Annotated in this window: 58 protein-coding genes (1 of these 58 running past the window's edge); 25 read left to right on the forward strand and 33 right to left on the reverse strand. The window is 51.2% G+C overall.

All coding sequences use genetic code 11. From position 1 onward, the window contains the following. Positions 1–23: 23 nt before the first annotated feature. The 5 genes from AAY72_RS17055 to AAY72_RS13795 form a co-directional block, all read right to left on the reverse strand. Positions 24–455 (reverse strand): CPBP family intramembrane glutamic endopeptidase, encoded by a 432-nt coding sequence (locus AAY72_RS17055; RefSeq protein ID WP_057788272.1) that lies wholly within the window; start codon positions 453–455, stop codon positions 24–26. A gap of 256 nt (positions 456–711) precedes the next feature. Then, positions 712–1,041 (reverse strand): hypothetical protein, encoded by a 330-nt coding sequence (locus AAY72_RS13780; RefSeq protein ID WP_057788274.1) that lies wholly within the window; start codon positions 1,039–1,041, stop codon positions 712–714. A 28-nt stretch (positions 1,042–1,069) separates the two neighbouring features. Further along, positions 1,070–2,320 (reverse strand): HlyD family secretion protein, encoded by a 1,251-nt coding sequence (locus AAY72_RS13785; protein WP_057788276.1) that lies wholly within the window; start codon positions 2,318–2,320, stop codon positions 1,070–1,072. 145 nt (positions 2,321–2,465) lie between these two features. Beyond that, positions 2,466–5,930: a PAS domain-containing hybrid sensor histidine kinase/response regulator gene (locus tag AAY72_RS13790; RefSeq protein WP_231728974.1), complete on the reverse strand. Its 3,465-nt coding sequence runs from the start codon at positions 5,928–5,930 to the stop codon at positions 2,466–2,468. Positions 5,931–5,990: 60 nt separating this feature from the next. Continuing rightward, entirely contained in the window at positions 5,991–6,740 is a 750-nt protein-coding gene (locus AAY72_RS13795) for a 3-hydroxybutyrate dehydrogenase (RefSeq protein ID WP_057788280.1), read from the reverse strand. A gap of 311 nt (positions 6,741–7,051) precedes the next feature. Between AAY72_RS13795 and AAY72_RS13800 the strand changes: the two genes are divergently transcribed. Continuing rightward, positions 7,052–8,650: an AbgT family transporter gene (locus AAY72_RS13800; RefSeq protein WP_008984576.1), complete on the forward strand. Its 1,599-nt coding sequence runs from the start codon at positions 7,052–7,054 to the stop codon at positions 8,648–8,650. A 148-nt stretch (positions 8,651–8,798) separates the two neighbouring features. Continuing rightward, the gene (locus AAY72_RS13805) at positions 8,799–9,524 is read left to right on the forward strand and encodes a SapC family protein (protein ID WP_008984575.1); all 726 of its coding nucleotides are present in this window, start codon (positions 8,799–8,801) and stop codon (positions 9,522–9,524) included. 83 nt (positions 9,525–9,607) lie between these two features. Here the strand turns inward: AAY72_RS13805 and coaD are convergent, their stop codons facing one another. Beyond that, positions 9,608–10,093, reverse strand: a complete 486-nt coding sequence (coaD, locus tag AAY72_RS13810; RefSeq protein WP_008984574.1) for a pantetheine-phosphate adenylyltransferase — start codon at positions 10,091–10,093, stop codon at positions 9,608–9,610. A 107-nt stretch (positions 10,094–10,200) separates the two neighbouring features. Between coaD and AAY72_RS13815 the strand changes: the two genes are divergently transcribed. From AAY72_RS13815 to tdh, 3 genes are all read left to right on the forward strand, one after another. Then, complete coding sequence (locus tag AAY72_RS13815) at positions 10,201–10,872, forward strand: TetR/AcrR family transcriptional regulator (protein WP_057788282.1); 672 nt, start codon at positions 10,201–10,203, stop codon at positions 10,870–10,872. 127 nt (positions 10,873–10,999) lie between these two features. After that, positions 11,000–12,196, forward strand: coding sequence for a glycine C-acetyltransferase (locus tag AAY72_RS13820; protein ID WP_008984572.1), 1,197 nt, complete (start codon positions 11,000–11,002; stop codon positions 12,194–12,196). 14 nt (positions 12,197–12,210) lie between these two features. Further along, positions 12,211–13,236: an L-threonine 3-dehydrogenase gene (gene tdh / locus AAY72_RS13825; RefSeq protein WP_057788284.1), complete on the forward strand. Its 1,026-nt coding sequence runs from the start codon at positions 12,211–12,213 to the stop codon at positions 13,234–13,236. 8 nt (positions 13,237–13,244) lie between these two features. On the opposite strand, the gene AAY72_RS13830 is transcribed toward tdh, so the two are convergent. From AAY72_RS13830 to AAY72_RS13870, 10 genes are all read right to left on the reverse strand, one after another. Next, the gene (locus tag AAY72_RS13830) at positions 13,245–14,315 is read right to left on the reverse strand and encodes a GGDEF domain-containing protein (RefSeq protein ID WP_057788358.1); all 1,071 of its coding nucleotides are present in this window, start codon (positions 14,313–14,315) and stop codon (positions 13,245–13,247) included. Between the two features lie 684 nt (positions 14,316–14,999). Then, the gene (locus AAY72_RS13835; protein ID WP_057788285.1) at positions 15,000–15,248 is read right to left on the reverse strand and encodes a hypothetical protein; all 249 of its coding nucleotides are present in this window, start codon (positions 15,246–15,248) and stop codon (positions 15,000–15,002) included. Positions 15,249–15,324: 76 nt separating this feature from the next. Beyond that, a complete protein-coding gene (locus AAY72_RS13840) occupies positions 15,325–15,885 on the reverse strand; it encodes a GNAT family N-acetyltransferase (RefSeq protein ID WP_008606934.1) in 561 nt (186 codons plus the stop codon). Then, positions 15,872–16,669, reverse strand: coding sequence for an SAM-dependent methyltransferase (locus AAY72_RS13845; RefSeq protein WP_057788287.1), 798 nt, complete (start codon positions 16,667–16,669; stop codon positions 15,872–15,874). The genes AAY72_RS13840 and AAY72_RS13845 overlap by 14 nt, the downstream gene beginning before the upstream one ends. 8 nt (positions 16,670–16,677) lie before the next feature. Continuing rightward, positions 16,678–17,616 carry a tRNA dihydrouridine(16) synthase DusC gene (gene dusC, locus AAY72_RS13850; protein WP_057788289.1) on the reverse strand — a complete coding sequence of 313 codons (939 nt, stop codon included), beginning with the start codon at positions 17,614–17,616 and terminating at the stop codon, positions 16,678–16,680. A gap of 21 nt (positions 17,617–17,637) precedes the next feature. Then, a complete protein-coding gene (locus tag AAY72_RS16595; RefSeq protein ID WP_008950108.1) occupies positions 17,638–17,808 on the reverse strand; it encodes a DUF2256 domain-containing protein in 171 nt (56 codons plus the stop codon). A gap of 9 nt (positions 17,809–17,817) precedes the next feature. Next, the gene (locus AAY72_RS13855; protein WP_057788291.1) at positions 17,818–18,690 is read right to left on the reverse strand and encodes an HDOD domain-containing protein; all 873 of its coding nucleotides are present in this window, start codon (positions 18,688–18,690) and stop codon (positions 17,818–17,820) included. Between the two features lie 69 nt (positions 18,691–18,759). Continuing rightward, positions 18,760–19,224 (reverse strand): hypothetical protein, encoded by a 465-nt coding sequence (locus AAY72_RS13860; protein WP_008606942.1) that lies wholly within the window; start codon positions 19,222–19,224, stop codon positions 18,760–18,762. 128 nt (positions 19,225–19,352) lie between these two features. Next, the gene (locus AAY72_RS13865) at positions 19,353–21,155 is read right to left on the reverse strand and encodes a M48 family metallopeptidase (RefSeq protein ID WP_057788294.1); all 1,803 of its coding nucleotides are present in this window, start codon (positions 21,153–21,155) and stop codon (positions 19,353–19,355) included. Between the two features lie 3 nt (positions 21,156–21,158). Then, positions 21,159–21,749, reverse strand: coding sequence for a LemA family protein (locus AAY72_RS13870; RefSeq protein WP_057788296.1), 591 nt, complete (start codon positions 21,747–21,749; stop codon positions 21,159–21,161). A 141-nt stretch (positions 21,750–21,890) separates the two neighbouring features. Between AAY72_RS13870 and glpE the strand changes: the two genes are divergently transcribed. Further along, the gene (gene glpE, locus AAY72_RS13875; protein ID WP_057788298.1) at positions 21,891–22,217 is read left to right on the forward strand and encodes a thiosulfate sulfurtransferase GlpE; all 327 of its coding nucleotides are present in this window, start codon (positions 21,891–21,893) and stop codon (positions 22,215–22,217) included. After that, a complete protein-coding gene (gene glpG, locus AAY72_RS13880) occupies positions 22,217–23,023 on the forward strand; it encodes a rhomboid family intramembrane serine protease GlpG (RefSeq protein ID WP_057788300.1) in 807 nt (268 codons plus the stop codon). The genes glpE and glpG overlap by 1 nt, the downstream gene beginning before the upstream one ends. A 6-nt stretch (positions 23,024–23,029) precedes the next feature. Here the strand turns inward: glpG and AAY72_RS13885 are convergent, their stop codons facing one another. Beyond that, positions 23,030–23,392, reverse strand: a complete 363-nt coding sequence (locus AAY72_RS13885; protein ID WP_057788303.1) for a flagellar basal body-associated FliL family protein — start codon at positions 23,390–23,392, stop codon at positions 23,030–23,032. Between the two features lie 187 nt (positions 23,393–23,579). On the opposite strand from AAY72_RS13885, the gene AAY72_RS13890 reads away from it, so the two are divergent. The 3 genes from AAY72_RS13890 to AAY72_RS13900 are packed head-to-tail and all read left to right on the forward strand — an operon-like array spanning position 23,580 to position 25,382. Next, the gene (locus tag AAY72_RS13890; RefSeq protein WP_057788305.1) at positions 23,580–24,098 is read left to right on the forward strand and encodes a chorismate lyase; all 519 of its coding nucleotides are present in this window, start codon (positions 23,580–23,582) and stop codon (positions 24,096–24,098) included. Next, positions 24,095–24,958 (forward strand): 4-hydroxybenzoate octaprenyltransferase, encoded by an 864-nt coding sequence (gene ubiA, locus AAY72_RS13895; protein WP_057788307.1) that lies wholly within the window; start codon positions 24,095–24,097, stop codon positions 24,956–24,958. The genes AAY72_RS13890 and ubiA overlap by 4 nt, the downstream gene beginning before the upstream one ends. A 1-nt stretch (position 24,959) precedes the next feature. Next, the gene (locus tag AAY72_RS13900; RefSeq protein WP_008984556.1) at positions 24,960–25,382 is read left to right on the forward strand and encodes a DUF192 domain-containing protein; all 423 of its coding nucleotides are present in this window, start codon (positions 24,960–24,962) and stop codon (positions 25,380–25,382) included. Here AAY72_RS13900 and AAY72_RS13905 read toward each other — a convergent pair. Continuing rightward, a complete protein-coding gene (locus tag AAY72_RS13905) occupies positions 25,379–25,996 on the reverse strand; it encodes a 2OG-Fe(II) oxygenase (RefSeq protein WP_057788310.1) in 618 nt (205 codons plus the stop codon). The genes AAY72_RS13900 and AAY72_RS13905 overlap by 4 nt on opposite strands. 145 nt (positions 25,997–26,141) lie before the next feature. On the opposite strand from AAY72_RS13905, the gene AAY72_RS13910 reads away from it, so the two are divergent. Continuing rightward, positions 26,142–26,729, forward strand: coding sequence for a DUF3833 domain-containing protein (locus AAY72_RS13910; RefSeq protein WP_057788312.1), 588 nt, complete (start codon positions 26,142–26,144; stop codon positions 26,727–26,729). A gap of 50 nt (positions 26,730–26,779) precedes the next feature. Here the strand turns inward: AAY72_RS13910 and AAY72_RS13915 are convergent, their stop codons facing one another. After that, complete coding sequence (locus tag AAY72_RS13915; protein ID WP_057788314.1) at positions 26,780–27,364, reverse strand: DUF4136 domain-containing protein; 585 nt, start codon at positions 27,362–27,364, stop codon at positions 26,780–26,782. Positions 27,365–27,578: 214 nt separating this feature from the next. Here AAY72_RS13915 and AAY72_RS13920 point away from each other — a divergent pair, with 214 nt between their 5' ends. Both AAY72_RS13920 and AAY72_RS13925 read left to right on the forward strand, forming a co-directional pair. After that, complete coding sequence (locus AAY72_RS13920) at positions 27,579–28,886, forward strand: hypothetical protein (RefSeq protein WP_082628997.1); 1,308 nt, start codon at positions 27,579–27,581, stop codon at positions 28,884–28,886. Positions 28,887–28,942: 56 nt separating this feature from the next. Further along, a complete protein-coding gene (locus tag AAY72_RS13925) occupies positions 28,943–29,560 on the forward strand; it encodes a YjaG family protein (RefSeq protein ID WP_057788318.1) in 618 nt (205 codons plus the stop codon). An 18-nt stretch (positions 29,561–29,578) separates the two neighbouring features. Here AAY72_RS13925 and rsmD read toward each other — a convergent pair whose 3' ends face one another. Continuing rightward, entirely contained in the window at positions 29,579–30,181 is a 603-nt protein-coding gene (gene rsmD, locus AAY72_RS13930) for a 16S rRNA (guanine(966)-N(2))-methyltransferase RsmD (protein WP_057788320.1), read from the reverse strand. Between the two features lie 81 nt (positions 30,182–30,262). On the opposite strand from rsmD, the gene ftsY reads away from it, so the two are divergent. From ftsY to rpoH, 4 genes are all read left to right on the forward strand, one after another. Then, positions 30,263–31,531, forward strand: coding sequence for a signal recognition particle-docking protein FtsY (ftsY, locus tag AAY72_RS13935; RefSeq protein ID WP_057788322.1), 1,269 nt, complete (start codon positions 30,263–30,265; stop codon positions 31,529–31,531). 5 nt (positions 31,532–31,536) lie between these two features. After that, positions 31,537–32,220, forward strand: a complete 684-nt coding sequence (gene ftsE, locus AAY72_RS13940; RefSeq protein ID WP_008984548.1) for a cell division ATP-binding protein FtsE — start codon at positions 31,537–31,539, stop codon at positions 32,218–32,220. Then, on the forward strand, positions 32,217–33,191 hold the full coding sequence (gene ftsX / locus AAY72_RS13945; protein ID WP_008984547.1) for a permease-like cell division protein FtsX: 975 nt from the start codon (positions 32,217–32,219) through the stop codon (positions 33,189–33,191). Before ftsE ends, ftsX begins: the two co-directional genes overlap by 4 nt. Before the next feature lie 148 nt (positions 33,192–33,339). Next, positions 33,340–34,191, forward strand: a complete 852-nt coding sequence (gene rpoH, locus AAY72_RS13950; protein WP_008984546.1) for an RNA polymerase sigma factor RpoH — start codon at positions 33,340–33,342, stop codon at positions 34,189–34,191. 384 nt (positions 34,192–34,575) lie between these two features. Here rpoH and AAY72_RS13955 read toward each other — a convergent pair whose 3' ends face one another. The 3 genes from AAY72_RS13955 to gpmM all read right to left on the reverse strand — a co-directional run bounded on the left by AAY72_RS13955 (position 34,576) and on the right by gpmM (position 38,150). Further along, positions 34,576–35,349, reverse strand: a complete 774-nt coding sequence (locus AAY72_RS13955) for a divergent polysaccharide deacetylase family protein (RefSeq protein WP_008984545.1) — start codon at positions 35,347–35,349, stop codon at positions 34,576–34,578. A gap of 114 nt (positions 35,350–35,463) precedes the next feature. Next, the gene (locus AAY72_RS13960) at positions 35,464–36,606 is read right to left on the reverse strand and encodes a murein hydrolase activator EnvC (RefSeq protein WP_057788324.1); all 1,143 of its coding nucleotides are present in this window, start codon (positions 36,604–36,606) and stop codon (positions 35,464–35,466) included. Continuing rightward, the gene (gene gpmM / locus AAY72_RS13965) at positions 36,606–38,150 is read right to left on the reverse strand and encodes a 2,3-bisphosphoglycerate-independent phosphoglycerate mutase (protein WP_008984543.1); all 1,545 of its coding nucleotides are present in this window, start codon (positions 38,148–38,150) and stop codon (positions 36,606–36,608) included. The genes AAY72_RS13960 and gpmM overlap by 1 nt, the downstream gene beginning before the upstream one ends. A 205-nt stretch (positions 38,151–38,355) precedes the next feature. Between gpmM and AAY72_RS13970 the strand changes: the two genes are divergently transcribed. From AAY72_RS13970 to gpsA, 4 genes are read left to right on the forward strand one after another with little or no spacing between them, the layout of a single operon-like run. Then, positions 38,356–38,790, forward strand: a complete 435-nt coding sequence (locus AAY72_RS13970) for a rhodanese-like domain-containing protein (protein WP_008984542.1) — start codon at positions 38,356–38,358, stop codon at positions 38,788–38,790. Positions 38,791–38,792: 2 nt separating this feature from the next. Further along, a complete protein-coding gene (grxC, locus tag AAY72_RS13975) occupies positions 38,793–39,050 on the forward strand; it encodes a glutaredoxin 3 (protein WP_008984541.1) in 258 nt (85 codons plus the stop codon). Positions 39,051–39,068: 18 nt separating this feature from the next. Beyond that, entirely contained in the window at positions 39,069–39,557 is a 489-nt protein-coding gene (secB, locus tag AAY72_RS13980; protein ID WP_057788326.1) for a protein-export chaperone SecB, read from the forward strand. Continuing rightward, positions 39,557–40,567: an NAD(P)H-dependent glycerol-3-phosphate dehydrogenase gene (gene gpsA, locus AAY72_RS13985; RefSeq protein ID WP_082628995.1), complete on the forward strand. Its 1,011-nt coding sequence runs from the start codon at positions 39,557–39,559 to the stop codon at positions 40,565–40,567. Before secB ends, gpsA begins: the two co-directional genes overlap by 1 nt. Here gpsA and AAY72_RS13990 read toward each other — a convergent pair. Next, complete coding sequence (locus tag AAY72_RS13990; RefSeq protein ID WP_057788330.1) at positions 40,560–42,437, reverse strand: bifunctional diguanylate cyclase/phosphodiesterase; 1,878 nt, start codon at positions 42,435–42,437, stop codon at positions 40,560–40,562. The two genes, gpsA and AAY72_RS13990, sit on opposite strands and share 8 nt — an antisense overlap. A 136-nt stretch (positions 42,438–42,573) precedes the next feature. Here AAY72_RS13990 and AAY72_RS13995 point away from each other — a divergent pair, with 136 nt between their 5' ends. Further along, a complete protein-coding gene (locus AAY72_RS13995) occupies positions 42,574–43,038 on the forward strand; it encodes a tRNA (cytidine(34)-2'-O)-methyltransferase (protein ID WP_057788332.1) in 465 nt (154 codons plus the stop codon). 18 nt (positions 43,039–43,056) lie between these two features. Here AAY72_RS13995 and AAY72_RS14000 read toward each other — a convergent pair whose 3' ends face one another. From AAY72_RS14000 to AAY72_RS14010, 3 genes are read right to left on the reverse strand one after another with little or no spacing between them, the layout of a single operon-like run. Then, positions 43,057–44,076: an alpha/beta fold hydrolase gene (locus AAY72_RS14000; RefSeq protein ID WP_057788334.1), complete on the reverse strand. Its 1,020-nt coding sequence runs from the start codon at positions 44,074–44,076 to the stop codon at positions 43,057–43,059. After that, positions 44,069–45,460: an ATP-binding protein gene (locus AAY72_RS14005; RefSeq protein ID WP_057788336.1), complete on the reverse strand. Its 1,392-nt coding sequence runs from the start codon at positions 45,458–45,460 to the stop codon at positions 44,069–44,071. Before AAY72_RS14005 ends, AAY72_RS14000 begins: the two co-directional genes overlap by 8 nt. Further along, entirely contained in the window at positions 45,460–46,155 is a 696-nt protein-coding gene (locus AAY72_RS14010) for a response regulator (protein ID WP_057788338.1), read from the reverse strand. Before AAY72_RS14010 ends, AAY72_RS14005 begins: the two co-directional genes overlap by 1 nt. A 138-nt stretch (positions 46,156–46,293) precedes the next feature. Between AAY72_RS14010 and AAY72_RS14015 the strand changes: the two genes are divergently transcribed. After that, positions 46,294–46,767 (forward strand): Spy/CpxP family protein refolding chaperone, encoded by a 474-nt coding sequence (locus AAY72_RS14015; RefSeq protein ID WP_057788340.1) that lies wholly within the window; start codon positions 46,294–46,296, stop codon positions 46,765–46,767. Here the strand turns inward: AAY72_RS14015 and glnG are convergent. From glnG to glnA, 4 genes are all read right to left on the reverse strand, one after another. Further along, a complete protein-coding gene (gene glnG, locus AAY72_RS14020) occupies positions 46,764–48,176 on the reverse strand; it encodes a nitrogen regulation protein NR(I) (RefSeq protein ID WP_057788342.1) in 1,413 nt (470 codons plus the stop codon). The genes AAY72_RS14015 and glnG overlap by 4 nt on opposite strands. After that, positions 48,173–49,234, reverse strand: a complete 1,062-nt coding sequence (gene glnL, locus AAY72_RS14025) for a nitrogen regulation protein NR(II) (RefSeq protein ID WP_008984531.1) — start codon at positions 49,232–49,234, stop codon at positions 48,173–48,175. The genes glnG and glnL overlap by 4 nt, the downstream gene beginning before the upstream one ends. A 78-nt stretch (positions 49,235–49,312) precedes the next feature. Further along, positions 49,313–49,828, reverse strand: coding sequence for a DUF4124 domain-containing protein (locus AAY72_RS14030; protein ID WP_057788344.1), 516 nt, complete (start codon positions 49,826–49,828; stop codon positions 49,313–49,315). A 127-nt stretch (positions 49,829–49,955) separates the two neighbouring features. Continuing rightward, on the reverse strand, positions 49,956–51,365 hold the full coding sequence (glnA, locus tag AAY72_RS14035) for a glutamate--ammonia ligase (protein ID WP_057788360.1): 1,410 nt from the start codon (positions 51,363–51,365) through the stop codon (positions 49,956–49,958). A gap of 350 nt (positions 51,366–51,715) precedes the next feature. Between glnA and typA the strand changes: the two genes are divergently transcribed. Further along, the gene (gene typA / locus AAY72_RS14040; protein WP_057788346.1) at positions 51,716–53,551 is read left to right on the forward strand and encodes a translational GTPase TypA; all 1,836 of its coding nucleotides are present in this window, start codon (positions 51,716–51,718) and stop codon (positions 53,549–53,551) included. A gap of 74 nt (positions 53,552–53,625) precedes the next feature. Here typA and AAY72_RS14045 read toward each other — a convergent pair whose 3' ends face one another. Continuing rightward, positions 53,626–54,864, reverse strand: coding sequence for a DUF819 domain-containing protein (locus AAY72_RS14045; protein WP_057788348.1), 1,239 nt, complete (start codon positions 54,862–54,864; stop codon positions 53,626–53,628). A 291-nt stretch (positions 54,865–55,155) separates the two neighbouring features. Here AAY72_RS14045 and AAY72_RS14050 point away from each other — a divergent pair, with 291 nt between their 5' ends. Beyond that, positions 55,156–55,446 carry a high-potential iron-sulfur protein gene (locus tag AAY72_RS14050; protein ID WP_008984526.1) on the forward strand — a complete coding sequence of 97 codons (291 nt, stop codon included), beginning with the start codon at positions 55,156–55,158 and terminating at the stop codon, positions 55,444–55,446. Positions 55,447–55,532: 86 nt separating this feature from the next. On the opposite strand, the gene folM is transcribed toward AAY72_RS14050, so the two are convergent. Further along, positions 55,533–55,859: the end of a dihydromonapterin reductase gene (folM, locus tag AAY72_RS14055; RefSeq protein ID WP_057788350.1), read on the reverse strand. 411 nt of this gene lie beyond the right edge of the window; only the last 327 of its 738 coding nucleotides appear in the window; its start codon lies off the right edge, out of view; it ends in the stop codon at positions 55,533–55,535.

Raw genomic sequence — 55,859 nt, forward strand, 5'->3', positions numbered from 1 at the left:
ATTTGTGGGGATCCCTCAGGTTTTCATCCTAAATTCGTCCGATTAATCAAGATGTAAATTATTAGCATCGTGTTTGCAATCGAGTGAATGGCGATACATAGTAGAATGTTTTCTTGAGTCATTCTGATTCTGCAGAGGATTATTGACATTACAGCAGCATTCAAAGGATTTCCACTATAATGAAAAGCTGTGAAAGCTACTGAAGATAAAATCATTCTTGCATATGTTTTTAATCCTTCTTTGGTGCTTCCAATTAATAATCCTCTGAAAAAGATTTCCTCTAACATAGGGATTATTGTCGCCAGTATTGAGAATGCCAAGTAGTGCTCTATGCTAAATATTTTCTCTGAAATGTAATTTGATTCTGAAGTATTTAATATGTACGCAAGATGTAATGTTATGAAAGCTAGTGCTAACGATGTCGGTTCTATTTTTTTTATAATGCCTCCAGACAAGTAAAATCTTTCTAGAGTATTCTCCTTTCTTTCTGAAGTGAAATAAATTAATTATGTCAGGATTACTGTTAAGAAAACAACTCTTGATAGTAGAGAGTTTTCGTCTATTCCCAACGATATTATTCCGGCAATTATAATGGTGCTAACTGCTAGTGATTTTATATATCTCTTTATTATTTCTTTTATAGTCATGGTCTTAAATTATTGCACTGCCAGTAAGATAGATTTATGGCAGTGCAACTGCCTTAGTCTTAAGTCATAGTAATGGATCGTTCTGGTGGGGGCCTCCTTCGTAATTCTTTGGCGGAGTCGGTATTGGAAGCGGGTAGGTAATATTTCCTGAGTTTAAGATTTCTCTTAAACTTTTAAGGCCATCTACAACAAGACCTGCGATATCCCATGCCGCAAAGGCACCAAGAAATAGTTCAATTCTTGAGCTCATTTGCTCCGGTAATACGTCAGTACTAGCATCTGCCGTGAAATTTGCAAGGTCTGCTAAAAGATTAAGAAGTTCTTCTGGACCACCAGTTAAGCCCTGAAAACCACCACTAACACTTTCAACTTGCTCAAAAGTTAATTCTTGCATAATATTTCTCCTTGAGTGGGTTAAGTAATTACAGCCTGCCTCTCAGGCTGCTAATCGGCTCAAGTAACCAGCTGAGTAAGCTGCGTTGCTCCAGCACGATATCTGCGCTTAGCAGCATGCCCGATTGCAGCGGGACGCTGCTGCCGTAAGCGCGGATCTCCTGACTCTCCAGTGCCACTGCGACCCGGTACACCGGTTCCTGGATGGGCACTGGCATGTCCAATTCATTAGGTAACAGAATGGCCTGGCCGGTCTGGGTTACTTCACCTTCATAAATGCCAAAACGTTGGTAGGGAAAAGCCTCAAAGCGTAACCGGGTGCGTTGACCGGGTTGCACAAAACCAAAAGCCCGGGTTGGCACTAGTAAAACGGCTTCCAAAGCTGTACCTGAGGGTAGGATAGTGAGTAACGGCTGCTGCGCGGCAATAGTCTTGCCGGGTTCAGCGATGAGGTTGGTCACCCGACCGGCAACGGGGGCGCTTAGCAGTAGCTGCTGACGTCCTTGTAGTTCCAGTTGTTGTTGCTCGAGGCGGCTATGCTCGCTCTCCAGCAGGCTGAGTTGTTGCTGATGTTCGGTCGGTAAACGTTGCAGCTGACCGTCTAACTGCGCCTGATTTGCTAACAGCTGCTGCCGGCTGCCATTAAGCTCAGCTAATTGTTGCTGGATTTGCAGGGTGGTTTCTTGTTGTAGTTGTAAGTCCAGCTTGCTGATGGCACCGCTGTCCGCCAGCGCGGTAAGACGCTCCAGTCTGTGTTGCTGCAATTGCCAGCGTTGCTGTAACAATTGCAGCTGTTGCCACTGCTCGGCTAATAACCGTTGTTGCAGGTATTGACGTTGCTGCAATTCCTGTTGTTGTTGCGTAAATTGCTGTTCAAGTTGTTGCCGCCGCTGCTCTAATAGCTGTTGTTGCGCTTGCAAACTCGCTTGCAGACTCTGGACCAGGCTCTCACCTTCTGCCAGTTGATCGGGAAATTGAATCAGTAGCAGGGGCGTACCGGCCGCGACTTCACTGCCATCCCGGACCAAAATCTGACTAATTACGCCACTGCGTCCGGCATAGACTTTGGCTAAACCCGCGGTAGGCTGCAGATAGCCGGTTACGGTTTCTTTGCGGTTAAAGTCAGCCAGCGCCAGAAAGCTAATTAAACTGCCGACTATTGCAACCAGGCTGGCGGTAAGCACAGTACTGCTGAGCGGCTGGGCTATGATGACGTCGCCTTCCAGCCGGTTTGCTTGCTGTTTTACCGCGGCAAGCCGGAAAAGGTTATTCCCTGTCATTTGTGATAAATAAGTTAATTAATGGTGATTAATTTATAGGCGGTAATTTGTGAGTGGTAAAGGCGCATCTAAGAATAATAATTTATAAAAAGTAGAACCGATAAAACTTAACGGTTTATAAAATATGGTGCTTAAGGAGGGCGTTTTATTTCAATAACCGCTGAAACAAGCGCTTTAGCGCCACTGGCTTTAACGGTTTTAATAAAAAGTAGTAGCCGCTATTGAGTGCCAGCTCGCGGATTTGCTGATCATGATCGGCGGAGTGAATAATAACGGGGGCAGTCAGCGCAAAATGAGCACTAAGTTGATTCGCGACCTCAATGCCGGTGGCATTATTATCCAGGTGGTAATCAAAAAGGCACAGATCGGGCTGAAACCCTTGTTGCAGCGCGGCCAGTACCTCAGCGGGTTGTGATAACGCCCGCACGTCACACTGCCAGCTTTGCAGCAGGCTTTGTACGGCATATAACAACTGGGGTTCGTTATCCAGCAGCAGGATTTTTTTGCCGTTAAAGCTGGCGCTGATATCGTTGCTAAGTGCCGGGCTAACGCTAACCGCAGTGCTACCGCTGATCAGCGGCAGGGTCACGCTAAAGCAACTGCCGCGTCCTTCTACCGATTGCAGCTGCAGTGGATGATCCAAAATCGTACTAATACGATGGGCAATCGCCAGTCCCAGTCCCAGGCCTTTTTGATCCGGTTGGCTGCCTTGTTGAAACTCTTCAAAAATCCGCTGCTGATCTGCGGTGGCAATGCCAACGCCGCTATCCAGTACGCAGAGCCGTAAGGCTTGACCAGTGCGTTTTACGCCGAGGATCACACGGCCACTTTCGGTATAACGAATTGCATTGGCCAATAAATTCTGTAACACCCGTTTTAGCAGTTTCCGATCGGTATTTACCACTAACTTGCTGCTATGCAGCTTAAACCTTAGCCCTTTACGTTCGGCGAGTACGGCTGCGTCGCGGGCTAGGTCCTGTAACAGTTGTGCTACGGCTACAGGTTGATGATGCGGCTTAACGACCCCGGAATCCAGTTTAGTCAGATCAAGAATGGCAGTTAGCAGCTCTTCGGCTGAATTTAGCGACTGGCTCAGGTTATCGGTTAATTGTCTTAGCTCTGGTTCGTTGATTTTTTGGCGCAACAGGCTGGCGAATAGGGCGGCAGCGTTAAAAGGTTGCATTAAGTCATGGCCGGCCGCGGCAAAAAACCGGGTTTTGGCCTGGGTGCTGGCTTCCAGCTGGCGCTGGGTTTTTTGCAATTGATCATTGAGTTGCTGCAGTTCGCTGGTGCGTGTTGCTACCCGTTGCTCCAGTAATTGATTACTTTGCTCCAGCTGTTGCTGCACAGCAATAAAAGAGCTGACATCAGTATAGGTGGTAACAAAGCCACCACCGGGCAACGGATTGCCCTGAATTTCCAGCACCCGGCCATCTTGCTGCCGGCGCTGCACTTTATAGGGGCTGCCCTGGCGTAAATAGCCGATCCGTTTTTGCACCTCAGCTTCAATATCGGCCGAATCAATCAGACCGCGCTGCAAGTTAAAGCGAATCAGCTCGGCCACAGGCTTACCCACTTCAACCATGCCAGGTGGATAACTAAACATCTCAATATAGCGCGGGTTCCAGGCTATTAGCCGCTGGTCGGCGTCTACGACGGCGATACCCTGGCTGATATTATCAATGGTCGACAGCAGCAAGCTCTGGTTAAAGCGAAACACCTGCCCGGCTTCATCAACAAAGCGTTCGACTGTCTCCATCGGTAGACGGGCGTGACGACCAATTGCGCCCATCACCAGGCGCATTGAGGCGCCACCTAATACCGCAGCTAAGCTACGCTCAGTGGCCTGAATAAAATTGGCGGATGCCTGGCGCTGTAAATCCGGCTCGCGCTCGCGCAGGTTGCGTTGTAATAAGCGCTGCGCCTCGCGCTCACCGGCAAAACGTCTCACTAAAAGATAACATTCTTCAATACTAAGCTGTTGTTGCGGCCGGCTGGCGGGCTCTTTATAGCCACGCAAAAAGCGCCCGCTCTGTAAGTATTCGCCTAAACCTGTTTGGGTTAGCTGACTGACCAGAATGGTCATCAGACTATTTACCGTTAAGCTTAACAAGACACCGAGCGTAATACTGTCACCTTGCCAGCCAAACAGTTGTTGTGGCGCCAGGATGCTTAGTCCAAACAAACCGTGTTGCGAAATGCTGCTGTGTATAATGCCGGCTCGGACCAGCTCAGGGAAAAGTAGGATGTAGGCCCAGATCAATGCGCCACTTAGCAAGCCTGCAATGGCACCGCTGCGGTTAATCCGTCTGGAGACTAAACCCATTATTAACACCGGTGCCAGCTGGGCTACCAGAGCAAAAGCAGTCAGGCCAAGCTGTGCCAGACCAGTACCACTGCCGATAGCGCGGTAATAAATAAAGCCCAGCAGCAACACAAATAGCATCGCCAGCCTGCGTAAGGTAGCAATTTTTATCGGGTTTTGCGCGGCGGTATCCAGTTTACTGCGCCGGAACAACAGTGGCACCAGTAATTCGTTGGTAATCAGGATCCCCAGTACCACTGTTGCGACCACCACCATACTGGTGGCAGCAGAGAAGCCGCCCAGATAAGCCAATAAGGCGATATCGGTGCGGTTGGCGGCCAGCGGTAATTGTAAAACCACCAGATCAATATTTGCTTGTTCACCCAGCAGCATCACCCCGGCCAGACCCAGCGGCAGGGTAAAAATTCCCATCAGTAGCAAATACAGCGGGAATAGCCAGCGCGCGCTGCGTAAATGGCTCAGGCGCTGGTTCTCAACAAAGCTGACGTGGAATTGCCGTGGTAGACAGAGTGTGGCCGCAAAACCGAGTAACACATGCACCCAGTAAGTGTGGGCTGGCAGGGCTTGTTGCTGAATATTCTGTACCGCGCTGTTATCAGCCGCGCGGCTAAAAATATCCGCAAAGCCATCAAACATGCCCCAGACCACAAAGGCACCAATCGCCAGTAGGGCCAGCAGCTTAACCAAAGATTCAAAGGCAATCGCCGTCATCAGGCCGGGGTTGGGTTGATGCGCTTTGGCGCTGCGGCTGACAAATAGCATGGCAAACACGGCCATCCACAAACAAACATAAAGCCCGGTATCGGTATACCAATATTCGCCGGTGGTGCTGCCAACTAAGGTATTAATGCTGGTTGCGACGGCCTGCAGTTGCAACGCGACATAGGGCATTACGGCTAAAAACAGAATCACCGTTATTAAGATGGCCAGTAAGCGGGAATGGCCAAAACGGGTAGCGATAAAATCGGCAATAGAGGTAATACGGTAGCGCCGGCAGGCAATGGCAATACGTGCGACTAACTTAAAACCAAACCAAAACAGGATAAAGGAGCCGATATAGGTGGGTGGCAGCCACCAGCCATTAACCACAGCTTGTGCGGTAACACCATAAAAGGCCCAGGAGGTACAGTAAATTGACAGCGCCAGGCTAAACACCCAGGGCGCCAAAGGGTGACGGGCGCTGACCCGGCGGCCAAATAAGCCCACCGAATACAGCACCAATAAGTAGACTAGTGAAATGGCGGCAAGGGTCGCCAGACCGATGCCGCTGGCGTTTTGAATCATTTCAGCCGCAGAATTCATCTCAGAGTATTGGCTGATTGTGCCGAATAAGCGCGCAACTTGCTAGCGCGCCGTCCAGCCACCATCCAGCACCAGCGTTTGTGCCGTAATATGTTTAGCGGCGTCCTGGCAGAGAAACAGGGCGGTGCCGGCAATTTCACTAACATCAATAAAGGCCTTTTGTGGCATCGGCGCTAACATAATCTGCTCTACCACCTGCTGTTCGGTCAGGTTATGCTCCTTTGCCTGAGCTGCAATTTGCTTTTCCACCAGCGGCGTTTTTACATAAGCCGGGCAAATGGTATTAATCGTAAAGTTACAGTCGGCATTTTCCAGTGCCACGACTTTACTAAAACCCAGCAAACCGTGCTTGGCGGCAACATAGGCCGATTTAAACGGCGAGGCCACCAGGGCATGAATAGAACCGATATTAATTACCCGGCCAAAGTTGTTGGCGCGCATTTGCGGCAACATGGCACGGGTTAACATCGCCGGCCCGGTCAGCATGACCTCAATTAGCAGCTGCCACTTTTCCGGAGGAAAATCCTCCAGCCGTGCCACATGTTGAATACCGGCATTATTGACCAGAATATCGGCCGGAAAGCGCGCCGCGCAGTCGGCAATCTGTGCCGGGTTAGTCACATCCAACACACAATAATCAGCATCATAGCCCTGTGCCTGTAACTGAGTCGCTTTTTCGGTTAACAACTGTTCGTTCAAATCGGCCAACACCACCTGGTGCTGCGCTTTGGCGAATGCCTGTGCCACAGCAAAACCAATGCCGCCGGTCGCGCCCGTAATAACAACCCGCATAATTACTCTCCGCTTAACTGCTATGGTCTGATACTAGAAAAGCCGGTGCCGATACTCAACGGTACTTTAGTGCTATGTGCAGTGCGATATTGCCATCACCGGCTTCGCAAAGGGTCAGCTGCGAAGTGCCCCGCGGCTTTGCGAACCGGGGAACCTGTGATAGATTTAGCCACTTTAATAAAAACCAACGCGCTTCATTGAACCCTGTTATCAGCATACCGCAACAAATTTTTTGCCGTATTCAGATCAACCGAAGCTAAAACAAAGGCCTGCCAAGACAGCGCCAAGCCGCAGACCAAGAGGATACACCTATGACAACTACCAGCAGGACGCCGCCAGGCGCCCCGGAAAAACGTGGCTGGTTTACCCGCTTTCTCGATACTGTAGAATTTTTAGGTAATTTATTACCGCATCCGGTTACCTTATTCGCCTGTTTTGCAATTGCCGTGGTAATCGGCAGCGGTATTGCCGCTTACTTTGATTTTAGTGCCATCGACCCGCGGCCAGAGGGCACTGCCGGCCGCGCAGCCGACGGTATGATTAAAGTCGTCAGCCTGATGAATGTTGACGGCTTACAGCGCATTGTCTCTAACCTGGTGACTAACTTTACCAACTTTCCGCCATTAGGGGTGGTGTTAGTGGCGTTACTCGGCGTTAGTATTGCTGAGCATTCCGGGCTCATCTCGGCCGCCATGCGCGGTTTGGTGATGAATGCCTCCAAGCGGATGGTGACGGTAACCATCGTCTTTGCCGGTATTATTTCGAATACCGCCTCTGAGCTGGGCTATGTGGTATTGATCCCGATGGCAGCGGTCATTTTCCACTCTTTAGGGCGCCATCCGCTGGCAGGTTTAGCGGCGGCCTTTGCCGGGGTATCCGGTGGCTACAGCGCTAACCTCTTTATCGGCACTGTGGATCCGCTGTTAGCCGGCTTTACTACTTCTGCTGCCAATCTGATTGACCCGAATTATGTGGTTGGTCCGGAAGCTAACTGGTTCTTTATGATTGCCAGTACCTTTGTTATTGCCGCTCTAGGTGCCTTTGTTACCGAGAAGATCGTTGAGCCCAAGCTGGGCAAATATAATGTCAGCGAAGCCGCTGTCGATTTGGGCGAGCAAAAGCTGGAACAGCTTACCGCTATTGAGCGTAAAGGTTTAAAGCTGGCTGGTTTGGCGTTTTTGGCAATCGGGCTGCTGCTGGCGCTGAGTGTGGTGCCGGCCGATGGCGTTTTACGCCACCCAGACACTGGCCTGGTGGCTGACTCACCGTTCTTAAAAGGTATCGTAGTGTTTATCTTTGTGTCCTTTGCCATTCCGGGTTTTATCTACGGCAAGGTAGTCGGCACTATGCAAACTGATCGTGATGTGATCAATGCGATGGCAAAAAGCATCAGCTCCATGGGGTTGTATATCGTACTGGTGTTCTTCGCGGCGCAGTTTGTGGCTTTCTTCGGCTGGTCGAATCTGGGCGCGATTCTGGCGGTAAAAGGCGCCACCTTGCTGCAGGATATCGGGTTAACCGGCCCAATGCTGTTTGTATTTTTTATTGGTATGTGCGCCATTGTTAACTTGTCGTTGGGTTCGGCCTCGGCGCAATGGGCGATTTTTGCGCCGATCTTCGTGCCGATGCTAATGATTGTCGGTTATTCACCAGAAGTGATTCAGGCGGCATACCGGATTGGCGATTCGGTAACCAACCTGATCACGCCGATGATGAGCTACTTTGGCCTGATCCTGGCCGTGGCCGCCCGCTATAAGAAAGACTTAGGCATCGGTACCCTGATTGCGACCATGCTGCCTTATACCATGATTTTCTTTATCGGCTGGGTAGTGCTGTTTTATCTGTGGGTCTTTGTGCTGGGGTTACCGGTTGGTCCTGGCTCACCCACTTACTATGAATTCACGCAGTAATGGGCTTGAGGGTCTTACTGCTGTCATAAAGCTGTGATATAACAACGGCAGTTTAGACGCCAATTGCAAGCTTGGCGTTTGCCGAATCGAACCAGGCTCCTGCCGATGTAGTGGGAGCTTTTTAAACATTCAGAGAATAGAGTTGTATATGGAACAGAATAAAGTTGTAGGGTTGCATAAAGAAAAACACGCCAAAACCAAAATCAGTTCAGTGCGCCCGTTTAATCATATCGCGCAAGAGCATATGCTGCCGGTGGTGGTACACGAGTTTGTCGTCGCAGGTGCCGAATTCCCGGTGGTGTTTGTTAAAGATCCCGCCAGTGAGCGCTTTCAGTCGGTGGTATTGCTAGGTCTGGCGGCCCGGCAGAATCTGCTGATCAAAGAAGACAAATGGGACGCCATGTATGTACCCCGTGTCGTGCGTAATTACCCACTGTTACTGGTACAGGAAGATCCAAATAGCGACCGCTTAATCGTCGCCATTGATGAAGCCTCTGAGCGCGTTAACGAAGCCGAAGGTTTCCCTCTGTTCAACGACGATGGCAGCGAGAGTGAGTTTTTAACTGTACGTAAGCAGCAGATGGGCGAGTATGTTGATTTTGCGCAAATTACCCAAGCCTTTGTTGAAAAGCTGAAGAGCCTTGAGCTGTTAAAAGAGCAGGTGCTGACAGTGACCATCAACGAAGAAAAACGCAATATCAACGGCATTTACATGGTCGATGATAAAAAGCTGAATGAATTATCGGATGAAGCTTTCCTGGATCTGCGTAAACAAGGTTATTTAACGGCGATTTATGCGCATCTGATGTCACTGCAGCACACGCAGAAGCTGGTACAAAAATTAGCAGAGCGCGAAGAAGCTGCCAAGGCCTAAGCCTTGTACGGATAAATCGGCAAATAACACAACGGCAGCTCAGGCTGCCGTTGTTGTTTAAAAATAAAAACTAATTCAACAAGTTAACTGCGGCCAAATTTAGTCAGTAATGCCAGTCGCACATGTTCCGGTACAAAGCTTGAGACATCACCGCCATGTCGGCACACTTCTTTAACCAGGGTTGATGAGATAAAGGTATTTTTCTCCGACGGCGTCATAAAAATACTATCCAGCTCCGGGTTTAATGAGCGGTTCATACTGGCCAGCTGAAACTCATACTCATAGTCGGCGACGGCCCGCACGCCGCGGATCAGCACCTGCGCCTGCTGGCTTTTGGCAAAATCGGCCAACAGACCGGAAAAACCAATCACACTGACATTACTACAACCGGCAAAGGCCTGCTTTGCCAGCGCTACCCGTTCATCTAAACTAAACAGTGGTTGTTTACTGGGGTTAGCTGCAACCGCGACAATCAGGGTTTCAAACAAGCGCGCCGCACGCAGTACAATATCGGCATGGCCATTGGTTAAGGGATCAAAAGTCCCGGGATACACAGCGCGAATATGCATTAAAAGCAGTTCCTGTAAGGGCCAGCATAGTGCCTGCTGGCAATTAACGACAGTTTGGCGTTACTATAGCAAAATAACCGCTTAAAAAAAGAAGCCTGCAGTTCGCAATGGAAAAGAAGCTCAGAACCAAAGACCGGATTATCCAAGCCAGTATCGCCCTGTTTAACGAAGTCGGTGAGCGTCAGGTTACCACTAACCATATCGCCGCCCATCTGGGCATCAGCCCCGGTAACCTGTATTACCATTTCCGCAATAAAGAAGACATTATCCGGCATATCTTCCGCGAATATACCAAGTTACTGGAAACCAGGATTAAACCGCCTTCAGCCCAAGCCAAGCCACTGGATGCCCTGACTGATTATCTGGATATCGTATTTGAGCTGATGTGGCGGTTTCATTTTTTCTACGCCAATCTGCCGGATATCCTGTCACGGGATCCGGCTTTGCAACAGGATTACCTGCAGGTGCAGCAGGGCGTACTGGCGCGGGTGATGACGGTAATTAAAGCCTTAAAAGCTCAGGGCGTCATTGCAGTTGATGAAGCCGATATCCGCGATCTGGCGCACAATATCAAACTGCTGGTTACCTTCTGGATCAGCTATCTGAAAACCCAGGCGCCACAGGCCGAAGTCAATCAGGCCAATCTGTACCGTGGCGTACTGAAAGTACTGCTGTTATTTAAGCCTTATGCCACCACCGCCGCCCGCGCTGATATGCTGCAACTGCAACATTACTACAGCCAACTGGTCGGAACAGATCTGGCAGCGGCCGATTTGTAGCCAATTCTTTACAAGCGGGGCAGGCAAGCCCCGCTAATCTTCGGTATAATCGCTGCAGCAAGGGCCGCTAAAAAGTACAATAGCGCGTCAAATCAACTTACCCGCCTACATTGCCAGAGGAGGCTTTATGCGCAATGGCGCTTTTCTGCACCATCTACAACAACAAATCGAAGAGGTGAAAGCAGAAGGTCTGTACAAAGCAGAACGTATTATCAGCTCACAACAACAAGCCAGCGTTACCGTTGGTAGCGAGCAGGTACTAAACTTTTGTGCCAATAACTATCTGGGCCTGGCCAATAACCCCGAGCTGATTGCTGCCGCGCAGCAGGGCCTGCAAAGCCACGGCTTTGGTGTCGCCTCAGTGCGTTTTATCTGTGGTACCCAGGATATCCATAAACAGCTGGAAGCGAAAATCAGTGCCTTTTTAGGTACCGAAGATACCATCCTGTACTCTTCCTGTTTTGATGCCAATGGCGGTTTGTTTGAAACCATCCTTGGTGCCGAAGATGCGGTGATCTCGGATGCACTGAACCATGCCTCTATTATTGACGGTGTGCGGCTTTGTAAAGCCAAACGCTACCGTTATGCCAATAACAATATGGCCGAGCTGGAAGCCCAGCTGCAGCAGGCCGATGCCGATGGCGCCCGTTTTAAGCTGATTGCCACTGATGGCGTGTTCTCGATGGATGGCGTGATTGCCGACTTAAAAGCGGTCTGTGATCTGGCCGATAAATACAACGCCATGGTAATGGTTGACGATAGCCATGCCGTGGGTTTTGTGGGTAAAAATGGCCGCGGCACCCATGAATACTGTGAGGTGATGGACAGAGTCGATATTATTACCGGTACCCTGGGCAAGGCGCTGGGCGGTGCCTCCGGTGGTTATACCTCAGGTAAAAAAGAAATTATCGAATGGCTGCGGCAGCGTTCACGGCCTTATCTGTTCTCGAACTCGTTAGCGCCTTCTATTGTTACTGCGTCAATCAAGGTGCTGGAGATGCTGGAGCAGGGCGGCGCGCTGCGGGAAAAGCTGTGGCAAAACGCCAATTATTTCCGCGAGCAGATGACGGCCGCCGGCTTTACGCTGGCCGGTAAAGATCATGCCATTATTCCGGTGATGCTGGGTGATGCCAAGGTCGCCGCCGAAATGGCGAAACGCATGCTGGCCGAGGGCATCTATGTGGTTGGTTTCTCCTTCCCGGTGGTACCGAAAGGCCAGGCGCGGATCCGCACCCAGATTTCGGCGGCACATACAAAAGAGCAGCTGGATAAAGCCATTGCGGCCTTTATCCGTATTGGTAAAGACATGGGCGTGATCGCATAAGGCGGGGCGTAATAATGAAAGCATTAGCAAAATTAAAAGCAGAACCGGGCATTTGGCAAACCGAGGTTGAGAAACCGCAAGTGGGGCCAAACGATGTGCTGATCCGGATTAAAAAAACCGCCATCTGTGGCACAGACGTGCATATCTACAAATGGGACGAATGGGCGCAGAACACCATTCCGCATGGCATGGTAGTGGGCCATGAATATGTCGGCGTTATTGAAGGCATGGGCTCAGAAGTGCGCGGCTTTAAAGTGGGTGACCGTGTCTCCGGCGAAGGCCATATTACCTGTGGTTACTGCCGTAACTGCCGCGCCGGCCGCGTGCATTTATGCCGTAATACCATTGGTGTGGGGGTAAACCGTACCGGCTCCTTTGCTGAATATCTGGTGATCCCGGCTTATAACGCCTTTAAACTGCCGGACAATATCCCGGATAATATTGCGGCGATCTTTGACCCCTTTGGCAATGCCGTACATACCGCCCTGTCTTTTGATCTGGTGGGTGAAGATGTGCTGATCACCGGCGCCGGCCCTATCGGTATTATGGCGGCCGCGGTCGCGCGCCATGTTGGTGCCCGGCATGTGGTGGTAACAGACGTTAACCCGTACCGGCTTGAGCTGGCGCTGAAAATGGGCGCCAGCCGTGCCGTTGATGTCAGCAAACAGAACCTGAAAGACGTGATGCAGGAGCTGGGCATGACCGAAGGCTTTGATGTTGGTCTGGAGATGTCTGGCGTTCCGGCAGCCTTTAACAGCATGCTGGATACCATGAACCATGGCGGTAAGATTGCCATGCTGGGCATTCCGCCATCGACCATGGCGATTGACTGGAATAAGGTCATCTTTAAAGGCCTGGTAATTAAAGGCATCTACGGCCGGGAAATGTTTGAAACCTGGTATAAGATGGCGAGCTTAATTCAGTCTGGTCTGGATTTAAGCCCGATTATTACCCACGAAATGCCAATGGAAAACTATAAAGAAGGCTTTGAGATTATGTGCTCAGGCCAGTCGGGTAAGGTGATCCTAAACTGGTCTTAAGCCCCGGCTTAAACAGCCCCGTCCGCTGTGGCGGGGCAGTACACCTGATTACGTCCCTGCTGTTTGGCCTGGTACATCGCAGCATCAGCTGCTGCCAGCAGCGCACTTAAATCGTAACCGGCCTGATTGCTGTCTGCTACACCAAAGCTGGCGGTCACTTTAAATTGCTGCTGATAACCACTGGTATCAATATCTGCCAGCGCCGTACGACAAATCTCGGCCAGCATCGACGCCTGCTCGGCAGTGCAGTCAGTCAGCAGGATCACAAACTCTTCGCCACCAATACGGCCAAAAATATCGCTGTGCCGGATAAAGTTGCGGCAACTTAGCACCACCTGTTGCAAGGTCCAGTCACCGGCAGCATGACCAAAACGGTCATTAATTTGTTTAAAGTGGTCCAAATCAAACAGGATCAGCGCTACCGGCCGCTGCGCCCGGATGCAATGGGTAATTTCCCGCTGCGCCTGCTCGGTAAAATGATAACGGTTGCTAATGCCGGTAAGTTGGTCAAACTCGGCCATTTTGCGGTAACGCTTACTGCGGGTCAGGCCACGGTAGGTCAGCAAGCCAAGGATTAAACTCAGGCTACCAATCAGTAATAGCAGCAGGTAACGGTTTTCCGCCTGCTGCTGATATAAATTACGTTCCAGCGTAAGCAGTTCATTATCTTTATCCAATAGCTGGATCCGTTGCTCTTTCAGACGGGCCTCGCCACTGGCCAGCTGGTAAGCCAATTGCTGCGAGGCTTTTTCTCTGGCAATCGCCAGCTCGGTATCACGGCGTTTTTCGCTATAACGCAGCAGGTTGTCAAAGTTACGCTCCGCCTGCGCCAGCAGCGTTAGTACCCGGTAGGTACTCAGCACCGCCGGATCATTGCGATCGCCCGGTAAACTTTGCTCAGCGCGCTGCGCCAGCTCACTGGCTGCAGCAAACTCGCCCTGTTGTAATAGCGCTTCTGCGGCGGCGGCGTTAAAACCGGCGGTTAAAATCGGATAATTAATCTGTTCAACCTGAGAATAATACTGCTGATAAAACGCCAGGGCAGCAGCGGCTTGCTGTTGTTCCAGTAAATAGAACATATGGTTGCGGGTAGCTAAAAGATAAAAAAGTGTTTCAGCACTATCTTTGCATAAGCTGCTAGTTTCATCAAAATCCTGAATATAAGATTGGAATGTCTGAGTTTTGTAGCTGCTCTGTAGTCCGAGCGCCTTTAACCTACAGCGAATACTCTTATCCGAAGCTATACTCAGGCCTCGCTCAACTAAATGTTGTGCTAGGTCAAATCGATCTATATTGTTGTAAAGTAATATTATTTGCCCAGTAAGTTGATAGTAAGCCAGTTCATCTGTAATGTTTGGTAAATTGACCAGCAACTGTTCAATACTGATAAAAGCATTGATATACTGAAAACTCAAAATATCGATATTTACCCGTAATCCTAGCATTCTTAGCGAGAGATGCTTGTCTTGTGTTGATTCGTGTTGTTCTAAAATTGCTTTGGCCTGACTAAACTCCCCAGATAATACTAAGTCCCATGAATATAAAAGCGCTAAATGGCTTTTCTGATTTTTGGGCAGGGCTTCCAACTCAAGGTAAGGCTTTAATTTTTTCACGTCTGAGCTAAAGCGACTCCGGTCTTTCAATCGGAGTTCTTCCAGAGCAGTTAGTTGGCTCTGGATATCAACAGCAAACAACGGCGTACAATTTAATAGTAGCGTTGTTGCGAGTAGCCAGACGATGCCGTGTGACATCAGTGATGCTGACTAGCCGACCGCATTAAAAAGCAATTCGTCATTAGCTTCTTCAGGATCAGGCTCTTGCTCATCCGGTGTTTCGGGGGCTGGCACTGAGGGCTCTTCTGGTGTTATAACAAAACAAATTATTTTACTTTTTAGCAGGGACTCTTCGGTTTCTCTCAACTCAGCCAATAGCGCAGCATTATCGGATTCGACGCTGGGTTGCCAGACCGGTGTAAGTGCCAGGCTTAGTAGTTGCTCAGATAAAGTAGACATTAGCAGGGCTCGGTAATTAAAGGTCGATATGCCTAATGTAGGCAGTTTTTATGACAGCAGCAAGGGGCCTTTGGTTTTATTTTCGGGATTCTTCCGCCGGGTTCAGCTTAAGTGGCCGGCTTAGCCGTAAAAAGCCATCCGCTAGTTCGGCACTGACCTTAAACCCCAGCTTGGCTGCCGAATGCAGGGCGGCGAGATTTTGCTGCTGGATCCTTTTGCTCAGGGTTTCAATTCCGCCCAGACACCCGGCCTGCGCAATCAACAATCGGCTAAGTTGGGTGCCGAGCCCCTGCTGTTGCCAGGCAGGTAACAACATACGGCCAAGCTCAGCCTCGCTGGCATTGGCGCCCGGTAATAACATCGCCAGCCCGATAGCGCCCACTCCGGCCAGTTGTACCTGAAAATACGCTGCCGGCCAGCTGGTGGTTGTCGCTGTGGTCACAGGCAAAGAGGCAGGCTGCTGCAGGTGCTGTAGCAGCGTATTAAAACGCGCCCGCGCCTGCGTTATGCTTAGTGCCGGACCGATATGCCGCATTACCTGGGGTTCGCAAAATAACGCCAGAAATAGTGGCTCGGCCGCAGGGTCAAGAGCCTGTAACGTCAGGCCGGGTTGGCTGGTGCCGTTAACGGCTAACATCTGTTGCCTGATCCAGTGCGGCCAATTGTTGCAGCAGTTCCGTATTGGCCTGTAGCGCGCTACAGGGCGGGATCACCAGTGTGGTTTTACCGCTGACAGTGGCCTGTGCCAGTTGGGCTAATGGTAAATGCTCAATGCGAGCTTGCTGGGTCGGCAGGCTGGCCGCTTCATAAAGGGTAACCTGATGTGCCGGCGGATAAAAACGGCATAAATAGTCGCTTAACAGCTGCCGGTATTGGCCGGGGGTGGCAAAGCGTGCCAGACTGCGGTCGCCGGCAACACCCAGTTGCCATAAAATAAGGTAGGCGGCGGTATCGATAGTGCGCTGATAAAACATAAACTGGCTGCATTCGTACAGCTGGCAACCATAGCGACCCGGGTCAATCCCCAGATCGGCATACAGACAGTCTTCGGCTGAGATCGCCGGTAGCATCCGGCTAAAATAGCCTTGTTGCTGTGCCTGCTTCACTGCCTGATGCGGTACCCAGGCAAAGACCCCCGGATGACCATAAAAGGCGCCAACCACCTTTTTACCGGCTACGACTTCAGCCAGCATCGCCTCAACCATTAGCTGATAGCTATGCTGGCGTGATGGCCCCTGATGATAATAAGGCTGCAGTGAGCGGGCGTCCGGGTGCATCTCCAGTAACCATTGCTCGGTTAACGCATCGGCCATTAGCACAAAGACCACATCGGCAGCAGCGATATAGTTGCGGCTAAGCGGGTCCAGATGGGCGCCCAGCATAATGCCGGTACCCAGGCAAATCAGACTGCCCTGCGTCATGTGGCCCCCTAGTCGCTGCGTTGTTGCTCAAGTAACTGCAAAATATCCCGGCTTTTGGTCAGTAAGCGCAGCTGGCTAAATAACTGCTGCGCCTCGGGGTATTGCAGTTTCAGGTAACTAAACCATTGCTTTACCCGGTTAGCGTAATATTTGCCTTTATCGCCGGCAATTTCAAATTCGGAATAGTGCATCAATAACGCCAGCACCTCTGGCCAGGGCAGTGGGGCGGCCTGATCACGGATATGCCGCGCCAGATTGGGCATCGCCAGCGCGCCGCGGCCAAGCATAATATCCTGGCACTGACTTTGCTGCTGACATAGCAGCGCTTGTTCGGCATTCCAGATCTCGCCATTAGCAACCAACGGTATTTTTACCTGCTGCTTTATTTTGGCAATCCAGGGCCAATACGCCGGTGGCCGGTATCCATCGCTTTTGGTGCGGGCATGGATTGCCAGGCTGCTGGCGCCGGCCTCGGCAATGGCTTTAGCATTGTCAAGCGCCAGGCTGGTATCGTCATAACCGAGCCGAATTTTGGCGCTGACCGGAAACTGCGCCGGTACGGCGTCGCGCACGGCTTTTACGATCCGATACAAGGTCTCGGTTTCTTTTAACAGCACGGCGCCGCCGCGGCTCTTATTCACTGTTTTTGCCGGGCAACCAAAATTCAGATCGACGCCGGGTGAGCCCAGTTCCACCGCCCGCGCTGCATTTTCGGCCAGCCAGTGTGGTTCCTGCCCCAATAATTGCACCCGTACCGGGGTGCCGGCGCGGGTTTTACCACCTTGCAGCAGTTCCGGGCACAGCCGGGTAAACACCCGGGCCGGCAGTTTTTGGTCTACCACCCGCACAAATTCGGTAATGCACAAGTCATAGCCGCCAATTTGCGTCAGCATCTCGCGCATCAGGTGATCCACCACGCCCTCCATCGGGGCCAGTACGATTTTCATTTAGTCACTGTTTTGCTTCATTTAGTTGCTGTCTTGCGGCGAGGTGGCGTGCGCATGCTGGCGTTGCCGGCGGCAGCGCTCGGAGCAGTAGCGCACGTCATCCCAGTTACGCTGCCACTTTTTGCGCCAGCTAAAAGCTAACTGGCACACCGGGCAGATTTTTTGCGGCAGGGTGGTTTTGTGGTGGGCCATAAAGCCGCCTTAAACGCTATAGATGGTGCGCAGTTCCTGGCGGTGCAACAGCTCGGCCAGCTCCGGTAATTGCAGCGGCTCCAGCTCCAGCACATCCAGAATACGGCTTTGATGCAGCTGCCATTCCGGATCCAGATTAACCTGAAACAGCTGCCGGCTTTCACCACTGAAAAATTCGGCAATTTTTAAAATGGCAAAGCGCTGATGTTCGGCTTGGTTATCGGTTTCCAGCAACAGCGCCGGGCTGTGGTGATAGGCAATAATATTACACAGCGTCTGGGTCAGGCCCCAGGATTCGGCAATCAGATAGCCCAGCACTTCATGGCTGGTATGAAAATGCTGCTCTTCAATACTGCTGACTGCCTGCTGTTGCAACAAACCTTGCTGCAGCACAGTGGCATATTGGGGCGCTTGCTGGCTAATCAGTGCCATGCCGGCGTTGCGAAATAGCCCCAGTGAGTAACAATCGTCCTGAAACTGCTGGTCAAAATTCAGCTGTTTCGCCAGCGTCATCGCCAGGGTGGCGGTATGCAGGGCATTGGTCCAGAGCTTGCGGCTAAACTCATCCTGGCGGCCTTCTTCCAGCGTAAAGCGCAGCAGTACACTGCGTACCAGCATGACTACCCGGTTTAATCCCAGATAGCGGCAGGCTTGCTCCACCGAGGTAATTTTATTGCGTAGCCCAAAGTAGGCCGAGTTGACCACCTTGAGCGTAAAGCCAGCAATACCGATATCCAGCGCAATCAGCGAGGCAATCCGGTTTAAGTCCGGTTCGGCGGCATTCAGTTGTTGCTGGATATGCCGCAGCACCTGGGGTTGTGGCGGAATGGTAAAGCCCTGCAGCGCATGCTCAACCAGGCTCATATCGATTGCTTTGACCATCTGCTGTACTCCCGCGCCCTTTTGGGTATGCCCTTTTATCGTGCGCTGCTGCTAATCAGAATTAAGGATTTACGAATCGAGGTAAGGCCGGCCCAGCATTAATTGCTGTGCCAGTTGTGTTTCTGCCTGCTGATCAGTGAGCTGCAGGTCGAGAAACTGCACATCAAATTGCAGCAGGTCGTCGTCTGCTAAATGCACCGCCACCAGCTTATCCGGTACCTGATGCACCTGACGGTAGGCATTAATTGCTACCTGGGCGGCTTGCTCCATTAAGGCGAGAAAATGCCCGAGCGGATAGCGCTGAAATACCGGATCATCCAGATGTGCCCAGCCTAATAAGTCACCGCTGATGCTGCCATCGGCATGATCGGTAAACAGCATTGAAACGGCGGCGCAGCTGGGGTTTTCCCCCGGGGTAAATTGTTCGGCATCCTGCTCGGAAAACAGCAGCACATAGCCAAAACCCGGGCAGCCTTCGGCATCCATTTCGTCGAACGACGGATCGTACAACAGGAACAAACGATTATCAGACATGGGCACCCCGGCTAGCTAAACAAAGCCCTATTCTACCTGAGGTCGGAGCTGCACTAAAGCCCTCTGGCCAGATCCTGCTGCGAATTAACCGCAAGCGTGTTTTGGCGGTAGAGTTTGGCGGCGTAGCTTTAGCTGAAATCGTCGGTAACGGGTAAGGGCATTTCCAGCAGCAGCGCCAGCAGGTTAAGCAGACCTTGTTCCGCAACAGAAGCGGTTTTATCTGCGGTAACAGCGGCGAGTATGGCTTGCCATAATTGCTGCTTAACTGCTGGTGACGCGGTAAGCAGTGGCCGTAGCGCCTGATCTAACTGGCTAAATTGCACTGCCGGTTGCGCGGTTGTCGTGTCCAGCTGCAGTGCAAGGAGTGCGGCCTGCCAGGCTTGCTGTTGCCGGCTGCTGTCGCCAGCGGCATTGGCCACAGCGCTTAGCAGTGGTAGCAACGCAGGTAACAGCTCCGCCAGATTTTGCCGGTTGTATTGGCGTACCAGTTCCTTACTGTCGAACTCGCTGGCCACCACATGCTCCAATAAGCTTAAACTTAACCACTGCGCCAGATCCGGCGTGTTACCGGCAAGGTGTCGCAGTAACGTGTCAAAGGCGCGGAACTCTGACTCACTCAGCTGCTTAAGCGCTGGTACCGACATTTGTAATAACTGCACCTGCTGTGGCAGGGCCAGGCGTTGTACCGGATCGGAGAGCTGATCGACTTCGGCCAGCAGCTGGCTACCACCATAGGCCTTAATAGCAGTTAACTGCGCAGCTAAGGTGTCGGTTCTAAGGAGTAAAGCACAGGCGATGGCTTGTGCCGAACGGGTCTGATGACTGCTTTGCATCAACAATACCGGGATCGCCGCCAGCATGGCCCGACGTTGCCGTTCCTGTGGTTGTTCTGCTGCTTGCGATGGCGTGGGTTTAACCGGCGCCTGGCTTGCCGGGTAGCGGCCATTCCAGCTCGGGTCGAGCCGGCGAATACGCTTTTCCAGTGGCGGATGAGTGGCAAAGATAGATACCCAGCGGCTTAGCGCTTCGCCAAAAAATAAATGGCTGACTTCATCGGCATTGGCGTGCTGCACTTTGGCGCCGTATTGATGGCCACCGATACGCTTTAAGGCGTCGGCAATACCGCTTGGATTACGGCTAAACTGCACGGCAGAGGCATCGGCCAGATATTCACGCTGCCGGCTGACGGCAGCCTTAATCAGATTACCAAAAAACGAACCGAGATAGCCGATCACGACCAGGCCAAGACCCAGCAGCATAATGGCGCCGGCACCCTCATTATTATTGCGTCTGGAGCGGGCATAGCTGGCGCCGCGGCCAGCGCGTAACAGGTAATAACCAAGATGGCCGATAAATAAAATGCCATTTAGTACCGCGATTAGCCGGATATTCATCCGCATGTCGCCATTTAGAATATGGCTAAATTCATGGGCGATCACGCCCTGCAGTTCGTCGCGGCTAAGTTGCTCCAGCGCACCTTGGGTGACACCTATCACGGCATCGGCCGGGCTGTAACCGGCGGCAAAGGCATTAATGCCTTTTTCCGGTAACAGGTAGACCGGCGGTACTGGCAGGTTAGCGGCCAGCGCCATTTCCTCAACTACATTTAACAGCCGGCGTTGTAACGGATCCTGGGCTGAGGGGGATACCCGGTTACCGCCAAGTGCTTCAGCGATGGCGCGGCCACCGAGCTTTAAGCGCTGCCATTTTGCCATTATCGCCAAACCAACCACAGCAATGACCACCAGACTGATACTGCTGATCACTTCCCACGGCAGTTGTAAGGGGGCGCCCTGAAACAGGCTGACACTGACCATTACCAGCAGGTTGGTCAGAACTATCAACGCCAGCACCGCCAGCGCGAACAACAGGATCAGCACCTTAGTATTGCGCCGGGCCAGATCCTGTTGCTGAAAGAAATTGGTGGCCATTATTTAGAAGCTGACTTTTGGCGCCTGTTGAATGTCGGCGCTGTCGGCAAACTCCAGCAGTTTGGCATCCTGTTTGTGGCCAAAGCTGGCGGCAAAAAACATCGGCGGGAAACTTTGTTTGTAACTATTGTATTCGGTTACCGCATCGTTAAAGGCCTGCCGGGCAAAGGCAATGCGATTTTCGGTGCTGGTTAACTCTTCCGACAGCTGCTGCATATTGGCACTGGCTTTTAGGTCCGGATAGGCTTCCATCACCATACTAAAGCGGCTCATAGCCCCTTGCAGCGCCCCTTCGGCCTGGGCTAACTGACTGATGGCGCCGGCATCGCCCGGATTATTGGCGGCAACTTTCAAGCCGGCCAGCGCGGCGTTACGGGCCGCGATCACCGCTTCTAAGGTTTCGCGCTCATGCTGCATATAGGCTTTGGCGGTTTCGACCAGATTAGGGATCAGATCGTAACGGCGCTTAAGTTGCACTTCGATTTGCGCAAAAGCATTTTGAAAGCGATTCTTCAATTTAACCAATTGGTTAAAGATACTAATAATGTAGAACACCAGGGCGGCGATGATCGCCAGAATAATTAACAGGGTCATGCTAAACTCCGTCAGTAGACTTTTATCTATTGTTAATGAAAGTTTAAACTATTGTCCAGTGCTGTGGTAGCGGATTTCGCCAGAATAGTACTAAAGTGCGGCAACCTACGGTATGATAGCGGCCTTGCATCGGGAGTAGCTATGAGTGATTTTAAACGTATTTCAGTGGCTGAAACACTGGAGTTATTAGCACAGCAGGCGGTGGTTGCCGATATCCGCGACGAACAAAGCTTTGCCAGTGGTCATATGGCGGGCGCCTTTCATCTGACCAACACCAGCCTGGGGCAGTTTATGCGTCAGGTGCCGTTCGAACAGCCGGTGGTTGTGGTCTGCTACCACGGTAACTCCAGCCAGAGCGCCGCCCGCTATTTGGCCGAACAGGGTTATGAGCAGGTCTACAGTATGGACGGTGGTTTTGAGAGCTGGCGTACCCGGCAGCCTTTTGTTAGCGGCCAAAGTGATAGCTGATGCTAACTAAAGTTGCGGAATTCCGCGCCCAGCCGGCGGCGTTATTGTTTGCCGATTATTGTCGTAGCCAGGGATTGCAGGTCAAACTTGAACTGCAGGGTGAAGTCAGTGTCTTAATGGCAGCTGCGGATGATGTGCCTCGGGTCGAAGTGCTGCTAACTGAGTTTATCCGCCAGCCGGATCATCCGCGGTATCAGGCGGCGGCCTGGCAACAAAGCCAGAGTGTAAAGCTGGCGCACAAGGTTAATTTAAGACCCCAGCTGGCATGGCGGCAAATGCCGTTAACGCTGTTAGTTTTGCTGCTGACACTGGCGGTCTATGCCTGGCAGCAAATTGATTTTCGTGCCGCGGCGGCCAGCCTGATGCTGCTGGAACAGGCTGAGCTCTGGCGTTGGATTACGCCAATTCTGCTGCATTTCTCATTAACCCATCTGGTATTTAATCTGGCTTGGTGGTGGCTGTTAGGCAGTAAAATTGAACGCTATCAAAGCAGCGGTTTTTTACTGCAACTGGCACTGAGTAGTGCAGTGATTTCCAATGGTTTACAACTGGCATTAGCCGGTCCGAATTTCGGTGGCTTATCTGGCGTGGTGTATGCCCTGGTTGGCTATTGTTACTTAAGCGACCAGCTAAGTGGTCGGCAACGTTATTTGCTAAGCCATGGTTTATTTGGCTTTATGTTAGTCTGGCTTGTTCTGGGCTTTATGGAGCTGTTATGGATCAATATGGCAAATTGGGCGCATTTAGGTGGCTTGGGTTGTGGGCTGTTGTGGGCTTTTTTAAGCCGGGACCGGCGCCGGCCTTAGCCAGCGCTATTGGTACAGATACTTGGTAAATAAAATATCCTGCACTATGGTTTGACCGGTTTCGCGTTTCATCACGGTTTGCAGTTGTTCCAAAATTTGCAGTCGGATTTCTTCGCGACCGCTCAATGATTTAACCCGCTGCTCGGGTTGTTTGCTAAGAATACTGATGATGGTATCCAGTATTAACGGCTCGTGGTATTCGATGGTTTTTAACAGTTCTTTATTGGGCAGCATCAGCTCAACCGATACCCGTAAATAGCCCAAACTGCGGCGATTTTCCGACACATAGTTGGTCACAATATCGGGGTCAAAACCATAATACACTACTTCTGCAGGCGGTTGTTGCGCCAGCGCAGTGCCAGCACTCATCAGCCAAAGAGTAACAGACAATATTGTAAGTTTAAGCAAGCGCAAGGGCAGTAGTCCGGAAGTTGGCAATTACTATTTATCATATCAGCAGCATCAGACTTTGCCTAATTACCGGTGAAATCTTCCTTAAAAAAATCATCACCCTTGCTATAATGCCGGCACTTTTACAGGCCGACTCCGAATTGTTATGACCGCAGTAATATCACTGAATGCGCCCTGGCTAGCGGCTGACACCCTGCGTTTACCTGAAAAACTGCAGCCCTGGTTATTAGAGCCTGCCTCTCTTACGGCGCGGTTAAAGGCACATTGTCAGCAGTTTCGTCTGGCACTGTTGGCTGAAACCACAACAGAGCTGCCAGACTTTTTGTGGCCTTGTTTACCGGCGATTAGCGGTGCCTGTGTGCGGCGCGAAGTTTTGATGTCGTGTAATCAGCAACCGGCGGTGTATGCCCAAAGTTGGCTGCCCGAGAGCAGCCGGCGGCAGTTGTACCAGCTCACTGCACTGGGTGAACAACCATTAGGCGAATTTCTGTTTCAGTTTCCTGATTTACGCCGTGGCCCGATTGAGGTGGCCCGTTTGCAGCTGGCCGGCGCGACCGCAGGTATTGCTGCCGGGGAGTACTGGGCCAGACGTTCGGTATTTTCGGTCGCTGATGCACCGTTACTGGTGGCCGAAGTGTTTTTACCGGCCGTGGAGTTATTATGATGGCACTAAGTTGGCAACAGCGAAACGCATATTGGCAGCTGATGCGGCTGGACAAGCTCATTGGTATTTATTTGCTGTTGTGGCCCACCTGGTGGGCGTTGTGGCTGGCAGCAGATGGTATTCCACCTTTTGATTTGTGGTTGATTTTTACGCTGGGCGTGGTGTTAATGCGCTCCGCCGGTTGCGTGATCAACGATTATGCCGATCGGCAGTTTGATGGTCAGGTTGAACGGACCCGCGACCGGCCTCTGGCCAGCGGTCAGGTTAGCGCGACGGAGGCACTACAACTCTTTGTCCTGTTGTTACTGCTGGCTGCCAGTCTATTGCTGTTTCTTAATCGGGCAACGCAATTGTTGGCGCTGGTAGCCGTGCTGCTGGCCAGCAGCTATCCCTTTATGAAGCGTTTTACTCACTTACCTCAGGTCGTATTGGGTGCCGCTTATAGCTGGGGTATTCCAATGGCTTTTATGGCATTACAGGGTGAGATCCCCAGTTATGCCTGGTGGTTGTATCTGGCCAATTTGTTGTGGACAGTGGCTTATGATACCTTCTATGCGTTAGTCGATAGGCCCGATGATCTGAAAGCCGGCATTAAATCTACTGCGGTATTGTTTGGTGGTTGGGCGTTGCCGATTATTGCCGTCTTCCAGTTAGGCTTTCTGTTGCTGTTAGCGCTGATTGGGCAGCAGTTAGCATTAAGCTGGCCGTTTTTTCTGGCGTTGCTGTTAACCGTTGTGGCTTTTGGCTGGCAGCATTATCAGGCTGCGCAGAGTCGGCAAGGGGCTTTCGCGGCTTTTTTACATAACCATTATGTCGGATTAATGCTGTTTACCGGGCTGGTATGCAGTATGGGGTTTTAACATGAAGAAATGGCTGTTTTCGTTGCTGCTGGTGCTCAGTAGCTGTGCGGCAGTGCCGGATAGCAGCGGTTTTCCGTTGGTGAAACTACAATTGGACCAGCAGGTTGTTGCGGTGCAGCTGGCTGATACCCCCGAGCTGAGAGCTCAGGGCCTGATGTTTCAGGACAGTGCTGAGCCGGGGATGCTGTTACTGTACAGCACGCCACAGCAAATTAGTTTATGGATGCGTAATACCGGTATTGCTCTGGATGTCGCTTTTATTGATGCCAATTGGCAGATCCATCAAATCCGGCCGTTAGAGCCTTTTGATGAAACACCGGTGCCTTCAGAAATTGCGGTGATCGCTGCATTGGAAATGCCGAGAGGCTGGTTTGCCGCCCGCAATCTGGGGGTGGGGAGTCAGCTAAAGTTGTTGGCCGATTAAGTTCCCGGATCGACCATACCCTGCAGACTGTTGTTACGCCTGAACCAGCCAGCGATGCTCAGGCGCTCGCTGGTTGCGGGTAACACCTCGTGCGGAAAGCGCTCACTTTCAAACAGGATTAAGCCTCCCGCAGCCGGCGACAGCCGTTGCAGTAGCTGATCCTGCTCATCATAAAGCACCAGCTCGCCACCGGATTCCGGAGTATTCAGATAGGTTACGGTGGTAAGTACCCGGTTTGAACGGCCGCGAAACGCATCCAGATGTTTTTGATAAAAATCACCCTGTTGGTAGCGTGCATAGTGGCATTCATAATCAAATAAGCCAAGAAAGAAGCGTTGATTAAAGGCTTGCTGTAACTGCTGCATCAATTGCAGATAGTCTTGCTGGGCGCTACTGCTGCCATCGAGCCAGGCAGTCTGATCGCGCCGGATCTGCTGGTTTTGCAGATGATCTTTTTGGCGGCCGACACCGGCACTACGTAACTGCTGTTGCTGTAAATCATCACAGAGTGCAGCGGTGAGAGCGGGCGACAAGAAATGAGGCAGCCATACCCAGCCGTGCTGATAAAAGGCGCTGGCCAGCTGTTCCCAGGTCGCCACAGTAATTGATGACATGATGATTCCGCTTAGTATGGGGCCGTTGCTGATCTGGCGGCTAGTTTGCCATAGCACCGCGAGGCCTTCAATGTGTTGCCTGATTGCCGGGTGAGCCAGTAGGGGCTTTGCTACGTATAGCTTGCTATCACATGGAGGAACCTTTATGCGTATTGCTTTTCTGGCTGCGGCAGCCTTGCTTGCTGGCTGCAGTCAATCGGTCACAGAATACCGGCAGCAAACACCGGTATTACAGCTAGACCATTTTTTTGCCGGCAGTGGCCGCGCTTATGGCGTATTGCATGACTGGCGAGGCCGGCAAACCTTGCGTTTTACCGCTGATCTTTGTGGTGAATGGCAGCAAGGTCGTGGCGATTTATACGAAGTGTTTTATTTTAGTGACGGCAGGGTGGAACAGCGGCATTGGCAGTTGCAGCAGGATAGTCAGGGCAAAGTTAGCGGTACGGCCGGCGATGTGATTGGCGAAGCAGCAGGACAATTGGCGGGTAATGCCTTGTACTGGCAATATGTGCTGCGCATTCCTTATGATGGCAGTACGCTGGATGTCACGGTAAAAGACTGGTTATATCTGATCGACCCACAAAACCTGATTAATCGCACGACGATGCATAAATTTGGCATTAAGGTCGCAGAGCTCACCTTATCGATTCAACAAACCGATGCCGGGGCCGATTGCACTGACTTAAAGCGAAAGGTGGCGGAAGTGGCGGCTACTCAGGGGCAAATCTTGTAAGACTGCAGGCGATCCGCCGTATTACGCGGTCGCCTGCTACCATCGCATCCTTAGTTAGTCGGGCGACCAACCGGAAATTGACTGAAAATCTGGCTGACAACCCGTGCTGTTGCTTCACGCGGTTGTTGTAAATCCTGCTGTTTCAACACCCCTTCTGCAATGCCTTCCCATACCAGTTGCTTACGGGAGGCGTCTACGACATCAATATTCACAGTGCCGACTTTATAATGCACGGTTTCAACTTCAGTCTGATAGTACGGGAAAGGGCTGTAATAACCGCGGCGGTAATGATAATAACCGTAATATGGTACAGCTGAGGTTGTCGTGGTGCGAATATCAGACCGTTGCTGCACGTTAGAGTTGAAATTAATCAGTAAATCAGGCTGTTGCTCGCTAAATTGATAGCCGCGGGCAGTCATCTCGGCGCTGATTGCCGCTTTCATATGCTGCGTGACCAGGCTGGTATAGCCGGCACGATCTGTGGCTAATTCAGTCATAAAACCAAAGGTGCGATAATTACTCAGGTTGGCATCCGGTGCCTGATCAGACCGCACATTCGGGCCAACCGCACAGGCGCTTAACCAAAGGACACTACTTACAACTAAGGTCCGCCAGACTACAGATAACAGCTGCATTTTTATCACCCTTTGCTATTGCATTCAGTTATAGAATATACCAAACAATCGGGCAACACGATCAGTTGGTTTTGTGCTTCAGTTGCCAGATTAGATAACTGAAAAGGTTCGAAGTTCCAACAGCATTGTTGTGCGATTCGCTTTCAGTCCGCAGTCATATTACACTTAGCAAAGCAGATTGCCAGATCAGGCCACTGGTATGAATGAGAATAACATGAAAACGCCAGCTCAACCCAACGCCAAGCCGGACCCGGATAGCCTTAGCCAACAGGCGGCCAGTGCTTTGCAGCAAAGTATGCAAGGCTTTGCTGCTGAACTTGCACAGCAACAGCAACACTGGTTAAGTCAGATGCAGCAGCAGGTCGAAGCGCGCTGGCAGCAGCGGTTAATCGCGCATGAACAGGCGTATCAGAAGCTTTACAAGGATTGGCAGCAAAGCCGTCAACAATTAGATTTCAGTGTGCCGGCACCGGGTGCTGACCCACGGATCCAGGCCGGGCTGGAGAAACATAACCAGCAACTGTTACAAAAACTGCAGCAAACCGAGGCAGAGCTGGCCGCTGTCCAGCAACAATTAGTGCAGCTTGGTGAAAGCCGCACGGCACAACAAAACCAAAGCGAGAATCAGCAAACGCAGTTAGCTGAGCAAGCTGAGCAGTTACAGCTGGCACTACAACGTCAGCTTGCCGCCGAACAGGCACTACAACAGACGCAACACGCCTTGCAGCAGGCCGAGCAAGATAGGCTGCAACTGCAGCAGGCTGCAAAGCTCGAGCAGCAACAAGCGGAGCAAAACGGGCAGCAAGAAATCGCCCGCTTGCAGCAACACCTATCTCAGGCTACGACAGCTTTACAACAGCAGCAGGTGCAAGCTGCAGCGCAACGCAGCGAGCTGACCGCACTGGCACAGCAACTGGCAGCTGCCAGAGCTGAGTTACAGCAAGAACAGGCGCAAGCTGAGTTGCAGCACAATCAGATCACAGACTTGGAGCAACAACTCGCCCGGGCAAGTGCTGCCTTGCAGCAAGCACATAACCAAACAGAGCAATTACAAAGCCAGATTTCAGAGTTGGAACCACAAGTCGCCGCTCAGACCTCGCAAAACGCCGACTTGCAGCAGCAGCTGGCTGCCTTACAGCAACACGTACAGGATCAGCAACAAAAAGCACAATTTAAACATCAGCTTAACCAACAATTGCAGCAAGAAAACCAACAGCTAACTGAAACTCAGCAAGCATTGCAGCAACAACTGGCAACTCTGCAGCAGACGGAAACGGCGCTGCGCGAGCAGAGTGAGCGCAATGAATTATTACTGCAGCAGGCGCGTTTACGCTTAGATATTGCGCTGGAGAAACAGCAGCAGGAGAGCGATCAAGCCCGGGAAACCATTCGGGTACTGCGGATGGAATTAAGTCAGCTTACCGAACAGTATCAACAGCAAATCTCTGATCTGGAACAACGTGTTACCGAATTTAAGCTGAAGTTTGAATACGCGCAGCGACAACTTTCAGCGACCTCATAGCGCGGCGGGTGTTTAGCAGGGTGTAAACACTGCCGCGCGCAATTTACAGGAAATCTATGAAACAAAAAGCCAATAATTTTCAGCAAATGCGGGATTTAACCTTAGCGCAGCAAGGTGCCATTGCTGCGACGCTACTGGAGCGGATGTTACCGAATTATCAGTTGTTTTCCGAAGTCAGTCAGTTTGGTGATCCACAGCTGGTGCGGAAGATTCTCGATTTGTGCTGGGAGTGGTTGACGGTACCCAAAGCCAAAATTAACTTTGAACGCCTGGCCGAAGAGCTGGAGTTAGCGACACCTGAAGTTAATCATTACGATATGTTTGGTGTGTATCCGGCCGTCGACTGTGCCACAGCACTGGATATGATGCTAAATGGTATCAGTCAGCAAGACGGTGCTGAGTTTATTAATGTGGCAAAGATTTCTCAGGCTACCGTCGCGCGCTTAGTGGAATATCAGGCGACTGATGCTGAGATCACCACCGAAGCCGAGTTGAAAAAGCTGGTGCGTGATGATCCCTTGATGCAATACGAAATGGAGTGTCTGGCCGAGCTGATTGCGCTGGTGCAACCGATGCAGCGCATCGGCCGCGAACAAATGCAACAACTGAAAGCCTGGGTGAGAGAGTTAGGGCTAACCAACCTTGGTATGGAGCTGACTCCGGCAGAATCCTGAGTCCTCAGCGGGCAGCGGCTAAGCCGTTGCCTCTGCTCTTAACCACAGCCGGTACGCCAATTGTCCGGCGATTTTTTCTTTTAATAATTGCCAATTTGCCGGCATCGCATTAAGTGCCAGCTCTTTCTCCGTTTCCAGATAAATCAAAGCGCTGTCGCTTAACCAGCCATGCTGCTCCAATGCCTGACAGCAAGGTACGGCCAGACCTTGCCGAAAGGGGGGATCGATCAGGACCAGATTGTACTGTCGCAAAGCCGGGCGTTGCAGCCACTGTAGACAATCCGTGTTGACCACCTCGGCATTGCTGGCACTCAGGCTGTCTAAATGCCGTTGTAATTGTCGGGCCAGGGCCGGTGCTTTTTCTACTAGCGTGACATAGCCAGCATAGCGTGACAGCGCCTCTAAACCCAGGCTGCCGCTGCCGGCGAAACAATCCAAGACTGTACTTTGCGCAGTGTCGTGCATCAGCCAGTTAAACAGCGTTTCTTTCACCCGATCCGTGGTGGGGCGCAGCCCCAGTGCATCCGCTACCGGTAGCTTTTTTCCGCGCCATTTGCCGCTGATAATTCTGACAAATCCACTTTGCCCGCCGCTGGCGGCGCGGCTATTCGATTGTTTCATTGATTCGTTTTTGCCTGACAGATAAAGGTGTTAGTATAAGTCCAATTTTATCCTAGTTTTCACTCTCTGACCTAACAGCATATGACAAAACAAAACAAACTCTTCTCCTGGCTCGGGTTTGGCAAAAAACCAACACAGCCGGAGCCGACTCCAGAGCAAGCACCAGAGCAAGCATCAGAGCAAACAGCAGAGGCCGCAGCCATCGCGACGCCAGAACAGGTGGCCGCTACGGTAATGGTCGCGCCGCCGGTAGTGGCAGAGGCCAAGCAGAACGTTGCTGCGCCACAGGCACCAGCAGAATCAAGCCTGGTGTCGCCTCACGAGCCCACAGCCACCGCTGAAAGTCAGGCTGGCAAGTTAGTGGTTGAGGTACCTGCAGTGAATACAGTGCCGACACTAACGCCAGCTGCTGCACCGGATAATCCGAAAAAGCCCGGTTTTTTTGCCCGCCTGAAGCAAGGTTTGGCAAAAACCAGCCAGAATCTGGGTGCCGGTCTGGCGTCATTATTTGTCGGTAAGAAAATTGATGATGAGCTGTATGAAGAGCTGGAAACGCAGTTACTGCTGGCGGACGTGGGTATGGATACCACACAGAAACTGATTAAACAGCTGACCAGCCATGCCGATCGGAAAGCGCTGAAAGATGCCGGTCTGCTATACGAAAAGTTGCAGCAAGACATGGCAGAGCTGTTACAGCACGTGGAGCAGCCGTTGTTACCTGTCGCCCAGGATGGCCCTTTTGTGATCCTGATGGTTGGGGTGAACGGTGTCGGTAAAACCACCACTATCGGCAAGATGGCGCAGCAATTTAAACAACAGGGTAAATCGGTGATGCTGGCCGCCGGGGATACGTTCCGCGCCGCGGCAGTAGAGCAATTACAGGTTTGGGGCGATCGTAATCAAATCCCGGTAATCGCCCAACATACCGGTGCTGACAGTGCCTCTGTTATCTTTGATGCCTATCAGGCGGCGAAAGCCCGCAAAGTGGATGTGCTGATTGCTGATACTGCCGGTCGGTTACAGAATAAAGCGCATTTAATGGAAGAGCTGAAAAAGATTGTGCGGGTGTTACAAAAAATTGATGCCACAGCCCCACATGAAGTGATGCTGACGCTGGACGCCGGCACTGGTCAGAATGCGCTGAGTCAGGCTAAATTATTTAACGAAGCCGTGCCGCTGACTGGTATCAGTTTAACTAAGCTGGATGGTACCGCCAAAGGCGGTGTGATTTTTGCCATTGCTGATCAGTTTCAGGTGCCGATCCGCTTTATTGGTGTCGGCGAGGCCATTGATGATTTGCGGCAGTTTCAGGCGCAAGACTTTATCCGGGCGCTGTTTAACAAGGAATAACCGCTATGCTGCAGTTTGATCATGTTAGTAAAAGCTATCCGGGTGGTTTTGTTGCACTGGAGCGGATTAATTTTCGTATTGCAAAAGGTGAGATGGTGTTTTTAACCGGTCACTCCGGCGCCGGCAAAAGTACCATTTTAAAGCTGATTAGTATGATTGAACGGCCCAGCACAGGGCGGGTGATGATTAATAATATCGATCTGAGCCGATTGAAACGCAGTCAGGTGCCCTATGTGCGGCGCGATGTCGGTATTATTTATCAAAATCACCGCTTACTGATGAATCATACAGTGTTTGATAATGTGGCGCTGCCTTTAGTGATTGAAGGCTTTACCGGCAAAGAAATGGTGAAACGGGTGCATGCAGCGCTGGACAAGGTCGGCTTGTTAGATAAGCAGCGTTGTTTACCGCAAACGCTGTCTGGTGGTGAGCAGCAGCGGGTTGGGATCGCCCGGGCCGTAGTAAATAAACCGCCGTTACTGTTAGCAGATGAGCCAACCGGGAACCTGGATCCGGAATTGTCGCGCGACATTATGCGGGTGTTTGAAGCCTTTAATCAGGTTGGCGTCTCGGTGCTGGTGGCAACTCACGATCTGGGGCTGATCGCGCGAATGCGTTACCGGACACTAACGTTAAAGCAAGGGCGGATGATTAATGATGGCCTGATGCCGGTGCAGGAGCCACTATGAGTATTCTGTTCAGTGGTCGCGCCAGCGGCGCCAAAGCCAATAAAATCAATTTTATCCGCCGCTTTGTCATGTTTTTCGTTAATCATTTGCGCCAGGCGCTGTTTAGTCTCGGTGAGTTATGGCGAACCCCGGGTTCGTCTTTAATGACCATGGCGGTACTGGGCCTGAGCTTAACCCTGCCAACCACCCTGCATTTACTGGTAAAAAATGTGCAGCAGGTTAGCGGTGGTTTTGCTAAAGCTGCTGAGATCAGCCTATTTATCCGGGACAGTGCTACCAGCCAACAAGTGCAGGGACTGAAAACTATCCTCGAGGGTGATCCGCAAATCGCGGCGGTACGGCATATCTCTAAAGATGCCGCGATGCAGGAATTTCAGCAGGCTTCTGGTTTTGGCGCCGCGCTGAATTATCTGACCGAAAATCCGTTGCCGGATGTGTTGGTGGTGTTGCCGCTGCATACTGAGCCGGCTGCTGCGCGGGCGTTGCAGCAACAGCTAGAGAAAGAACGGATTGTTGAGTTTGCCAAGTTGGATCTGGAATGGTTGCAACGCCTTGATGCCGTGGTACTGCTGTTACAACAAGCGGTGGTAGCGATTGGTTTGTTGTTACTCAGTGCCGTCCTGTTGATTGTCAGCAATACTATCCGGCTGTCGATTATCAGCAAACGGGAGGAGATTGAAGTTATGAAACTGGTGGGTGCCACTGATGCCTTTATTCAGCGGCCTTTTCTATATACCGGTTTCTGGTTCGGGGTCTTTGGTGGCTTATTGGCTTTTCTGGTAACCGAAGTTCTGCTGTGGTGGCTAAGGGGCGCGATAGCCGGTATCAGTGATCTTTATCAGAGCGACTTCCGGCTGCAGGCGATGAGTTTGCAGGAGTTTGGCGGTTTAATTCTGTTAGCGGTGCTGCTGGGGGTCATTGGTTCCTATTTATCTGTACGCCGCCATTTACGTGCCATTGAGCCATCCTAGCGGCTTAACGCTAGCCCTAACAACCGTGTTATTAAAAATCCTTTCTTTATAAGAAGCAGATCTAAAAAGAGATGAAACTAGTATTAGCACTCTCAGTCAAAGAGTGCTAATATCATCTCACTTAGCTCAATACAGGATAAGCAAAACCATGACGAAATCAGCTTATATGCCACTTACGGTAGCAGCCAGCGGTAGTCTGGAGGCTTACACCCATGCCGTCAGTACCATTCCGATGCTTAGCGCTGATGAAGAGCGCAGTCTGGCAGAACGCCTGCAGCAGGATGGTGATTTAGAAGCGGCCCGCCAGTTGATTATGTCGCATTTACGCTTTGTGGTGCATATCGCCCGTAGCTATGCGGGTTACGGCCTGCCAATCAGTGATCTGATCCAGGAAGGCAATATCGGCCTGATGAAAGCCGTCAAGCGCTTCGACCCCACTGTCGGTGTGCGTCTGGTTTCCTTTGCGGTACATTGGATTAAAGCAGAAATTCATGAGTATGTGCTGAAAAACTGGCGCATTGTAAAAATTGCCACCACTAAGGCGCAGCGCAAACTGTTTTTTAATCTGCGTAAAGCCAAAAAACATTTAGGCTGGTTTAATCAGCAGGAAGTACAGCAGGTTGCGGAATCGCTGGGCGTGGCTGAACACGAAGTACGCGAAATGGAATCGCGAATGAGCAACTATGATATGCCGTTCGATGCGCCGGATGAAGATGACGAGCAGGCGTATACTGCACCGGTATATTACCTGGAAGATAAAAGTTCAGATTTGGCGGCGCAGGTCGCGGATGATCAGTGGGATACTGCAGCAGTAGACCGGTTACAGGCTGCTATCCGAACCCTGGATGATCGCAGCCAGGACATTGTGCGTGCCCGTTGGTTGGATAATCACAAGCTGACCTTACAAGAGCTGGCGGATCGTTATCAGGTTTCAGCAGAGCGGGTGCGGCAGTTGGAAAAAAATGCTATGAAGAAACTGCAGCAAGCGTTACAACACTAAGCCATCATAGCTTCGAACACGGCGCCTTTTGGCGCCGTTTTGCTATTAAGAACCTCTAGGGCGTGTTGACGTTTGCTGCTTGTTTTTGCAGCCGTTTGGCTGGTGTTTATACAAGGCAGAGCTTGTGATGTGTAGTTATTCTACATGAACGAGCGATAACGCAGTAGAAACGCCAGCCAAACGCTGCCCGAGGGGTTCGCGCTGGCGGCGCTTTGCTCTTTGTGGCCTGCATGGATGCAGGTCAGGGGCGAGAGCAGGACGCGGTAGCTTCACTCGTCACTTATTTAGAATAACTAAACCGCGCTCCTCGTTTCGCGATCAAAGCGCCGCCAGTGCGAACAAAATCTAAGCAGCAAACGTCAACACGCCCTAATGCTTTATTGTCTATTCTTGCGGTGCGGCAATGGCGGGAGCGGTAAAGCCGGCGGCAATGACGGCATGGCTCTCCGGTAATAAGGCCGAAATACCAACCAGTTCAATCCCTTCTGCCTCTAACTGCGGTAGGCGTCGCTTTAGAAAGCGGTAAGTTTCCGGATACGGGTGGCCAATCGCAATGGCCACCTGGTGACGGCGCGCGATCTGCAGCAGCTGTTTAAACTGGCGCTCCAACGCGGCTTCTGTTAATTCATTATCCAAAAACACATGGCGCGCCAACAGCGTCACGCCATACTGGCCGGCATACTTTTTGGCGGTGCTTTGTGGCGTGGTCAGACTATCAACAAAAAACAGCTGCCGCTGTTGCAGATATTCCATGGTCCAGGCCATCGGCTTGTCCAGAGCGGTAAACAAACTGCCCATATGATTATTGATGCCAATAGCGTACGGAATATCGTCTAGCGCGTGTTGCAGGCTATGACGAATTTGCTGGCGACTCATATGTTGCGTTAGGGCACCCGGGCCTAACGCATTTTGTTGACTGGCTTCCATTGGCATATGCAGCATCACGTCTTTTTGTGAGCGTGAAGCTTGTCTTGCCGCCTGACGGCCATAAGGCGTGTGCGGTAAAACAGCATAAGTCAGGGCGTGCGGCAACTCGACCATCTTTAAGTCTGCTCGCTGATAACCAATATCATCGATAATGATGGCAATGCGGGGATTAGCGAAAGCCAGGCTGCTTACGCAGAACAGACTTAAGCACAGAGCACGAAACAACGGCACAGCAATTCCTTTTCAAAGCCGGTTTTGCAGCTTGCCAGACGCAGCACGCTGTAAAACCTCAGTTTTACCTCACCCATTCAGGTTATAGGACAGCGCGAGTCTGGTGCAAGTTTTTTATTGTTTACCGAGCCAGTTTAATGGGTTGACTGCATCGCCTTTTTCACGGATTTCGAAATACAGGCCCGGATCGGCCTGACCACCGCTGGCGCCGACCTGCGCAATCGCTTCCCCGGCTTCGACATTGTCCCCGGGCTGTTTTAGCAAGCTTTGATTATGGCCGTACAGGCTCATAAAACCTTTACCATGATCGACGACGATGACCCAACCATAGCCTTTTAACCAGTCGGCATAAATCACCCGGCCGTTGGCGATGCTCTGCACATTAGCGCCGCTGACGCCCTGGATCAGAATGCCGCGAGACGCCAGCCCGCCCTGGCGGTTTTGACCAAAGCGCTGCAGCACCCGGCCGCGTAATGGCCACGGATATTGGCCGCGACCTGCGGTCAGACCGGACAGATCTTTATTGCGCTCTGCCAGGCGACGCAGCTCATTAATGGTATTTTGTAGGCTGGTTTCGTTCTGACGTAAATAGGCTAACTGGCTGCCTTGCTGTTTTAGTAGTGCTTGCAGGTTGCTAACCGATTCCTGCTGGCTACTGCGAGCCGCCGTTAATTGCTGCTGCTGTTGTTGCAACGCGGTCAGTTCAGTTTGCAGCTGTTGTTGTTGGTTGCTTAGCTGCTGTTTCACCTGCTCCAGCTGGGTAACAGTATGATTAATCTCGGCTAACTGCCGCAGCCTGGCTTGGTTAAAATATTGATAATAAGTAAGGATACGCTCCAGCTTGCCGGTTTCCTGTTGGTTCAGGATCAGTCTGGAGTAATCATGCCGGCCCAAACTGTAGGCACTTTTCAGCTGCGCCGCTAACAACTGTTGTTGCTCAGTCAGTTGCTGTTGCAGTTGTTGCTGTTGTTGGCTGAGGCGGGCACTTTCTTGCTCCAGCCGTTGTTTACGGCTTGCTGTATCGCGGAGTTTTTTCGCCGCTTCGGCCAGCGCTTTATCTGCAGTTTGTAATTTTTGTTCAGCTTGTTGTAGTTGGCGCCGTTGCTGCCGTACCTGCTGTTCAGTTTGCTTAATCTGCTTTTGCAGTTGTTGCAATTCCTGTTCAGCCTTTGGCGCTTGCTGGGCGACTGCTACAGGCAGCATCAATACTGCCAGTAGCATACTATTGATTCCCAGACAACTTAGCCGCATCTGCATTAAGCCAACTGCATCAATACTTTGCCGGTCATTTCAGCCGGAACGGGCAGGTCCAGCAGCGACAACATCGTAGGGGCAATATCACTCAGCACGCCGCCGGCAACTGCGGTTGCGGGCCGGCCAACATAGATTAAAGGCACAGGATCACTGGTATGGGCCGTATGGGCCTGACCAGAGACGGCATCCTGCATCTGTTCAGCATTACCATGGTCTGCGGTAATCAGGCATTCGCCACCTACCTGTTGTAAGGCTGCAACAACGCGACCAATACTGCGATCAACCGCTTCCACTGCTTTAATGGCGGCAGACATTACACCGGTATGGCCGACCATGTCGCCGTTTGGATAGTTACAGATAATCACATCAAACTTGCCGCTTTGAATAGCCGCGACCAGTTGATCGGTGAGTTCTTCTGAGCTCATTTCTGGCTGCAGATCATAGGTTGCAACCTGTGGTGATGGCACCAGAATCCGCTCTTCACCCTGAAACAGCTCCTCGCGGCCACCACTGAAGAAAAAGGTGACGTGGGCATATTTTTCGGTTTCTGAGATCCGTAGCTGGGTTTTTTGATGTTTGGCCAGCCATTCGCCGAGCACATTATTAAGGCTCTCTGGTGGATAGGCGCAGGGCGCCTTAATATCTGCGGCATACTCGGTCAGCATCACAAAGCTACTGAGCTGCGGTCGTGCCTGACGGGCAAAACCCTGAAAATCAGCATCGACAAAGGCGCGGGTAAACTGCCGCGCCCGGTCGGCCCGGAAATTCATAAAAATCAGCGCATCGCCATCCTGTAGTGCTATCGCCTGGCCCTGCGGATCCAGAATTGCTGAGGCTTTGACAAACTCATCATTTTCATCGCGGGCATAAGCCGCCTCAAGCGCTGCGCTGGCACTATCAAAGCGGTAGGCTGCTTTACCCTGGGTAATCAGATTATAAGCCTGTTCGACCCGATCCCAGCGCTTATCCCGATCCATGGCATAGTAGCGACCGATAACCGACGCAATCTGGCCTTTACCTGAGCTGGCAAAATGTTGCTCAAACACCTTAATCGAGGCAGCAGCGCTGCGTGGTGGCGTGTCACGGCCATCCAGAAAGGCATGCAGATAAACTTGAGTGGCACCGCGTTGTTCGGCCAGTTTTACCATCGCTAATAAATGTTCTTCATGGCTATGTACGCCGCCGGGCGACAGTAGCCCCATCAGATGTACGGCTTTACCCTGGCTGACGGCCTTATCAACAGCTTCAACCAGCACCGGGTTGTGATAAAAGTCACCATCGGCAATGGCTTTGGTAATGCGGGTAAAGTCCTGATAGACAATGCGACCGGAACCCAGATTCACATGGCCGACTTCTGAGTTACCCATCTGGCCATCAGGCAGACCAACGTCCAGACCTGAACCGGAAATCAGCGTATGCGGATACTGTTGCCATAAGGCATCCATTACCGGCGTGGCTGCCTGCGCAATGGCATTATGCTCTCTTTCCTCACGGTAGCCCCAGCCATCCAGGATCAGTAAAACCAGGGGTTTCTTCGGTGTGGACATACAGTCTCCCTTAACAGGTCAATTGATTTTGTGGAAATAGCGGAATAATGCTGCTTATCTTACCGTTTTTTTGTTTTTGCACCAGTGATCATTCGCCATCAGTGGCCTGGCGTTGTGGCTTGCGGTGTTTTTTAGCTGTCGATTTGCCATAAAATCGGTATACTCAGCGCTGTTTTTTAATCTCAATCAGAAGAAAAGTTGCGCTATGGACCAATTACTCGAATTTGCCGGAAATCATCTGCTGTTAGCGATCATTTGGCTGGTGTTAGTGATGCTGATTATTGGCAGTTGGCTGAAGTCCAAGCTGTCGCCAATCAAAGCGATCAGCCCGACTGAATTAACGCTGAAAGTGAATCGCGAAAACGCTGTGGTGTTGGATATCCGCGGGGAAGAGGATTATCGCAAAGGGCATATTACCGACGCCCGTAACGTAAAACTGGACCAAATTGATAAACAGCCACTAACCGGGCTTGAAAAGCAAAAAGATACGCCCATTATAGTAGTGTGTCAGGTTGGGGTTACCGCGCAAAAAGCGGCAGCCGCATTGGCGAAACAAGGTTATAGCCAGGTATCCATTCTGCAAGGTGGCATGAATGCCTGGACCGGCGCCAGTTTGCCGGTAGTAAAAGCGAAGAGGTAAGCATGGCTGAAGTCACTATTTACACTAAAGCCTATTGTCCTTACTGTGTAAGGGCGGTGGGTTTGCTGCGCGAGAAGCAGGTGTCTTATCAGGAAATCCGCATTGATTTGCAACCCGAGCGCCGGGATGAAATGATTAACCGCGCTAACGGCCGCACTACGGTGCCGCAGATCTTTATTGGTGAGCAGCACATTGGTGGCTGTGACGATATGTTTGCGCTGGATGCCCAGGGTAAACTTGATTCATTATTACAAGCATAACTTAAAACAGGATCTATCATGGCAGAACAACAAGCCAACGGCGTAGCAGCAGAGCAGGCTGCACAGGGCGTACAATTTGCAATTCAGCGTATTTTCGTAAAAGACATTTCTTTTGAAGCACCGAATGCACCAGCGATTTTCCGCAAAGAGTGGAAACCAGAAGTCAAATTAGATCTGGATACCCGCAGCGAAAAGCTGGATGACAGCACTTATCAGGTGATTCTGTCTTTGACCGTGACCACCACTGTGGGTGATGAAACCGCTTTTCTGTGTGAAGTACAACAAGCCGGTATCTTCTCTATCAGCCAGCTGGAAGAAGCGCAGATGGCACATATGCTGGCAGCATTCTGCCCGAACATTCTGTTCCCATACGCCCGCGAAGCCGTATCGAACCTGGTTAACCGTGGCACCTTCCCACAGTTAAACCTGGCACCGGTCAACTTTGACGCTTTATTTGCCCAGTATCTGCAGCAGCGTCAGTCTGAAAGCCAACAGCTGAACGCCTGATGAGCCGCACCTCAGCGATGACGGTCTTAGGAGCAGGGTCTTATGGCACTGCTCTGGCAATTTGTTTAGCCCGCAATGGTAATCCTATAACCTTATGGGGGCGCAATACCGCAGAAATCGCCCTGATGCAGCAACAACGGCTGAATCAGAAATATCTGCCGGATATCCCGTTACCTCCGAGTTTAAGCCTGACGGCCGATTTAGCCTCTGCCATTCAGCAAAGTCGCGACATTCTGGTAGTGGTACCGAGTCATGCTTTTGCCGATACGTTAAAGCAAATCAAGCCGCTGTTAGCGCCGGATGCCCGGGTTGCCTGGGCAACCAAGGGGCTGGAACCAGAAACTGGCCGTCTGTTACAAGAGGTCGCGCGGGAAATTCTCGGCGAGCAGATATCGCTGGCCGTATTGTCCGGGCCAACCTTTGCTAAGGAGATGGCCGCGGGTTTACCAACAGCCATATCGTTATCTTCGGCTGATCCAGAGTTTATCCGGCAACTGTCTGATTTATTGCACTGTGCCAAGACATTCCGGGTCTACACCAATAGTGACTTTATTGGCGTACAGCTGGGTGGTGCCGTGAAAAACGTGATCGCCATCGGTGCCGGTATGGCAGATGGTATTGGTTTTGGTGCCAATGCCCGTACTGCACTGATTACCCGTGGCTTGGCCGAAATGTGTCGTTTAGGCTGTGCTATGGGCGCTCAGAAAGATACCTTTATGGGGATGGCAGGGCTGGGCGATCTGGTGCTGACGTGTACTGATAACCAGTCACGTAACCGGCGCTTCGGCTTATTACTTGGCCAGGGTAAAGGGGTTGAGGAAGCGATGCAAAGCATCGGCCAGGTGGTTGAAGGCTATCGTAATGCCAAAGAAGTCTTTAATCTGGCACAGCGGGTCGGGGTCGAAATGCCGATTACCGAGCAGATTTATCAGGTGTTGTATCAGGGTAAACACGTCAAATTGGCAGCCCAGGATCTGCTGGGCCGCGAACGCAAGGACGAAATCAGTTAGCTATCTGGCGCTGGTTATTCAACAGTTGGTTCTCTTTCAGCAATAACTGACCTATGTCTTCAGCCGGGATCGCCCGGCTGAATCTGTGGCCCTGCTGACAATCACAGCCCATCACATGCAGCAAGTAAGCCTGCATCTCAGTTTCGATATTGGTTGCAGTCACATCCAGCTCCAGATATCCGGCTAACCGGATTAAGGTAGCGCAGATATTGCGCTGTTGTTCTTGCTGTTCGACATAACGCACCAGTGATGGCGCCAGCTTTACGCCGTTAAACGGAAATTGCCGTAGTTGCGTCAATGAGGAGACGCCCTCGCCGAAATTATCCAGAATCAGCCGAAAACCAAGCCGTTCCAGGCTATTCATGCGTTCGCGCAGCCAAATTGTCGGATGCCCGAAGATCGCTTCTGACAGCTCTAACTCAAACAGGCTGGCCGTTAATTCAAATTCAGCTAAGGTGTCCTGCATAAAGCGCAGAAAATCTTTTTGCGCAAACTGTTGAGCGGAAATATTCAGTGCCAGCCTGCCGCGCATCAGGCCGGTTTGCTGCCAGTAACTGACTTGCTGACAGGCTTTACGGAACACCAGGCGATCGAGGCTGATAATCAGGCCGGTTTCTTCAACCACCGGCAAAAAAGTTGGCGGCGGCAACATGCCCCGGCGTGGGCTGGGCCAACGTAATAAGGCTTCAAAACCAACAATGCGGTTGCTGCTGATACTGAATTTAGGCTGGTAGTACAGTTCAAACTCACCTTGCGCGGCACTGCGATACAGTTCACCTTCCAAGGCTAACAAATCTGGCGCTTGTTGCTGACTGGCACTGTCGGCAAAACAGAGCGCACTTTCGGCTTGCTGTGCGGCACGACCGGCGGCTTTTTCAGCACTGCTGAATAGGCTGCTGACATCCTCACCATCATTTGGGCTGATGCTGATGCCAATATAGATCCGTAACGACGAACGCATACCCTGGGCATCTTGCTGGTTAAAGCCGCTGATTACTTTATGGGCTAACTGATTGAGAATAATATTGTTATTGTGCAAGCACAAATGGGGTGGAATCAGGATGCTAAAGTTTGCCCCTGCTTGACGAGCCAACAAAAATTTACTGGGGACCAGTGTTTGTAACCGCTCGGCGGCCTCACTCAAGCGAGCATCTGTCAGTTGTTCGGGGTGTTGCGCCAAGCTGCTATCATGCAACCGCAGAAACATCACTGCCACTGAGGGGTAGTGCGCGTCACAACTAAGTAATGCCTGACGTAGTTGCTCTTCAAAGATAAAGGGGTTGGGTAGTAGCGTCAGGTCATCCCGTACCTGCAGCTGCTGCTGACGTTCGTTTTGTTGCCGTAACTGGGTAATATTTTGCCCGTATAGCAAATAGAAAGGACCTTTTACACTTTCGGTTGCCAAGGCATGAATACTGATTTTATAGGCTTCGGCATAACGTTCTGTTTTCAGCCAGACTTCGCCGTGCCAGACACCGTGCTGACGTAGCTGGCTTTTCAGGGTGCTATCCAGACTAACGCTGCCCTCGGCATCCGCATACAACGGCAGTGCTAAGGCCAAGGTGCTATGATCCTGCACCTGTAGCAGACTTTTTAACGAGGTACTGGCATTTCGCAGTAACAGGTTCTTGTCGAGCACGGCTATAATGCCGGGTGTTTCTGCCAGTAGCTGCTGAAAACTGCGCTGCTGGCGTAACAGCCTTTTGCTGCGACGGCTCAGGCTGCTCAGGGTGAGTAACAGTGCTAAACCCATTAAACAAAGCACGGCTGTAGTCAGTAACAGACCGCCTTCGAGAAAGGTTTGCTCGGCATAGGCAGGGGTTGCCAGTGTCATCAGCAAAATGATCAGGCCGGAGCTGAGCTGCAGCATGCTGTTATCGTCCTTGGTTAATTAATGACCACTATTGAATATAGTTGGTTTGAGCTAACAGGCACAAGTACCTGACAGAAAAATATTTTGTGTTGTCATGACTGCGCAGCGCTGATGACGGCAAAGGAGCTTTAGCATGTTACATATTGCGCTTTTTCAGCCACAAATTGCCCCTAATACCGGTAATATTATTCGGCTGGCGGCGAATAATGGTTGCCGCTTACATATTATCGAACCGATGGGCTTTGATTTTGAAGAAAAGAAATTACGGCGCGCGGGATTAGACTACCATGATCTGGCTAATGTCAGCCGTTATCCGGATTACGCTCATTTTTTTCAGGCGATGGCCGGTAGACGGATTTATGCTATTACCACCAAAGGAAGTCGCTTTTATCATCAGGTGAGTTACCAGAGCGATGATGTGCTGTTGTTTGGTTCAGAAACCAGCGGCTTACCGGATAGCGTACGCGATAGTTTGCCGGCAGAGCAGAAAATTCGTATTCCGATGCAAGCCGGTGCCAGAAGTTTAAATCTGTCGAACAGTGTGGCTATTGTCAGTTATGAAGCCTGGCGACAACTACAATTCGCCGGTGGTGTCTAGAGCACCATATAGCTGGCGCTAAGCCAGTTGCTGCAGAAACTGATTAATGGCAGCAAACACCTGTTGGCGCATGGCATCCTGCTCCATCAACAACTCGTGCCGGCCAGCGTTAATACTGCACAGCGTCTTCGGTAAAGCTGCTGGCAGGGCATTAAACCATTGCCGCTGCGCAGTATTGGCAACCACTTTGTCGGCGCTGCCTTGTATTAGCAGCACCGGCGTTTGACAGTTCACCACATCCCGCCTTAGCTGACGCATAGCCAGAATGGCCTGCACCAACCACTGGCAACTGACACCACCCAATTGCAGTTGCGGTTCACGTAAATAGCAGTCACGCAGTGCCTGATAGCGGGCCGGGCTGGAGGTCAGATCATTACCGGCAAAGACTTTATCACTATAAGCTTGCTGGCCCGGAAAATAGCCCGCCTGCGCCAGTGGGTTGGCCCTTAAGCGACGGCAATAGGCTAATGCCAGACCTTCAGCCACGCGGGTCGGGACCGGCCCACTGTGAATACCAAACATCGGAGAGCAAAACACGGCAGCACTGAAAAAGCTATGCCATTCCTGCCACATGGCACCAGTCAGTAAAGCGGCGGCAATAGCACAACCCATTGAGTGAGCTAATAACAGATGCTGCGGGTGACCGTTCGGTTGCACTATCTGGCGTAGAAACTGTGCTAAATCCTGCTGATAACATTGAAATGATTCAACATAACCTGGTTGTGGATCGGGCAATAAGCGGCCAGAGCGCCCCTGACCGCGATGATCCAGAATAAAGACACTGTAGCCCGCACTTACCAGCTCGTACATCAGTTCACTGTACTTGACGGCGGTTTCGATGCGGCCACTGCTAATCACCCAGGCCGCAGTGGCACCTGGTGTCAGCTGGTAACTGTAATGGATGGGGATACCGTTGACACCGGTAAAATGGCCGTGCTGCAGCTGCTGCCAGAAGGGGAGCAAGGTTTGTTGCCAGTGATCACTCAGTGTCGTTTCGTTGGCAAGTTGTCGGAGTTCAGGAAAGCAGCGGTTAGTCATCTGGGTCAAGCGTCTGGTTTGGCGGTGGCAGCGGCAGTGTAACATTGATTTGCAGGCCGCCACCAGCCGGCAGGCTGGCACTGACCTCGCCGTGATGCTGGCGAATAATTTGCGCGACTATCGCCAGGCCAAGGCCTGTACCGCCGGTTTGGCTGTTGCGGCTATCACTGACCCGATAAAAAGGCTGAAAGATATCACTTAGCTGCGCCTGCGCAATACCTGGTCCATAATCGCGCACTGTCAGCAGGAGTTGTTGCGCCTGCACTGTAATGGTGCAGTCAATATGCGAGTTAGTTGGGGCATATTTCAAAGCATTGCGCACGATATTCTCAATTGCCCGTCCCAACAGGTGGCTGTCGGCCAACAGCCACACCTGAGCCGGTGCCTGGAACCGGAAGTGCTGTTGCTTCGCATCGGCTTCCAACTGATTAATATCCAGCACCTGTTCGGTCAATGCCACCAGATCAACCGGGTGGTACTGTAATTGATACTGACCGGCGTCGAGTTTGCTATAGGTCAGCAGTTCATCCAGCATCGCCTCCAACCGTTCCAACTCGCTTTTCAGTCGTGGTAATTGTTGTAAATCCTGCTGGCGCTCGCTTAAACCCAAAGCCAGTTGCGCCCGGGCCAGTGGCGATCGTAATTCATGTGAAATATCGCGCATCAACCGCTGTTGATTATGCAATAGCGCACTGATCCGCTCGGCCATGGTATTAAAACTGCGGCCAAGCTGCCCCAGCTCATCCTGACGCTTGGCTAACTGTTCAACCCGGCTATCTAACTGACCATGCGCAAAGCGCAGGTTTTGCTGCAATAGTTCGCGCAAAGGTCGCGAGATTGAAATGGCCAGGACAAAGCTGGCCGCGGCGGAAATCAGTAATAGCAGCAAGACTAAAATGGGCTCTGACAAACTACTTAACCGCCACCAGGGCTGCGATGGGCGCTGGCGTAATTGATACAACGCCAGTTGCTCGTCAGCCAGTTGCAGCATAAAGGGGCCGGCGAGATGAATATTATTATGCCGTAACAACCGTGGCCGGTTGAGTTGGTTAAGTTCCGTTAACCAGTTCAGGTTGAAGTTGCGTGGCAGTAACTGCGGCGTCAGTAACTGATTGTCGCGGCTCCGGACTATCACCCAGCGCTGCTCGGCCTGCTGCGACAGGCGTTGCAATAGTGACGGCGTGTCCGGCAGCTGTTGCCATTGCAAAATTTGCTGCTGCAATTGTGCAGTAATACTGGGGGGCAGACGGCGGATATCGGTATCTTCAATTAATTGCCTGGATAGCAACAAGGTGAGGGCGACCGTCAGCATTAACACTAACCAAAACCAGATAAAGATGCGTCCAGCCAGTGAATTAACCGGGTTGAGCCAGCCTAACTGCATCAGGATCCCTCCGTTAAAAACAGATAGCCACTGCCACGTAAGGTTTGGATTTTTTCACTCTGGCTATGCTGCGCCAGCTTTTTCCGGATATTACTGATATGCATATCCAAACTGCGATCATACTGTTGTAAGCGCCGTCCTAATACAGCACGGCTTAAATCATCTTTACTGACCACCTCTCCGGCCCGGCGCATCAGCTGTTCGAGTAATTGAAATTCGGTGGCGGTAAGGCTGATCGGATGACCGGCACAACTGACCTGGCGGTTTTGTGCATTCAGACGGACCTCATTCAGCTCCAGTAGCGGTGAGAGATCGTGTTGTTCTTGCTGTAACAGTTCGATACGGCGCAAGATGGCTTTGATCCGTGCTACCAGTTCGCGCGGATTAAAGGGTTTTGCCAGATAATCGTCTGCCCCGAGTTCCAGTCCCAGAATGCGATCGATATCGTCACCGCGGGCCGTTAACATTAATACCGGACAGTAGGGGCCCTGACGTAGGGCTTTTAGCACAGATAAACCATCAAGCTTTGGCAGCATCACATCCAGCAGAATTAAATCGCAATTGCTGTGAGTCGCGCGGGCCAACCCCTGTTCCCCATCATGCACCGCCTCAAACTCGAAACCGTCCAATGCCAGGTATTCTGCCACCAGTTGGGTCAGTTCGGTGTCATCATCAATCATCAAGATTTTGGGCATAGCTAACCTCCTGCTTTAGCTCAGTTTACGTGGTTGTCAGGATACTGTCAGGTCCTTTACAGAACCTTTACCTGAGGTTTGCGTTGCTTTGCACTTGGCGGGCTAAACTGAAAGCGTCAACAAAGTGGAGTACACAAAATGAAGGTTAAAACGATTTTAGTCAGTATCACTAGCGGTTTATTATTAATCAGTAGCCTGAATCCGGCGCTGGCCGGCGACAAAGGCGAGTGGCGGCAGAAAATGGCCGGTGCCGGGCAGCATGGTCAGCTCTGGCAGCAACTGGACTTAACTGACCAACAACGCCAACAGATCCGCGAGTTGATGCAAGCGCATCGTGCGGCTAAGCCAACAGCACAACGTGAGGCGATGCAAGCGCTGCTGGACGCACCGCAGTTCGACGAGCAAGCAGCGCGCGATATACTGGCGCAACGCGCGGCACAGCGTGAACAACGGCAACTGGCCGGTTTAAAGCTGCAGCATGAGATCCGGCAGTTGTTAACCAGTGAACAACGTGAACAGTTGCAGCAATTGCAGCAACAACGCCACAGCAAGCGGCATGACAAAGCCGGCAAGCCAGGACGTTGGCATAAGCAAAGCGCCGATAATAACTAATCGACGCCGAGCTCTTTCAGTTTCCGTGTCAGGGTATTGCGGCCCCAACCCAGTTTGCGGGCCGCTTCTTGTTTATGACCATGGGTATAACGTAGCGCCTGTTCCAGCACCACTTTTTCAAAAGCGGGTGCTGCTTCGGCCAGGATATTATCCTGCCCGGCTGCCAGACGCTCACTGACCCAGCTCGCCAGTAAGGCTTGCCAGTTATCTGCGGTTAAACCGCTACCGTTAACCAGCTGCGGCTTAGGCTGCTGCAGCAATTCTGGCGGTAAGTCCGATACCACTATATGCTTGCCACTGGCCATCACGGTTAGCCAGCGACAGGTATTCTCTAACTGCCGGACATTACCTGGCCACTCCAGATTGCACAGTACTTGTTCTGCTTCTGTACTTAGTGTCTTCGCTTCAACGTTAAGCTCAGTGGCAGCTTGCTGTAGAAAGTGTCGCGCTAACTTGCCGATATCCTCGCGCCGATCTTTTAACGCCGGCAAATGAATCCGAATGACATTCAGGCGATGAAATAAGTCTTCCCGGAATTTACCTTCCCGTGCCAATGACTCCAGATTTTGATGCGTGGCGGCAATGATCCTGACATCCACACCAACCGGCTGATGACCACCTACCCGGTAAAACTGACCGTCGGCCAGCACCCGCAGTAAACGGGTTTGCACATCCAGTGGCATATCACCGATTTCGTCGAGAAACAGGGTGCCACCATCTGCCTGCTCAAAGCGGCCTTTGCGGGCATTATTGGCACCGGTAAAGGCGCCTTTTTCATGACCAAACAACTCGGACTCAATCAGATCTTTTGGAATGGCCGCCATATTTAGCGCGATAAAGGGCTGCTCATGTCTTGGGCTATGTTTGTGCAGTGCCCGCGCCACCAATTCTTTACCGGTACCGGACTGACCATTAATCAGCACACTAATACTAGAGCGGGCCAAGCGGCCAACTGCTCTGAATACCTCTTGCATCGCTGGTGCCTCACCGATTATTTCGGTGCTCAGCAGCGGTGGCGTCGGTTGCTGTTTCGCCCGGCGGTTTTTGTGATGTTCCAGCGCTCTGCTGATCAGTGCTACCGCATCATTAACGTCAAAGGGCTTAGGCAGATACTCAAAAGCGCCGCGTTTAAAGGCATTGACTGCGCTGTCCAGGTCGGAGTGCGCGGTCATAATGATGACCGGTAATTCCGGGCTGAGCTGTTGTAATTTACCCAGTAACTCCATGCCATCGGTACCCGGCATCCTGATATCGGATACGACTACCGCCGGCTGCTCGTAATCGAGTCGTTGTAACATTAAATCGGCGGAGGCAAAGCTTTCACAATGAATGTCATTGCGACTAAGGGCCTTTTCCAGCACCCAACGGATCGAATTATCATCATCAATTATCCAGACATCCTGGTTCATAGTGGGTCCTCATGGTCTGAAATTGGCAGATAAAGCGTGAAAGCGGTGTAGCCTGGCCAGCTTTCACAATCAATCCAGCCACGCAGTTGATGGATAAGCGTTTGTGCAATAGATAACCCCAGGCCGGTCCCGCCGGCTTTACCACTGACCATTGGGTAAAACAAGGTGTCTCGGATCTCGGCCGGAATGCCGGGGCCGTTATCAATTACCTTGATACAGGCTACCAATTTATACCTTTTGCCATGTAGGGTATGTTGCGACAGAATCCGGGTCTGCAGCGTAATATCGCCGCCCTGGGCCAGGGCTTGTTGGGCATTGCGCACAATATTCAAAATGGCCTGTTGCAACAATTCCGGATCAAAGTAGAAATCCGGAATACTGGGATCGTAGTCACGATGAAAATGGATCGGTGCCGGGTTATCAATGCGGGCCAGTTGCAGCACCTGCTCGACCATCTGATGCAGGTTGCTCAATAACAGCTGTGGTGGTCGGTAAGGCCCGAGCAGACGGTCTACCAAATTACGTAAACGGTCAGCCTGAGCAATAATTAATTGCGTATATTCTTTTTGTTCTTCGCTTAATGACTCTTCCAACAATTGCGCGGCCCCGCGCAAACCACCAAGTGGATTTTTGATTTCGTGCGCCAGATTGCGCACCAGCTCCCGTGCTGCCAGATGTTGATGCTGCTGTAAGCTCTCCATACTAATTTTACGTTGCTGATCAACCTGCCTCAGTTCCAGTAATAATTGCAGTGGTTGCTGGTCGAGCAGGGTGACGGCGATATCGAGCAGTAAATGGCGCCCATCCGGTGTGACCGCCTGCACGTCGCTTACGCTAAATGACTGCCGGTGCAACAGTGCATTCTGCAGGTGTGAGGCTTTTAAATCCAGATGCTGAAATACGGTTGGAAAATGTTGATTACTGAGCCGTTTCTCACCCAAACCCAAGACAGCACAGCTGGCGGTATTGAAATAACGGATATGTAATTGCTGGTCGAGCACCAGCACAGCGGTGGTCAGCTGGTCGGCAAGCGCACTGGCAAACAGATCCTCGGGCATAAGCTATCCTCTTGCACCAAATTGGTGCTTTCGACCGGCAGTTTAGCCCGAGCGGTGTCAGATTACACTGACTTTGCACTAATTTGGTGAAATTACACTGGCACGGTGTAAGTAAAACGTTGTTACAGGACTTATTGCAATTAGCTTGCCGTTTTGATCGATGAGTTCTAATTGAATGGTATGTTCGCCACGGTCAATATCACGTAGCACAAAGACTGCAGTGTTTTGAGGTTCGCCATAAGCCAGGCCGTCGAATACCAGCCGCACCCTTAAGCCGCGCTGAAAACGTGGTTTGATCCGGCCTTCAATATAGACTGAGCCGGTATTATCACGCAACGTCGCCTGATCTTCTGGTTGAAACACCTGGACTTTAAAGGGCTCTGGCGCGGCAGGCTTGGGCTCGGGGAATTTGACTTCAGTCGGATCCATCAGATTAGGCCGAACGGTAAGGGTAATTTCCTCCGCTCCTGGCGATGGACTATCAGAGAAAATCACCACTCCGTTGGCATCGCGGCTGACATAAATACGTTTCTCCTGCGCCAAAAGGGTGCAGCTTAGCGTGAGCAACGTCAGTATTAAAATCAGTATCCGCATCTACCCTTATTCCCATATTGTCATCCTGACCTAGTTTTATAACTCTAGCTGGAAAATGTTAAATTTTCTACAAAAAAAAGCCCACCGAAGTGAGCTTTCTGTTTTAGTACTTTTGCACTAGTCGGGCTTAGACACTGTAGTACAGTTCGAATTCCAGTGGATGCACAGCCATTGATACCTTGCGGGCTTCTGCACGCTTGATAGCGATGTAGGCATCGATCATTTCGTCGGTCATTACGCCGCCTTTGGTAAAGATCGTGCGGTTTTTATCCAGCTCGTTCAGTGCTTCATCCAGTGAGGTGGCAACCTGTGGAATATTCGCTGCTTCTTCGGCTGGTAAGTCGTACAGATCTTTATCCATCGCATCGCCTGGGTGGATCTTATTCTGGATACCGTCGATACCGGCCATCAACTGAGCGGCAAAGGCCAGGTATGGGTTAGCTGCCGGATCCGGGAAACGACACTCAATACGACGCGCTTTAGCACTTGGTACCAGTGGGATACGGATTGACGCTGAACGGTTACGGGCTGAGTAAGCCAGCATCACCGGTGCTTCAAAGTGAGGTACCAGACGCTTGTACGAGTTAGTCGACGGGTTAGTAAAGGCGTTCAGCGCCTTGGCATGCTTGATAATACCGCCGATGTAGTACAGTGCCAGTTCAGATAAACCGGCATATTTGTCACCGGCAAACAGGTTTACCCCGTCTTTAGCCAGTGACTGGTGGCAGTGCATACCTGAACCGTTATCACCCACCAGCGGTTTTGGCATAAAGGTGACGGTTTTACCGTACATATGTGCCACGTTGTGGATCACGTACTTTAATTGTTGAATTTCGTCGGCTTTTTTCGTCAGCGTATTGAAACGGGTGGCAATTTCGTTCTGACCAGCGGTCGCTACTTCATGATGGTGCGCTTCGACTACCTGACCCATTTCTTCCAGCACCATACACATGGCGCTACGGATATCGTGGCCTGAATCGACCGGCGGTAACGGGAAGTAACCGCCTTTCACGCCCGGACGGTGGCCTTTGTTGCCGTCTTCATACGCAGTACCTGAGTTCCAGGCAGCTTCAGTCGAGTTAATTTTAAAGAATGAGCCCGACATATTAGTTTCAAAACGAATATCGTCGAACATAAAGAATTCAGGCTCTGGTCCGAACAACACGGTATCCGCAATACCGGTCGACTTCAGATAGTCTTCAGCACGCTTGGCAATAGAACGTGGGTCGCGGTCATAACCTTGCATGGTGCTTGGTTCAATAACGTCACAGGTGATGTTAAGGGTGGTTTCTTCGAAAAACGGATCCAATACTGCAGTGCTTGGGTCCGGTAACAGGATCATGTCTGAATCATTGATACCTTTCCAGCCAGTAATTGATGAACCATCGAACATTTTACCGTCTTCGAACATATCGGCAGAAACCTGACTAACCGGTACTGTCACATGCTGCTCTTTACCCTTAGTATCGGTAAAACGCAGGTCAACAAACTTTACTTCGTTTTCCTTGATTAACTTTAATACGTTTTCTACAGACATGTAATCCTCCAACTGACCCATTTTGAGCATTTCGCTGATTGCTTGCCCTAATAATGCCAATACCATGCCAACATACTAAGCTTATGTATTGTATGGATTTGCTCTTTTAGTGTCAGCGTTATATCTCACCGGCTGCACAATAACGGTGCAACGCTGCGCCAATTTGGTGCTAAGCAAGCAAGGTGTTGAGTGTAGCTGAGAATTGGACTGTTGAAAAAAAATACCAAAATCTTTACAGGAGTTTTTTCTTTCAGCACGAAAACAGAGTAGAATATGCGCCCTTTAGTTTTTATTTGCGTTCGCCTGGTGGTCATTCTGGTCATCTAGTGCCACACAGAGGATAGTTATTCATGAGCGTCACAGCGTCATCCATCGACAAGCTACGTAATATAGCCATAATCGCCCACGTTGACCACGGCAAAACCACCATGGTAGATAAACTGTTGCAACAGTCAGGTACTTTTGATGCCCGCACCAAATTGCAAGAGCGGATCATGGACTCCAATGCGCAGGAATCGGAGCGGGGTATTACTATCCTGGCGAAAAACACCTCAGTGCGCTGGAACGGTTACCAGATCAATATTCTGGACACGCCAGGCCACGCCGATTTCGGTGGTGAAGTTGAGCGGGTACTGTCAATGGCAGATTCTGTGTTGTTGCTGGTGGATGCGGTTGAAGGCCCGATGCCACAAACCCGCTTTGTAACACAAAAAGCCTTTGCGCACGGCTTAAAGCCGATCGTTGTCATTAACAAGGTTGATAAACCAGGCGCCCGCACCGATTGGGTTATTGATCAGGTATTTGATCTGTTCGATAACCTGGGTGCCTCTGATGAGCAGCTGGACTTCCCCATCGTCTACGCTTCTGGTCTGAATGGTTGGGCTTCAATGGAGGCCGACGTAAAGAAAGACGATATCACCGACCTGTTCGAAGCGATCATCAAGTATGTTGAGCCACCAAAAGTCGAGTTAAATGGTGAAACGCAACTGCAGGTATCGCAACTGGATTACTCCAGCTACCTGGGTATTATTGGTATTGGTCGGATCAAGCGTGGCTCGTTAAAACCAAACCAGCAAGTGACTATTGTTGGCGCTGACGGCACTAAGCGTAACGGTAAAGTGGGTCAGGTCTTCGGTTACCTGGGTCTGGAGCGGATTGAAACGAATGAAGCCACAGCTGGTGATATCGTTGCCTTTACCGGTCTTGGCGAGTTAAAAATCTCTGATACTATCTGTGCCCCAAATAAAGTTGAAGCGCTGCCGGCACTGCAAGTTGATGAACCAACGGTAACGATGACTTTCCAGGTAAATACTTCGCCTTTCGCTGGTAAAGAAGGCAAGTTCGTGACGTCACGTCAGATTTTAGAGCGGTTACAAAACGAGTTGAAACACAACGTGGCCCTGCGGGTTGAAGAAACCGAAGACGGTGACAAGTTCCGGGTTTCAGGTCGCGGTGAATTGCACCTGGGCGTATTAATTGAAAATATGCGCCGCGAAGGTTTTGAATTAGCAGTATCACGGCCTGAAGTGATTATGCGAATGGTTGACGGTGTAAAACAAGAACCATTTGAAGAGGTGACCATCGACGTGGAAGAGCAGCATCAAGGCTCGATCATGGAGAAGATGGGTGAGCGAAAAGCGGAAATGACCAATATGCAACCTGATGGCAAAGGCCGGATCCGGATGGATTTCGTGATGCCAAGCCGTGGTTTAATTGGTTTCCGTACCGAGTTTATGACCTTAACCTCAGGTACCGGTTTGATGTATCACACCTTCTCGCATTATGGTGATTTCAAAGGCGGTACTATCGGCTTACGCAATAACGGCGTATTGATTTCCAATGCTACCGGTAAAGCGCTGGCCTATGCGTTGTTTACGCTGCAAGAGCGTGGGCGTTTATTTACCAGCCATGCCGATGAGGTTTATGAAGGCCAGATTATCGGTATTCACAGCCGTAGCAATGACCTGACGGTAAACTGTCTGAAAGGCAAGCAACTGACCAACATCCGTGCTGCGGGTACGGATGAAGCCTTAACGCTGACACCACCGGTGCGGTTAACGTTGGAAAGTGCGTTAGAGTTTATTGACGACGATGAGTTGGTTGAAGTGACACCAAAATCAATTCGGATCCGGAAAAAGTATTTGACCGAAAACGAGCGTAAACGCGCCAGCCGTAATGCTGAATAAGCGTCTTACCCGGTAACAAAAAGCCCCGGCAACCTTGCCGGGGCTTTTTTTTTTTCGGCTTGGGTTACCGATGCTTAGGGCGCGACCTGCTGCAGAATCAAACCGCAGATATAGGCTCCGTAAGTGCCTAAACCATAACCTAACACAGCCAGCAGGACACCAACCGGTGCCAGCGATGGATGAAAGGCTGCGGCAACCACCGGTGCTGAAGCTGCGCCACCGACGTTCGCCTGACTACCGACCGCCATATAAAATAACGGCGCTTTTATTAAACGGGCGACAAACAGCATTAAGCCACCGTGGAACGCCATCCAGACAATACCCACCAGGAACATCTCCGGATAATCTAAGATCGCCGTAACGTCCATATGCATGCCGATGGTGGCCACCAGAATATATAAAAATACGGTACCCAACTTAGAAGCGCCGACTGCTTCCAGTTTCCGCACCTTAGTACCGGATAACAGTAAACCGACTGTAGTAGCAATGACGACAATCCAGAAGAAGGAGCTGGTCAGGCTGTAAACTTCTAAATAAGGCGCTTCACGTTCAATCCAGGGCACAATCAGATCGGCCAGTAAGTGCGACAAACCGGTCACGCCAAAGGCCACGGCCAGGATCAAAATAAGGTCAGTCACCTGCGGAATACGGGCATTTTCTGCCTGATATTGCTCTATTTTCTGCTGCAGGTGACGAATCGCACTGGTATCAGCGCCGGTTTTCTGGTCGAAATAGCTGGCGCGACTGGCCATAAATAACAACACCGCCATCCAGATATTCGCCACGATCACATCGACTGTAATCATCACGGAGAAAATACTGCCGTCGACGTTAAACACTTCTTTCATCGCGGCCTGATTGGCGCCACCACCGATCCAACTGCCGGCAATGGTAGTCATGCCTTTCCAGATATCACCACCCAGCGCTTCCGGATAGAGCTGTCCCAGCATCAGCAGCGCCAAAGGGCCACCAATAATAATACCTGCGGTACCGGTTAAAAACATGATTAAGGCTTTAGGGCCCAGACCCAGGATGGCTTTAAAGTCGACACTTAAGGTCAGCAACACCAGACTGGCCGGTAACAGATAGCGCGATGCCATCTTATATAAAGATGACCCCTCACCGTCGATAATGCCAAAGCTGTTAAGTAACGATGGGAGAAAGTAGCAGAGTAACAATGCCGGCACGTAACGGTAAAAGGCTTTGCAGTAACGGTTTTCGCTATGGCTGGTATAGAACACCAGCCCCAGAATCACCGCCAGGATGCCCAGTACTACGGCATCATTAGTGATTAGAACAGTGGTTTCTTGCATATATTATTCTTGTAGTTAAGGCCGCAGCCTGGATTAAAGTCGCAACATAACGCAGCAGGGTTAATATTTGCCAGCTGCCTGCGGCAGTGTGCCGTAAAATGTGGTCAGCTGGCAACACGCTGACACAGCCAGGCACAAAAATCGGCAGTGGTCTGAACACAATTAATACCTAATATGGGTCGCCTGGTATGGCGTTATCTGCTAACCTCTAAAGCGGCTAAAGTTGATATTTATCAAATCCGCGCAGACGGATCCCCAGTATTATTTACCAAACAATGCAGGAGTTTTAGAATGAATAATATTAACCGTCGTAATTTCTTTAAAATTTCAGCCGGCGCCGTCATCGGTATGACTGTCGGTGGTGTCAGTTTGCGCGCCTTTGCTGCTGAGCCGGTAAAGCTGGATGATCCGCTGGCTGCTGCGATGAAATACACCCATAAATCAGAAAAAGCGGATCAGAAATGTGCCAACTGTAATCTGATCCAGGGTGAAGATGGTCAGGAATGGCGGCCATGTGCGATCTTCCCGGGCAAGCTGGTGGCTGCGGAAGGCTGGTGCTCTGCCTGGGTGAAAAAAGTTTAAGTCTCTCCCGTGTAAAACAAGTGCCGGCAATTTGCCGGCGTTTTTTATGGTGCGCCGGTAAGTGGGTGGCTTTAAACTTTACCGGATCAAGGCAAATTTAAATGCCGGCCACCATCCAACGCCAATACCCGGCCGGTCAGATAACGGCTGCTTAAAATATAATTGACCGCTTTGACCACTTCCTGTGCACCCGGCTCGGTTTGCAGTAACGACTTTTGCAAGGCGTGCTGTTTATACTCTTCACCATCACCAGCATTAAACATCAACAGGGCCGGGGCTATGGTATTGACCTTAATGCCGGGGGCAAACTGGCGGGCAAAGGAGAGTGTCAGATTTTCCAGTGCTGCTTTTGAGGCGGCATAGGCAATATGTTTAGCACTGCCAACACTGGCGACAAAATCACTTAACTGAAT

The organism is Alishewanella sp. WH16-1 (assembly GCF_001441695.1).
Lineage (GTDB): Bacteria > Pseudomonadota > Gammaproteobacteria > Enterobacterales > Alteromonadaceae > Alishewanella > Alishewanella agri.

Excerpts from the sequence above, each read along its gene's own strand:
- AAY72_RS13865 (WP_057788294.1), bottom strand. The coding sequence starts at position 21,155 with ATGGCCACCAATTTCTTTCAGCAACAGGATCTGGCCCGGCGCAATACT.
- glpG (WP_057788300.1), top strand. The coding sequence starts at position 22,217 with ATGCTAACTAAAGTTGCGGAATTCCGCGCCCAGCCGGCGGCGTTATTG.
- AAY72_RS13910 (WP_057788312.1), top strand. The coding sequence starts at position 26,142 with ATGCGTATTGCTTTTCTGGCTGCGGCAGCCTTGCTTGCTGGCTGCAGT.
- AAY72_RS13855 (WP_057788291.1), bottom strand. The coding sequence starts at position 18,690 with ATGGTCAAAGCAATCGATATGAGCCTGGTTGAGCATGCGCTGCAGGGC.
- AAY72_RS13870 (WP_057788296.1), bottom strand. The coding sequence starts at position 21,749 with ATGACCCTGTTAATTATTCTGGCGATCATCGCCGCCCTGGTGTTCTAC.
- AAY72_RS13890 (WP_057788305.1), top strand. The coding sequence starts at position 23,580 with ATGACCGCAGTAATATCACTGAATGCGCCCTGGCTAGCGGCTGACACC.
- AAY72_RS13925 (WP_057788318.1), top strand. The coding sequence starts at position 28,943 with ATGAAACAAAAAGCCAATAATTTTCAGCAAATGCGGGATTTAACCTTA.
- AAY72_RS14015 (WP_057788340.1), top strand. The coding sequence starts at position 46,294 with ATGAAGGTTAAAACGATTTTAGTCAGTATCACTAGCGGTTTATTATTA.
- AAY72_RS13920 (WP_082628997.1), top strand. The coding sequence starts at position 27,579 with ATGAAAACGCCAGCTCAACCCAACGCCAAGCCGGACCCGGATAGCCTT.
- AAY72_RS13795 (WP_057788280.1), bottom strand. The coding sequence starts at position 6,740 with ATGCGGGTTGTTATTACGGGCGCGACCGGCGGCATTGGTTTTGCTGTG.
- ftsX (WP_008984547.1), top strand. The coding sequence starts at position 32,217 with ATGAGTATTCTGTTCAGTGGTCGCGCCAGCGGCGCCAAAGCCAATAAA.
- tdh (WP_057788284.1), top strand. The coding sequence starts at position 12,211 with ATGAAAGCATTAGCAAAATTAAAAGCAGAACCGGGCATTTGGCAAACC.
- AAY72_RS13830 (WP_057788358.1), bottom strand. The coding sequence starts at position 14,315 with ATGTTCTATTTACTGGAACAACAGCAAGCCGCTGCTGCCCTGGCGTTT.
- AAY72_RS14045 (WP_057788348.1), bottom strand. The coding sequence starts at position 54,864 with ATGCAAGAAACCACTGTTCTAATCACTAATGATGCCGTAGTACTGGGC.
- AAY72_RS13990 (WP_057788330.1), bottom strand. The coding sequence starts at position 42,437 with ATGCTGCAGCTCAGCTCCGGCCTGATCATTTTGCTGATGACACTGGCA.
- coaD (WP_008984574.1), bottom strand. The coding sequence starts at position 10,093 with ATGCATATTCGCGCTGTGTATCCCGGGACTTTTGATCCCTTAACCAAT.
- AAY72_RS13780 (WP_057788274.1), bottom strand. The coding sequence starts at position 1,041 with ATGCAAGAATTAACTTTTGAGCAAGTTGAAAGTGTTAGTGGTGGTTTT.
- dusC (WP_057788289.1), bottom strand. The coding sequence starts at position 17,616 with ATGAAAATCGTACTGGCCCCGATGGAGGGCGTGGTGGATCACCTGATG.
- ubiA (WP_057788307.1), top strand. The coding sequence starts at position 24,095 with ATGATGGCACTAAGTTGGCAACAGCGAAACGCATATTGGCAGCTGATG.
- AAY72_RS13960 (WP_057788324.1), bottom strand. The coding sequence starts at position 36,606 with ATGCAGATGCGGCTAAGTTGTCTGGGAATCAATAGTATGCTACTGGCA.
- rpoH (WP_008984546.1), top strand. The coding sequence starts at position 33,340 with ATGACGAAATCAGCTTATATGCCACTTACGGTAGCAGCCAGCGGTAGT.
- AAY72_RS13785 (WP_057788276.1), bottom strand. The coding sequence starts at position 2,320 with ATGACAGGGAATAACCTTTTCCGGCTTGCCGCGGTAAAACAGCAAGCA.
- AAY72_RS13800 (WP_008984576.1), top strand. The coding sequence starts at position 7,052 with ATGACAACTACCAGCAGGACGCCGCCAGGCGCCCCGGAAAAACGTGGC.
- gpsA (WP_082628995.1), top strand. The coding sequence starts at position 39,557 with ATGAGCCGCACCTCAGCGATGACGGTCTTAGGAGCAGGGTCTTATGGC.
- glnL (WP_008984531.1), bottom strand. The coding sequence starts at position 49,234 with ATGCCCGAGGATCTGTTTGCCAGTGCGCTTGCCGACCAGCTGACCACC.
- AAY72_RS13915 (WP_057788314.1), bottom strand. The coding sequence starts at position 27,364 with ATGCAGCTGTTATCTGTAGTCTGGCGGACCTTAGTTGTAAGTAGTGTC.
- AAY72_RS13885 (WP_057788303.1), bottom strand. The coding sequence starts at position 23,392 with ATGAGTGCTGGCACTGCGCTGGCGCAACAACCGCCTGCAGAAGTAGTG.
- glnA (WP_057788360.1), bottom strand. The coding sequence starts at position 51,365 with ATGTCTGTAGAAAACGTATTAAAGTTAATCAAGGAAAACGAAGTAAAG.
- AAY72_RS13835 (WP_057788285.1), bottom strand. The coding sequence starts at position 15,248 with ATGTCTACTTTATCTGAGCAACTACTAAGCCTGGCACTTACACCGGTC.
- AAY72_RS14050 (WP_008984526.1), top strand. The coding sequence starts at position 55,156 with ATGAATAATATTAACCGTCGTAATTTCTTTAAAATTTCAGCCGGCGCC.
- typA (WP_057788346.1), top strand. The coding sequence starts at position 51,716 with ATGAGCGTCACAGCGTCATCCATCGACAAGCTACGTAATATAGCCATA.
- glnG (WP_057788342.1), bottom strand. The coding sequence starts at position 48,176 with ATGAACCAGGATGTCTGGATAATTGATGATGATAATTCGATCCGTTGG.
- AAY72_RS13905 (WP_057788310.1), bottom strand. The coding sequence starts at position 25,996 with ATGTCATCAATTACTGTGGCGACCTGGGAACAGCTGGCCAGCGCCTTT.
- AAY72_RS14010 (WP_057788338.1), bottom strand. The coding sequence starts at position 46,155 with ATGCCCAAAATCTTGATGATTGATGATGACACCGAACTGACCCAACTG.
- AAY72_RS13860 (WP_008606942.1), bottom strand. The coding sequence starts at position 19,224 with ATGTCTGATAATCGTTTGTTCCTGTTGTACGATCCGTCGTTCGACGAA.
- AAY72_RS14005 (WP_057788336.1), bottom strand. The coding sequence starts at position 45,460 with ATGCAGTTAGGCTGGCTCAACCCGGTTAATTCACTGGCTGGACGCATC.
- ftsY (WP_057788322.1), top strand. The coding sequence starts at position 30,263 with ATGACAAAACAAAACAAACTCTTCTCCTGGCTCGGGTTTGGCAAAAAA.
- AAY72_RS13805 (WP_008984575.1), top strand. The coding sequence starts at position 8,799 with ATGGAACAGAATAAAGTTGTAGGGTTGCATAAAGAAAAACACGCCAAA.
- AAY72_RS13840 (WP_008606934.1), bottom strand. The coding sequence starts at position 15,885 with ATGTTAGCCGTTAACGGCACCAGCCAACCCGGCCTGACGTTACAGGCT.
- rsmD (WP_057788320.1), bottom strand. The coding sequence starts at position 30,181 with ATGAAACAATCGAATAGCCGCGCCGCCAGCGGCGGGCAAAGTGGATTT.
- AAY72_RS16595 (WP_008950108.1), bottom strand. The coding sequence starts at position 17,808 with ATGGCCCACCACAAAACCACCCTGCCGCAAAAAATCTGCCCGGTGTGC.
- secB (WP_057788326.1), top strand. The coding sequence starts at position 39,069 with ATGGCAGAACAACAAGCCAACGGCGTAGCAGCAGAGCAGGCTGCACAG.
- grxC (WP_008984541.1), top strand. The coding sequence starts at position 38,793 with ATGGCTGAAGTCACTATTTACACTAAAGCCTATTGTCCTTACTGTGTA.
- AAY72_RS13845 (WP_057788287.1), bottom strand. The coding sequence starts at position 16,669 with ATGACGCAGGGCAGTCTGATTTGCCTGGGTACCGGCATTATGCTGGGC.
- AAY72_RS13900 (WP_008984556.1), top strand. The coding sequence starts at position 24,960 with ATGAAGAAATGGCTGTTTTCGTTGCTGCTGGTGCTCAGTAGCTGTGCG.
- AAY72_RS13970 (WP_008984542.1), top strand. The coding sequence starts at position 38,356 with ATGGACCAATTACTCGAATTTGCCGGAAATCATCTGCTGTTAGCGATC.
- AAY72_RS14030 (WP_057788344.1), bottom strand. The coding sequence starts at position 49,828 with ATGCGGATACTGATTTTAATACTGACGTTGCTCACGCTAAGCTGCACC.
- AAY72_RS13815 (WP_057788282.1), top strand. The coding sequence starts at position 10,201 with ATGGAAAAGAAGCTCAGAACCAAAGACCGGATTATCCAAGCCAGTATC.
- ftsE (WP_008984548.1), top strand. The coding sequence starts at position 31,537 with ATGCTGCAGTTTGATCATGTTAGTAAAAGCTATCCGGGTGGTTTTGTT.
- AAY72_RS13995 (WP_057788332.1), top strand. The coding sequence starts at position 42,574 with ATGTTACATATTGCGCTTTTTCAGCCACAAATTGCCCCTAATACCGGT.
- glpE (WP_057788298.1), top strand. The coding sequence starts at position 21,891 with ATGAGTGATTTTAAACGTATTTCAGTGGCTGAAACACTGGAGTTATTA.
- AAY72_RS14000 (WP_057788334.1), bottom strand. The coding sequence starts at position 44,076 with ATGACTAACCGCTGCTTTCCTGAACTCCGACAACTTGCCAACGAAACG.
- AAY72_RS13790 (WP_231728974.1), bottom strand. The coding sequence starts at position 5,930 with ATGATTCAAAACGCCAGCGGCATCGGTCTGGCGACCCTTGCCGCCATT.
- AAY72_RS13820 (WP_008984572.1), top strand. The coding sequence starts at position 11,000 with ATGCGCAATGGCGCTTTTCTGCACCATCTACAACAACAAATCGAAGAG.
- gpmM (WP_008984543.1), bottom strand. The coding sequence starts at position 38,150 with ATGTCCACACCGAAGAAACCCCTGGTTTTACTGATCCTGGATGGCTGG.